Origin of the sequence: Cellulomonas sp. (assembly GCF_015234515.1) — a bacterium.
In the GTDB taxonomy this organism is placed as follows: domain Bacteria; phylum Actinomycetota; class Actinomycetes; order Actinomycetales; family Cellulomonadaceae; genus Cellulomonas.
On the sequence record NZ_JADGMY010000033.1, the window covers coordinates 57,672 to 99,580 of the forward strand.

35 protein-coding genes (1 of these 35 only partly in view) are annotated in these 41,909 nt (G+C 74.2%); 10 read left to right on the forward strand and 25 right to left on the reverse strand.

Annotated elements, in window-relative coordinates; translation table 11 throughout:
* The 12 genes from ftsZ to mraZ all read right to left on the reverse strand — a co-directional run.
* Nucleotides 1-366: the 5' end (the start) of a cell division protein FtsZ gene (ftsZ, locus tag IR158_RS17915; RefSeq protein WP_291815425.1), read on the reverse strand. The gene continues 915 nt to the left of window position 1, outside the view; the window shows 366 of its 1,281 coding nt (coding positions 1-366); its start codon is at nucleotides 364-366; its stop codon lies beyond the left edge, outside the window.
* Nucleotides 367-609: 243 nt separating this feature from the next.
* Nucleotides 610-1,353 (reverse strand): FtsQ-type POTRA domain-containing protein, encoded by a 744-nt coding sequence (locus tag IR158_RS17920; protein ID WP_291815428.1) that lies wholly within the window; start codon nucleotides 1,351-1,353, stop codon nucleotides 610-612.
* 377 nt (nucleotides 1,354-1,730) lie between these two features.
* Nucleotides 1,731-4,427, reverse strand: a complete 2,697-nt coding sequence (gene murC / locus IR158_RS19380; protein ID WP_366928464.1) for a UDP-N-acetylmuramate--L-alanine ligase — start codon at nucleotides 4,425-4,427, stop codon at nucleotides 1,731-1,733.
* Nucleotides 4,420-5,640, reverse strand: coding sequence for a putative lipid II flippase FtsW (gene ftsW, locus IR158_RS17935; protein WP_291815520.1), 1,221 nt, complete (start codon nucleotides 5,638-5,640; stop codon nucleotides 4,420-4,422). The genes murC and ftsW overlap by 8 nt, the downstream gene beginning before the upstream one ends.
* Nucleotides 5,641-5,681: 41 nt before the next feature.
* Entirely contained in the window at nucleotides 5,682-7,157 is a 1,476-nt protein-coding gene (gene murD / locus IR158_RS17940; protein WP_291815430.1) for a UDP-N-acetylmuramoyl-L-alanine--D-glutamate ligase, read from the reverse strand.
* Nucleotides 7,158-8,240, reverse strand: a complete 1,083-nt coding sequence (mraY, locus tag IR158_RS17945) for a phospho-N-acetylmuramoyl-pentapeptide-transferase (protein ID WP_291815433.1) — start codon at nucleotides 8,238-8,240, stop codon at nucleotides 7,158-7,160. It abuts the gene before it with no gap.
* Nucleotides 8,237-9,667, reverse strand: a complete 1,431-nt coding sequence (gene murF / locus IR158_RS17950) for a UDP-N-acetylmuramoyl-tripeptide--D-alanyl-D-alanine ligase (protein ID WP_366928465.1) — start codon at nucleotides 9,665-9,667, stop codon at nucleotides 8,237-8,239. The genes mraY and murF overlap by 4 nt, the downstream gene beginning before the upstream one ends.
* Nucleotides 9,664-11,226, reverse strand: a complete 1,563-nt coding sequence (locus IR158_RS17955) for a UDP-N-acetylmuramoyl-L-alanyl-D-glutamate--2,6-diaminopimelate ligase (RefSeq protein WP_291815437.1) — start codon at nucleotides 11,224-11,226, stop codon at nucleotides 9,664-9,666. Before IR158_RS17955 ends, murF begins: the two co-directional genes overlap by 4 nt.
* 23 nt (nucleotides 11,227-11,249) lie before the next feature.
* Nucleotides 11,250-13,127 (reverse strand): penicillin-binding protein 2, encoded by a 1,878-nt coding sequence (locus IR158_RS17960; protein WP_291815439.1) that lies wholly within the window; start codon nucleotides 13,125-13,127, stop codon nucleotides 11,250-11,252.
* Between the two features lie 134 nt (nucleotides 13,128-13,261).
* Nucleotides 13,262-13,681: a hypothetical protein gene (locus IR158_RS17965; protein ID WP_291815442.1), complete on the reverse strand. Its 420-nt coding sequence runs from the start codon at nucleotides 13,679-13,681 to the stop codon at nucleotides 13,262-13,264.
* Nucleotides 13,678-14,676 carry a 16S rRNA (cytosine(1402)-N(4))-methyltransferase RsmH gene (rsmH, locus tag IR158_RS17970; protein WP_291815444.1) on the reverse strand — a complete coding sequence of 333 codons (999 nt, stop codon included), beginning with the start codon at nucleotides 14,674-14,676 and terminating at the stop codon, nucleotides 13,678-13,680. The genes IR158_RS17965 and rsmH overlap by 4 nt, the downstream gene beginning before the upstream one ends.
* Before the next feature lie 293 nt (nucleotides 14,677-14,969).
* Entirely contained in the window at nucleotides 14,970-15,443 is a 474-nt protein-coding gene (mraZ, locus tag IR158_RS17975; protein ID WP_227577646.1) for a division/cell wall cluster transcriptional repressor MraZ, read from the reverse strand.
* A 505-nt stretch (nucleotides 15,444-15,948) separates the two neighbouring features.
* Here mraZ and IR158_RS17980 point away from each other — a divergent pair.
* From IR158_RS17980 to IR158_RS17990, 3 genes are read left to right on the forward strand one after another with little or no spacing between them, the layout of a single operon-like run.
* Nucleotides 15,949-16,947: a MoxR family ATPase gene (locus IR158_RS17980; RefSeq protein WP_291815449.1), complete on the forward strand. Its 999-nt coding sequence runs from the start codon at nucleotides 15,949-15,951 to the stop codon at nucleotides 16,945-16,947.
* A complete protein-coding gene (locus IR158_RS17985) occupies nucleotides 16,947-18,215 on the forward strand; it encodes a DUF58 domain-containing protein (protein ID WP_291815453.1) in 1,269 nt (422 codons plus the stop codon). Before IR158_RS17980 ends, IR158_RS17985 begins: the two co-directional genes overlap by 1 nt.
* Nucleotides 18,212-20,539 (forward strand): DUF3488 and transglutaminase-like domain-containing protein, encoded by a 2,328-nt coding sequence (locus IR158_RS17990; RefSeq protein WP_291815456.1) that lies wholly within the window; start codon nucleotides 18,212-18,214, stop codon nucleotides 20,537-20,539. Before IR158_RS17985 ends, IR158_RS17990 begins: the two co-directional genes overlap by 4 nt.
* 33 nt (nucleotides 20,540-20,572) lie before the next feature.
* Here IR158_RS17990 and IR158_RS17995 read toward each other — a convergent pair whose 3' ends face one another.
* The gene (locus tag IR158_RS17995; RefSeq protein WP_291815459.1) at nucleotides 20,573-20,971 is read right to left on the reverse strand and encodes a DUF3040 domain-containing protein; all 399 of its coding nucleotides are present in this window, start codon (nucleotides 20,969-20,971) and stop codon (nucleotides 20,573-20,575) included.
* 149 nt (nucleotides 20,972-21,120) lie between these two features.
* A complete protein-coding gene (locus tag IR158_RS18000) occupies nucleotides 21,121-21,561 on the reverse strand; it encodes an SAV_6107 family HEPN domain-containing protein (RefSeq protein ID WP_291815462.1) in 441 nt (146 codons plus the stop codon).
* Nucleotides 21,562-21,811: 250 nt separating this feature from the next.
* Between IR158_RS18000 and IR158_RS18005 the strand changes: the two genes are divergently transcribed.
* Nucleotides 21,812-22,621 carry a fused MFS/spermidine synthase gene (locus IR158_RS18005; RefSeq protein WP_366928466.1) on the forward strand — a complete coding sequence of 270 codons (810 nt, stop codon included), beginning with the start codon at nucleotides 21,812-21,814 and terminating at the stop codon, nucleotides 22,619-22,621.
* 81 nt (nucleotides 22,622-22,702) lie between these two features.
* On the opposite strand, the gene IR158_RS18010 is transcribed toward IR158_RS18005, so the two are convergent.
* The 5 genes from IR158_RS18010 to IR158_RS18030 all read right to left on the reverse strand — a co-directional run bounded on the left by IR158_RS18010 (nucleotide 22,703) and on the right by IR158_RS18030 (nucleotide 27,674).
* On the reverse strand, nucleotides 22,703-22,906 hold the full coding sequence (locus IR158_RS18010; RefSeq protein ID WP_013116812.1) for a cold-shock protein: 204 nt from the start codon (nucleotides 22,904-22,906) through the stop codon (nucleotides 22,703-22,705).
* Nucleotides 22,907-23,201: 295 nt separating this feature from the next.
* Nucleotides 23,202-24,149: a proteasome assembly chaperone family protein gene (locus IR158_RS18015; RefSeq protein ID WP_291815469.1), complete on the reverse strand. Its 948-nt coding sequence runs from the start codon at nucleotides 24,147-24,149 to the stop codon at nucleotides 23,202-23,204.
* A 78-nt stretch (nucleotides 24,150-24,227) separates the two neighbouring features.
* Nucleotides 24,228-24,665 (reverse strand): response regulator, encoded by a 438-nt coding sequence (locus tag IR158_RS18020; protein ID WP_291815471.1) that lies wholly within the window; start codon nucleotides 24,663-24,665, stop codon nucleotides 24,228-24,230.
* Between the two features lies 1 nt (nucleotide 24,666).
* The gene (locus tag IR158_RS18025; RefSeq protein ID WP_291815473.1) at nucleotides 24,667-26,376 is read right to left on the reverse strand and encodes an ATP-binding protein; all 1,710 of its coding nucleotides are present in this window, start codon (nucleotides 26,374-26,376) and stop codon (nucleotides 24,667-24,669) included.
* Nucleotides 26,373-27,674 carry a SpoIIE family protein phosphatase gene (locus IR158_RS18030; RefSeq protein ID WP_291815475.1) on the reverse strand — a complete coding sequence of 434 codons (1,302 nt, stop codon included), beginning with the start codon at nucleotides 27,672-27,674 and terminating at the stop codon, nucleotides 26,373-26,375. Before IR158_RS18030 ends, IR158_RS18025 begins: the two co-directional genes overlap by 4 nt.
* 137 nt (nucleotides 27,675-27,811) lie before the next feature.
* Here IR158_RS18030 and IR158_RS18035 point away from each other — a divergent pair, with 137 nt between their 5' ends.
* The 5 genes from IR158_RS18035 (at nucleotide 27,812) to serA (ending at nucleotide 35,073) form a co-directional block, all read left to right on the forward strand.
* Nucleotides 27,812-30,040, forward strand: a complete 2,229-nt coding sequence (locus IR158_RS18035) for an AAA family ATPase (protein WP_291815526.1) — start codon at nucleotides 27,812-27,814, stop codon at nucleotides 30,038-30,040.
* A 182-nt stretch (nucleotides 30,041-30,222) separates the two neighbouring features.
* Entirely contained in the window at nucleotides 30,223-30,837 is a 615-nt protein-coding gene (locus tag IR158_RS18040) for a DUF4956 domain-containing protein (RefSeq protein ID WP_291815477.1), read from the forward strand.
* Nucleotides 30,834-31,640, forward strand: coding sequence for a polyphosphate polymerase domain-containing protein (locus IR158_RS18045; RefSeq protein WP_291815479.1), 807 nt, complete (start codon nucleotides 30,834-30,836; stop codon nucleotides 31,638-31,640). The genes IR158_RS18040 and IR158_RS18045 overlap by 4 nt, the downstream gene beginning before the upstream one ends.
* 24 nt (nucleotides 31,641-31,664) lie before the next feature.
* Nucleotides 31,665-33,764 (forward strand): CotH kinase family protein, encoded by a 2,100-nt coding sequence (locus IR158_RS18050; protein WP_291815481.1) that lies wholly within the window; start codon nucleotides 31,665-31,667, stop codon nucleotides 33,762-33,764.
* Between the two features lie 109 nt (nucleotides 33,765-33,873).
* Nucleotides 33,874-35,073: a phosphoglycerate dehydrogenase gene (serA, locus tag IR158_RS18055; RefSeq protein ID WP_291815484.1), complete on the forward strand. Its 1,200-nt coding sequence runs from the start codon at nucleotides 33,874-33,876 to the stop codon at nucleotides 35,071-35,073.
* A 79-nt stretch (nucleotides 35,074-35,152) separates the two neighbouring features.
* On the opposite strand, the gene IR158_RS18060 is transcribed toward serA, so the two are convergent.
* From IR158_RS18060 to IR158_RS18070, 3 genes are all read right to left on the reverse strand, one after another.
* Nucleotides 35,153-35,341, reverse strand: coding sequence for a DUF5302 domain-containing protein (locus tag IR158_RS18060; protein WP_291815486.1), 189 nt, complete (start codon nucleotides 35,339-35,341; stop codon nucleotides 35,153-35,155).
* A gap of 101 nt (nucleotides 35,342-35,442) precedes the next feature.
* On the reverse strand, nucleotides 35,443-35,940 hold the full coding sequence (gene nrdR / locus IR158_RS18065; protein ID WP_291815490.1) for a transcriptional regulator NrdR: 498 nt from the start codon (nucleotides 35,938-35,940) through the stop codon (nucleotides 35,443-35,445).
* A 117-nt stretch (nucleotides 35,941-36,057) separates the two neighbouring features.
* The gene (locus IR158_RS18070) at nucleotides 36,058-36,495 is read right to left on the reverse strand and encodes a LysM peptidoglycan-binding domain-containing protein (RefSeq protein ID WP_291815493.1); all 438 of its coding nucleotides are present in this window, start codon (nucleotides 36,493-36,495) and stop codon (nucleotides 36,058-36,060) included.
* Between the two features lie 416 nt (nucleotides 36,496-36,911).
* On the opposite strand from IR158_RS18070, the gene lexA reads away from it, so the two are divergent.
* The gene (lexA, locus tag IR158_RS18075; protein WP_291815529.1) at nucleotides 36,912-37,607 is read left to right on the forward strand and encodes a transcriptional repressor LexA; all 696 of its coding nucleotides are present in this window, start codon (nucleotides 36,912-36,914) and stop codon (nucleotides 37,605-37,607) included.
* Nucleotides 37,608-37,686: 79 nt separating this feature from the next.
* Here the strand turns inward: lexA and IR158_RS18080 are convergent, their stop codons facing one another.
* The 3 genes from IR158_RS18080 to hflX form a co-directional block, all read right to left on the reverse strand.
* Nucleotides 37,687-38,691, reverse strand: a complete 1,005-nt coding sequence (locus IR158_RS18080; protein WP_291815495.1) for an L-lactate dehydrogenase — start codon at nucleotides 38,689-38,691, stop codon at nucleotides 37,687-37,689.
* A 78-nt stretch (nucleotides 38,692-38,769) separates the two neighbouring features.
* Nucleotides 38,770-40,950 carry an ATP-dependent DNA helicase gene (locus IR158_RS18085; RefSeq protein WP_291815498.1) on the reverse strand — a complete coding sequence of 727 codons (2,181 nt, stop codon included), beginning with the start codon at nucleotides 40,948-40,950 and terminating at the stop codon, nucleotides 38,770-38,772.
* 56 nt (nucleotides 40,951-41,006) lie between these two features.
* Nucleotides 41,007-41,909: GTPase HflX (gene hflX / locus IR158_RS18090; RefSeq protein WP_291815501.1), on the reverse strand; the 903-nt coding region annotated here is incomplete at its 5' end.

The following is a 41,909-nucleotide window of genomic DNA, read 5'->3' on the forward strand; positions in this document are numbered from 1 at the left end:
ACCCAGCGAGCGCGCGATGCGCGCGACGACGGGCGCGCCGCCCGTGCCGGTGCCGCCGCCCTCGCCGGCGGTGACGAAGACCATGTCCGCGCCCCGCAGGACGTCCTCGATCTCCTCGGAGTGGTCCTCGGCGGCCTTCTTGCCCACCTCGGGGTCCGCGCCGGCGCCGAGGCCGCGCGTGAGCTCGCGACCGACGTCGAGCTTGACGTCGGCGTCGGACATGAGCAGGGCCTGGGCGTCGGTGTTGACGGCGATGAACTCGACACCCTTGAGGCCGACCTCGATCATGCGGTTCACGGCGTTGACGCCGCCCCCGCCGATGCCGACGACCTTGATGACCGCCAGGTAGTTCTGCGGAGCTGCCACGGTGGGTGCCTCTCGTTCGCGGGTCGCGGCGTGCCGGGCCGCTGGTGCTCGTCCCGACACGCGGGACGCGGGTCGTGCTGGTGAACCTTCACCCTCAAGTCGAGGGTTAGAGTTATGTCAGATGTCCTGTCGAGTCGTGACGCTAGGTCGCGTCCCCCGCAGGATCAACGACCGCCGCGCGCGTGTCGTCGGTTGGTCGTGACCCGACCCACCGACGGGCCGGGTCACCCGGCAGGGCGACGCTCACCGGGTGATGGGCATCCGCGGGGCCGACACGTCGAAGACGGTGGCGGCCGCGGCCTCCGGCGCCGACCGCAGGGCCGCGAGGACCGCGATCTTCAACGGTGTCTCGTCAGCGCTCCCCCAGTCGATCCGGGCCCCGCCGTCACGCAGCTGCATCGTCACGGTGTCCTGCGTGCGGGCAGCGACGGAGCCCACCTGTGCCAGCAGCTCCGCGGGCAGCTGCTCCAGCACGCTCAGCACCGCCGCCAGCGTGCGCCGGTCCCCGAGCGGGACGTCGACGACCGGGAGGCCCGCGGGGGCCACGTCCGCGCGGCCGACCTGCACGCCCTCCTCGTCCAGCAGCACGAGCCCGGCGGCCGGCGCGTCCTCCGGCACGGCCGCGACCGGCTCGCGCGACACCAGCTGGACCGCGAGCCCGTGGGGCCAGTCCCGGACCACACGCGCCTCGCGCACGCCCGGCACCTCGAGCACCCGGTCGCGCAGGCGGACCGTGTCCAGCCGCGGCAGCGGCGTACCCGCGCGCTCGGCGACCACCGCCAGCACCTGGTCGACGGCCACGACCGTGCCGGCGCCGCTGACCTCGACCTGGGCGGGGTCCAGCGCCAGGGCGGGTGAGACCAGCAGCAGCCAGCCGAGACCCCCGACGCCCACGACGCCCGCCACGGCCCCGACGACCTGACGCCGCGCCAGGTTGCGACGGGCCCTCGCGCGCTCCGCGAACCGCTCCCGCGACGTCGTCGACACGACCGCCGGGCGCACGGGGCCCGAGAACCGGCCGACGGTGTACGTCGTGACCGTGCGCGTCGGACCCGTCGCGGGCGCCGCGGCCGGCGGGGACGTGGGCGCAGCCGGTCGGCCTCCACCGGCCGCGGTGACCGGGCGGCCGTCCCGACGGTCCCCGGCTCGGCTCGGCGCCGCCGGGGCCGCGGTCTCCGTACGAGCCGCCTTCCCCGCTGGTCGTGGGACGGGCGGACGGGCAGCACGGCCGGCGGCGCCCTCCGGCGCGGGTGGCGCCTCCTCCTCCGTGGGAGCAGGGCGCCGGCCGGCCGCACGACGCGGCGGGACCGGGCGCGCGGTGGCCGACGGGCGTCCCGGGCGCGGGGCCGGTGGACGCTGCGGGCTCACGGCCGCGCACCGCCCGGGCGTTCGGAGTGGGCCGCCTCGGTACGCGGCGTGCCCGCGCCGCCCTGCGCGGCGGAGCCGAGGTCGCGCGCCGCGAGCTCCGCGAGCACCACGTCCGCGAGTTCCGTCACGTCGCCCGCTCCCACCGTCAGCAGCAGGTCACCGGGCCGCGCCAACGCGGCGACCGCGCGGGCCGCCGCCACCCGGTCCGGGACGAACACGGCCTTGCCCGCCGTGGGGACGTGGTCGGCGACGAGCGCACCCGTCACGGACGGGTCGGGGTCCTCCCGCGCCGCGTACACGTCGGTCACGACGACCGCGTCGGCGAGGTCGAACGCCTCGCCGAACTCGCGGGCGAAGGTGCGGGTCCGCGAGAACAGGTGGGGCTGGAACAGGGCGAGGACGCGACCGTCGACGACGACCTGCCGCGCGGCGCGCAGGAGCGCCGCGACCTCCGTCGGGTGGTGCGCGTAGTCGTCGACCACGCGGACGCCGCCGGCCGTCCCGCGGTCCTCGAACCGTCGTCCGGTGCCGACGAAGTCGTCGAGCCCGGCGGCGGCCTCCTCGCTGCTCACGCCGAGACGCCGCAGCGCACACCACGCCGCTGCCGCGTCCAGGGCGTTGTGGGCGCCCGCGACCTGCAGCCGGAGCGTGACCGGCGCCTCGTCGCGGGGCGTCAGGACGACCTGCCAGCGTCCGTCCGCGGTGCGTGTGCTCTCGCCCACGTGGACGTCGGCGTCCGGCGTGACGCCGTACGTGCGCACCGCCACGCCGCGCGCCGCGAGACGGTCCCGCGCCGCGTGGACGAGCCGCACCGCACCGGGGTCGTCGGCGCAGGCGACGAGCAGCCCGCCGTCACGGACCCGGTCCGCGAACCGCTCGAAGGCGGCCTCGAAGCGCTCCTGCGTGCCGTAGTGGTCCAGGTGGTCCGGCTCGACGTTGGTCACGACGGCCACCAGCGGCTCGTACGCGAGGAACGAGCCGTCGGACTCGTCGGCCTCGGCGACGAACGGCCCGTCGCCGTGCCGCCAACCCCCCAGCGTGCCGCCCGTCGCGCGCACGACGCCGCCGATCGCGAACGACGGGTCCGCCCCGGCGTGCACCAGCGCGGCCGCCACCATCCCGGACGTCGTGGTCTTGCCGTGCGCGCCGGCGACGGCGACCGCGTCGCGGTCCGCCATGAGCGCCGCCAGCGCCTCCGAGCGGTGCAGCACCGGGATGCCGCGCTCACGCGCGCGGGCCACCTCGGGGTTCGTGGCCCGCACGGCGGACGAGACGACGAGGCTGTCGACGTCCTCGACGTGACCGGCGGCGTGCCCGACCTGGACCTCGACGCCCGCGGCACGCAGGCCGACGAGCGCGGGTCCGTCGTGGGCGTCCGACCCGCTGACCCGCAGGCCGCGCGCGGCCAGCAGCGGTGCGACGGCCGACATCCCGGCGCCGCCGACACCCACGAGGTGCACGCGGCCGAGGTCGGCCAGCGCCACCGGACCGCGCTCCCCCGGATCGGCGACGGCCGGCGCGTGCGCCGTCACCGGCGGGCAGGGCGGGGCGGCCGCACGGACGTGCGGCGGCAGCTGCGCCTCGACGAGCGTCGCGACGCGCGCGGCCCCGTCGCGCACCCCGACACCGGCCGCGGCCCGACCCATCCGCGCGCGGGTCGCCGCGGCCTCGCCCGTTCCCAGCAGGGCCGGGACGTGGGCGCGCACCCAGTCCGGCGTCAGGTCGCGGTCCTCGACGAGGATCCCCCCGCCGGCGGCGACGACGCCTGCCGCGTTCAGCCGCTGCTCGCCGTTGCCGATGGGCAGCGGGACGTACACGGCGGGGATCCCGAGCGCCGCCAGCTCGCAGACCGTGCCCGCGCCCGAGCGCCCGACGACGACGTCCGCGACCGCGAGCGCGCGGTCCATGGCCGTCAGGTACTCGACGACGTGGTACCGCTCGGCACCGGGCACACCGGCGATCGCCGCGTGGACGTCGTCCGCCTTGCCGCGCCCCGTGAGGTGCAGCACCTGCGCCCCGGTGGCGAGCAGCTCGGCCGCGGCGCCCGCCACCGCACGGTTGACGCTGGCGGCGCCCAGCGACCCGCCCGTGACGAGCAGCGTCGGCAGGGTCGGGTCCAGCCCCAGCGCCCGGGCGCCCGCGAGCCGCGTGGCGGCCGGGTCCGACGCGCGTGCGACCAGCAGCTCCTGCACGGCGGTCCGCAGCGGAAGGCCTGTCACCTGGGCGTGCGGCAGCGCGGTGCCCTCGAAGGTCACGGCGACCGCAGCGGCCCACCGCGCGCCGAGCCGGTTCGCCAGCCCCGGGCGCGCGTTCTGCTCGTGCACGACCACGGGGACGCCGCGACGGCGAGCCGCCAGGTACGCCGGCGTCGCGACGTAGCCGCCGAACCCGACGACGACCTGGGCGTCGATCGCGTCGATCGCGTCCTCGGCGGCGCGCACGGCCGCGCGCAGCCGCCCCGGCAGCCGCAGCCAGTCGGGCGTGGGACGGCGCGGCAGCGGTACGCGCGGGACGACGGCCAGGTCGTAGCCGTGCTCGGGCACGAGACGCGCCTCGAGCCCCTCGGCGGTGCCCAGCACGGCGAAGCTGCCGTGCGGGTGGCGCCGGCGGAGCTCGTCGGCGACCGCGAGCAGCGGGTTGACGTGGCCCGCGGTCCCGCCGCCGGCCAGGAGCACGGAGGTCGCGTCAGCCACGGGCCCGTCCGATCACGGCGAGGGAGCGGCGCACGACCGACGCCCGTGCGGCGAGCGCCTCGGCCGCACCCGGCTCGGTGCGCGCGAAGGACAGCAGCAGCCCGAGCGCCGCCATCGTCATGATGAGCGCCGAACCACCCGCCGAGACCAGCGGCAGCGGCACGCCGATGACGGGGGCGAGCCCGATCACGACGGCGATGTTGACGATCGCCTGCCCGATGATCCACGCGAAGATCGCAGCGGTCGTGATCTTGACGAACGGGTCCGGGTGCCGGCGCATGAGGCGCACCATCGCGAAGGCGAGCAGAGCGAACAGACCCAGCACGAGCAGGGTGCCCACGAGACCGAGCTCCTCTCCCAGGATGGCGTAGATGAAGTCGTTGTGAGCGGCCGGGAGGTACGACCACTTCTCGGCGCTCTGGCCCAAACCCACGCCCGTCCAGCCTCCCGTCGCCAGGCCGTACCCGGCATGCAGGCTCTGGTAGCACTCGTTCTGCACGTCGCACTGGTCCGACAGCCAGGACATGATCCGGTTGACGCGGTTGCTGCTGAAGACCGTCAGCAGCGCGACGCCGCCGGCGGCGATCAGACCCGCGAACCCGAAGATCCGTAGCGGCACCCCCGCGACGAACATGGCGCCGGCGACGAGCAGCACCATGACCATCGCCGTGCCGAGGTCCTGGCCGAGGACGACGACGCCGATGGCGATGCCGGCGACCGGCAGCACGGGCACGAGCGAGTGCTTCCACTCGTGCAGCAGGGGCAGCTTGCGCGACAGCACGGCACCGAGCCAGATCGCCAGCGCCAGCTTGACGACCTCGGAGGGCTGGGCGGTGAAGCCGGGCAGGCAGACCCAGTTGAGGTTGCCGCCCTCGCCGCAGCCCATCGGAGTGAACACCAGGAGCTGGAACGCGACGGCACCACCGAGCGCGGGCCAGGCGAGCGCCCGCACGACCTTCAGCGACAGCCGGGACATGACCAGCAGCACGGGCAGCCCGATCAGGGCGTACCGCGCCTGGTTGAAGAAGACGGCGTAGGGCGAGTCGCCAGCGGCGAGCGACTCCACGCTCGAGCTCGACAGCACCATCACCAGCCCGATGACCAGCAGGAGGAGCGTGGCACCGAGGAGCAGGTAGTAGCTCGTGACGGCCGAGTTCCAGGTGCCCAGGACCGAGGCCTCGGGGACTGCGGGCGAGCCACCCGGAGGTGTCACCGCCCGGGTGGGCGCCGTGCGCGGCCGTGCGACCGCGGGGCTCACGGCCGACCCTCCTGCAGCCGCTCCCGACCGGCGTCGTCGGTGCCACCCAGGGCGCGCACCGCGGCCGCGAACGCGTCGCCGCGTGCGGCGTAGGACGTGAACTGGTCCATCGACGCGCACGCGGGTGCGAGCAGGACCGTCGTGGGCACCCCGGCGGGCGCGCCGGCCGCGAGCCGGCGCGCGCTGCTCACGGCGCGCGTCATCACCGGCTCAGTCTCACCGGCGTCCACCTCGATCACCGGGACGTGCGGCGCGTGTCGGGCCAGGGCCTCGCGCAGCGGCGCCCGGTCGAGCCCGATGAGCACGACGCCGCGCAGGCGGTCCTCACGGGCGCGCACCAGGTCGTCGAACTGCGCGCCCTTGGCCAGCCCGCCGGCGATCCACACCACGGAGTCGGGCTCGAACGCGGCGAGGGACGCCGCGGCCGCGTGCGCGTTCGTGGCCTTCGAGTCGTCGACGTAGGCGACGTCGTCGAGGCGGCCGACGGTGACGATGCGGTGGGCGCCGGGGGCGAACTCCCGCAGCCCGTCGCGCACGTGCGCCGGCTCGACGCCGTGCGCCAGCGCGAGCGCCGCCGCTGCGAGCGCGTTGCGCACGACGTGCGGCGGGACGACGCCGCCCGGTCCGGCGAGCTGCGCGAGGTCGGCGAGCGTGCCGAGCTCGGCCGCGTGGGTGTGCCGCAGGCGGCTGAACCCGCGGTCCACGAGCACGTCCTCGACCAGTCCGACCTGCCCGACGCCCGGCGAACCCAGCGTGAAGCCGACCGCCACGCAGCCGTCCTGGACGTCGGCCTCGCGCACCAGGTCCTCGGTCACCGGGTCCGCCGCGTCGTAGACGCAGGCGACCTGGGCGCGCTCGTAGATGCGTCCCTTGTCCGCGGCGTACGCCGCCAGGGACCCGTGCCAGTCGAGGTGGTCGGGTGCGACGTTGAGGACGGCCGCGGCCTGCGCCGCCATCGAGTGGGTGTGGTGCAGCTGGAAGCTCGACAGCTCGACGGCCAGCACGTCGAGCGCCGGGTCGACCGCGGCCAGCACGACCGGGGTGCCGACGTTGCCGACCGCGAGCGTGCGACGTCCGGCGGCCCGCAGGATCGACTCGAGCATGCCCACCGTCGTGGTCTTGCCGTTGGTGCCCGTCACCGCGAGCCAGGGCGCGGGCTCGCCGTCCCCACCGTCACGCGGGACGCGGACCTGCCACGCGAGCTCGACCTCGCTCCACACGGGGACGCCGCGGTCCCGCGCGGCCGTCAGCACCGGGTGCGCGGGCGCCAGGCCGGGGGACGTGACGACCAGGTCCGCGCCCGCCAGGCCGTCGGCGACGAGCGCCGCCGCGTCCGTGACGTCGGCGTCGGTCGCGCGCTCGTCGAACGTCACCACGCGGGCGCCGCGGTCGCGCAGGACCTGCGCGGCGGCCTGCCCGGAGATCCCGAGGCCGGTCACGAGGACGGTGCGACCGTCGAACCGTGCGTCCACCTACTGCGCCACCCATTCCCCGTAGAAGATGCCGACGCCGAGCGCCACGAAGAGGCCGGCGATGATCCAGAACCGGATGACGATGGTGACCTCGCCCCACCCCGACAGCTCGAAGTGGTGGTGCAGCGGTGCCATCTTGAAGACACGTCTGCCCGTCATCTTGAAGAAGCCGATCTGGATGACGTCCGACAGGACGATCACCACGAACAGCCCGCCGATGATCGCCCCGAGGATCTCGGTGCGCGTGAGGATGGTCAGCGCCGCGAGCGCACCGCCGAGCGCCAGCGAGCCGGTGTCCCCCATGAAGATCTTGGCGGGGCTGGCGTTCCACCACAGGAACCCGAACAGCGCTCCGGTGATCGCGGCCGCCACGACCGCGAGGTCCAGCGGGTCGCGCGTCTCGTAGCACCGCGGCCCGGCGGACAGGATCGACTGGCACGTCTGGTTGTTCTGCCAGACGCCGACCAGCACGTACGCGCCGAACACGATGAGCGACACGCCCGTCGCGAGCCCGTCCAGCCCGTCGGTCAGGTTGACCGCGTTCGACCACGCCGTGATGAGGAAGTTCGCCCACAGGACGAACAGCACCAGGCCGACCGTCACACCGGCGAACGCCAGGTCGAGGTTGGTGTCGCGGACGAAGGAGATGCGCGTCGAGGCCGGCGTGCGGAACTGCTCGTTGGGGAACTGCAGCGCGAGCACGGAGAACGTGACGCCGACGACGCCCTGCCCGACGATCTTCCACATCGGGCTCAGCCCCAGGGAGCGCTGGCGGGAGATCTTGATGAAGTCGTCGAGGAACCCCACGACGCCCAGTCCGGTCATGAGGAACAGCGCGAGCAGCGCCGACGCGCTCGGCCGCGTGCCCGTCAGCAGCAGACCCGACACCCAGCCGATGAGGGTGGCGCCGATGATGACGACCCCACCCATCGTCGGCGTCCCGCGCTTGGTGAAGTGCGCCGTCGGCCCGTCCTGCCGGATGAACTGCCCGTACTGGCGCCGGACGAGGAAGCGGATGAACAGCGGCGTGCCGAGCAGCGCCACGAGCATCGAGATGCCACCGGAGATGAGGACGGCTCTCATGCGTCACCCGCCACCAGCCGGTCACCGAGCTGCCACAGCCCGGCGCCGTAGGAGGACTTCACCAGCACGACGTCTCCCGCTCTCAGCTCGTCCGCCAGGAACGCGGCCGCTGCCTCCACGTCGTCGGCGAGGACCACCTCGTCGCCCCAGGACCCCTCGTGGTTGGCGCCGTCCCGGATCGCGCGCGCGCCCTCGCCCACGACGACCGTCAGGCCGATGTTCAGACGCACCACCAGACGACCGATCGCGTCGTGCGCGGCGCGGTGCTCGTCACCCAGCTCCAGCATCTCGCCCAGGACGGCGACGGACCGGCGTTCGCGCCCGGCGATGACCGCGAGCGCCTTGAGCGCCGCGCGCATCGAGTCCGGGTTGGCGTTGTAGGAGTCGTCGACGACCGTCACGCCGTCGGCGCGGTCCACGACGTGCATGCGGTGCGGCGAGAGCGCGTCGGCCTGCGACAGCCCTGACGCGACGTCGTCCAGGTCCAGGCCCACGGCGAGCGCCGCGGCGGCCGCCGCGAGGGCGTTGTGCACGTGGTGCTCCCCCACCAGCCGCAGCGTGACGTCCCGTGAGTGACGCTGGTCGCCCACCACGTGCACGAGCCGGAAGGACGCCCGACCGAGCGTGTCGAGCCGCACGTCCTCGACGCGCACCTCGGCGTCCGGCGCGGCGCCGAACATCACGACGGGCCCGGGTGCCTGCGCGGCCATGGCGCGCACCCGCGGGTCGTCGCCGTTGAGCACGGCGGTCCCGTCGGGCACCAGACCGGCCACGATCTCGGCCTTCGCGCGGGCGACCGCGTCGATGCCGCCCCCGAAGCCGCCCAGGTGCGCCTGCCCCACGACGAGCACGACCGCGACGTCCGGCGGTGCGATGTCGGTCAGGTAGGTCAGGTGCCCCGGGCCGCTGGCGCCCATCTCGAGCACGAGGAAGCGGGTCTGCTCGTCGGCCCGCAGCACGGTCAGCGGCAGCCCGATCTCGTTGTTGAAGGACCGCACCGGTGCGATCGTCGGACCGGCCGAGCCGCACAGCTGGGCCAGCACGTCCTTGGTGGTCGTCTTGCCGACCGAGCCCGTCACCCCGATGACCCGCAGGCCGCTGCCGCCGGGCAACGACGCCACGTCGCGCAGGCGCACCAGCACGTCACGGGCCAGGTCCCCGAGTGCGCGCTCGACGTCCGGGACGACGACGCACGGCAGCCCCGGCAGTGCTCGTGCGGCGAGCACGAGCGCGGCCCCGGCCGCGACGGCACCGGCGGCGAAGTCGTGCCCGTCGACGTGCTCACCCGGCAGCGCGACGAACAGCCCGCCGGGCAGCACCTCGCGCGAGTCGGTGACGACGGGTCCGGTGACGACGTGCTCGGGGGCGATCCCGCTCAGCACGCCCTTCGTGGCGGCCGCGATCTCGGCCGCGGTGAGGGCGATCACGCGTGCTGCTCCCGGCCCTCGGCACGGGCTGCGAGGAACACGTCACGGTCGTTGTAGCGGTGGAACACCCCGGCGATCTCCTGGGTCGGTTCGTGGCCCTTGCCCGTGACGATCACGGTGTCGTCCGGACCTGCCAGACGAAGGGCGTCGCGGATGGCCTGCGCGCGGCTGGTCGCCTCGTGCACGTCGGTCATGTCGGGGCGCACGTCGCGCACGCCCGCGAGGATGGCGGCCCGGATCGACGCGGGGTCCTCCGAGCGGGGGTTCTCGTCCGTCACGACGACGACGTCGGCCAGACGGGCGCCGATCTGCCCCATGATCGGGCGCTTGCCACGGTCGCGGTCGCCGTCGGAGCCGTAGACGAGGACGAGCCGGCCCGGTGTGATCGGCCGGACCGCCTCGAGTGCGAGCACGAGCGCGTCCGGCGTGTGCGCGTAGTCGACGATGCACAGCGGCCAGCCCTCGCCGCGCTCGACGACGCGCTCCATGCGGCCCGGGATCGAGTGCGCGGCCGCCACCGCGTCGATCGCGGCGGGCAGCGGGACGCCCGCGGCGTGCGCGAGCACGATCGCGAGGGCGGCGTTCGACACGTTCACGAGCCCGGGCAGCGGGCTGTGCGCCTCGTGCCGGGCACCACCCGGCCCGCGCAGCACGAACCGCGAGCCGACACCGTCGAGGCCGATGTCCGCCTCGACGACCGCCCAGTCCGCGCCGCCGGCCACGGGGGCCCCGACGTGCGTGCTCACGGTCTCGACGGGGATCGGCGACTCCTCGGCGAGCCGGCGACCCCACGCGTCGTCGACCACGACCACGCCGCGGCGCGCCTGCTCGGGGGCGAACAGCCGCGACTTGTCGCGGAAGTACCCCTCCATGTCGCCGTGGAAGTCGAGGTGGTCACGCTGGAGGTTGGTGAACCCGACGACGTCGAAGCGCACACCGCGCACGCGGCCCAGCGCGAGCGCGTGGGACGACACCTCGGTCGTCAGGGCACCGGCACCGCGCTCGTGGGCGACCGCCATCAGCGCCTGCAGCACGGGCGCCTCGACGGTCGTGCGCGGGCTCTCGACGGCGTCCTCGCCGATCCGCAGCTCCACCGTGCCCAGCACCGCGGTGCGGGCGTGCACGGCGCGCAGCGCGGCGTCGACGAAGTAGGTCGTGGTCGTCTTGCCGTTCGTCCCGGTCACGCCGATCGTCACGAGCCGCGACGCCGGGTCGTCCAGCGCCCAGGCCGCGACCGGCCCCGCGAGCGCACGCGGGTCGTCGGCGACGAGCACGGGCACGTCCTGCGGGACCGAGCTGACACCGTCGGCGTCCGTCAGGACGGCGACCGCACCGCGCGCGACGGCGTCGGCGGCGAACCGCGCGCCGTGCACCTTGAGCCCGGGGACGGCCACGAACAGGTCACCCGGCTCGACGTCAGCGCTCGACATCGTCACGCCCGTGAACGTCCGGTCGGCGGGGGCGGCACCACCGGTCGGGAGGTCGAACGTGGCTGCGAGGTCGTCGACCCTGCGGACCGGCGGGCGCTCGGGACGGAGCCGGCCCAGGGGGGACGTCATGGGGAGGAATCTACCCCGCCGGCTCACTCCCACGTCGCGGGGAACAGCGTCGCCGGTGCTCCGGACGGCGCGATGCCGAGCTGCTGCAGCGCGTACCCCGTGACCGTCGAGAAGACCGGTGCGGCCACCGTGCCGCCGTAGATCGACGTGCGCGGGTTGTGCAAGATGACCGCTGTGACGACCTGCGGGTCGTCGACGGGGGCGACTCCGATGAACGACGCCGTGTACCCGCTCGGGTTGAACCGCTGCGCCGTGCCGGTCTTGCCGCCGATGCGGTAGCCCGGGATGGCGCCGTCCTTGCCGGTCCCCTCGACGACCGCGCTCTCCATCATCGACAGCACCGCCTGCGCGGTCTGCGGCGAGACCACGGCCGTCCCCTCCGCAGGCGCCTGCGGGGTGTAGCGGCCGTCCGGCGACGTCCACCCCGCGATGAGGCGCGGCGGCACCCGCACACCGTCGTTGGCGATGGTGGCGAAGACGCTCGCGACCTGCAGGGCGTTCACCGAGACCGCCTGCCCGTAGAGCACGGCGAACTCGTCGCGGCCGTGCCAGTCGGCGGGCGTCCGCAGCAGGCCGGCCGACTCGCCGGGCATCTCGATGCCCGTCCGGGAACCGAAGCCGAACGCCGACAGGTAGTGGTACCGCTGGTCCTTCGTGAGCCGCTGCCCGATGAGCACGGTCCCGACGTTGGAGGACTGCGCGAACACGCCGGTCGCCGTGAGCTTCTCGACGCCGTGGTCGTGCGAGTCCTTGATCGTCTCGCCGTGCGGCGTCGTCCAGCGGTCGGCGACCTCGAACGCCTCGGTCGGCTGGACCACGCCCTCCTCGAGCGCGGCCGCCATCGTCACGACCTTGCCGGTCGAGCCGGGCTCGAAGACCTCCGTCACGCTCTTGGACAGCGCCGTGGTCGCCTGGTCGCCCGGCGTGTTGGGGTCGAAGGGCACGGACTCGGCCAGGGCGAGCACCTCGCCGGTCGTGCGCATGACGACGACGGCGCCGCCGTCCGCGCCGGTCTCCGTCACCTTGGCGCGCAGCTGCTCCTCGGCCTTCCACTGCAGGTCGGAGTCCAGCGTCAGCCGCACCGATCGCCCGTCCTGCGCCGGGTTCGCCTCGCTCACCCCGCCGGGGATGGGCTGACCGCCCTTGCCGCGCTCGAACCGCTCCTTGCCCGGCGTGCCCTTCAGGTCCCCGTGCAGGGCGTACTCCAGGCCCTGGAGCCCCTCGCCCTCCGAGTTGACGAAGCCGACGATGTTGCCCGCGACGGTGCCCTTGGGGTACACGCGGTCGGCCACCTTCTCGACGCCGACGCCGTCGAGACGCAGCGCGCGCACGGCGCGTGCCACGTCCGGCAGGACGTTGCGCGCGACGACGACCCAGCCGCGGTCACCGACGAGGTCGCCGCCGAGCTCCGCGGCGTTCAGTCCCAGCACGGGCGCCAGCCGCGAGGCCACACCCGCGGCCCCGTCGAGCCCGTCGGACGAGCCCCGTGCGCGGTAGTTCTTCACCTGCTTCTGGTTGACGGTGACGTGGTACCGCTCGACCGACGTCGCGAGCACGACGCCGTTGGCGTCCGTGATGTCGCCCCGCGCACCGAGCACCTGCGCGGTCGTCATCCGCTTCTCGCGGGCCTCCTGGGCGATCTCCGGACCGGTGATCCCCTGGACGTACACCAGGCGTCCCGCGAAGGTCACGAGCACGACCAGCAGCACCGTGACCAGCCCGATCATGCGGGAGCGGGACGCGACGACCGCGCGCGGGGGCGCCGGGGGGCCCGACGGGCGTGGTGCGCCGCGGCGGGGGGCGGGCGTCGTCGCCGGTCGACGCGGCGCGACGCCCGTGCGGCCCGCGGACGCGGCCGGGGGCGTCCGCCGGCGCGGCACCGTGCTGCTGCGCTCGCTCACGCCGCCCACCGTGCCACGACGGGCCGCACGTGCCGGGGCGACGCGCGGCTGCGCGCCGACAGCCTGCCGACGCGCCCCCGAGGGGCGGGCGACAGGCTGCCGGGGGGCGCCGGCACCGCCGGTCGTCCGGGTGCTCATCCGCCTGCGGGTGCCGGAGCCCCCTGGACGCTGCCGTCCGCGAGCCGCAGCCAGCCGGTCCCGTTGGCCTCCACCATGCCCAGGCGGCGGGCCTCGGCGGCGAGCGCCGTGGGTGCCGAGCGGGCGTCGTGCTGCGCGACGAGGTCCATGCGGTCCTGCTGCAACCGGCCGAGCTCGTTGGACAGCTCGTAGCGCTCGAACGCGAGCGACGCCATCTGCGTGTTCAGCAGGAGCGCCGCCAGCAGCGCACCACCGAGCACCGCCATGCACGCCAGCACGAACGGGACCCGCGAGCGCGCCTGGGCGGGGGCCCGGACGACGCGCAGCCGGGGCGGTGGCGCGACGGCCGGGCGCGCGGGCAGCGGGTACGCCCGCGCAGCCCCGGTGCGGGCAGCGGCCTGGGGCAGTGCGCTCATGCGGCTCTCCTCGGGGTGCGCAGGTGGTCGGGTGTGGGACGCAGACGTTCGGCGGCGCGCAGGCGGACGGACTGGGCGCGGGGGTTGCGGGCGAGCTCGGCCTCGTCCGCCTCTTCCGCACCACGCGTGAGCAGCCTCAGGTACGGCGTGTGCGTCGTCGGCTCGACCGGGAGGTCGGGCGGCGCGCTCGACGTGGCACCGACCGCGAGCGCGCGCTTGACGAGCCGGTCCTCGAGGGACTGGTACGACTCGACGACGATCCGGCCGCCGACCGCGAGCGCCTCGATCGCCGCCGGCAGCGCCCGCTCGAGAGCCGCGAGCTCGCCGTTCACCTCGATGCGCAGGGCCTGGAACGTGCGCTTGGCCGGGTGCCCGCCGGTGCGACGCGTCGCAGCCGGGACGCCGGCGCGCACGATGTCGACGAGCTCGGACGTGCGCGTCAGTGGCGCGCGCTCCCGTCGGCGCACGATGCCGCGAGCGATCCGCGAGGCGAACCGCTCCTCGCCGTACACGCGCAGCACACGGGCGATGTCGCGCTCGTCGTACGTGTTGAGCACGTCAGCGGCCGTCGGGCCGGTCGTCGGGTCCATCCGCATGTCGAGCGGCGCGTCGTGCGCGTACGCGAACCCGCGCTCCGCCTCGTCGAGCTGCAACGACGACACGCCCAGGTCCATGAGCACGCCCTGGACCGCGGGCAGTCCGAGGTCGTCGAGGACGTCGCCGATCTCGTCGTACACGGCGTGCACGCCCGTGAACCGGTCGCCGAACGGAGCCAGCCGGGCGCTGGCGAGCGCCAGTGCCTGCGGGTCCCGGTCGATGCCGACGACCCGCACGTCCTCGAACGCCCGCAGGACGCCCTCGGAGTGGCCGCCCATCCCGAGCGTGCAGTCGACGAGCACGGCTCCGGGCGCCGCGAGAGCGGGCGCCAGGAGGTCGATGCACCGCTGCAGGAGGACCGGCACGTGCCGGGTGCCTGCGTCGTGCTGCTCGTCCATCGGTCCCCCTTCCTGCTTCGATGCGCTGCTGGTGCTGCTGTGACGGATGGTGCCGGTGGGGCTGGTGATACACGGAGATGGCCGAACGGTCCCTCCACCGTCCGGCCAGATCCCCCACCGACCCTCTGGCGCCGGGGAAGTGGCGTCAGAGCGGACGGGGGGAGGTCTCGTCGGGCGGAGCGAGGTGCGCGGGTCGGGGATCTACGGAGCCGCACCCGGTGGGCGGGGCGGGGACGGGTGCTGCGGACGGACAGGAAGGTGGGGCGCGGTGGCCTGGCGGGCCGGCCGACGGCTCAGAACGGGCCGTTCGGGAAGACCTCCTCGGTCGTGTCGGCGTAACCCGCCTCCTGCTCGGACAAGTAGGTCTCCCACGCGGTGAGGTCCCAGATCTCGACGCGGGTACCGGTGCCGATGACGGCGACGTCCCGGTCGAGGCCGGCGTACGTGCGCAGCATCGGCGGGATGGAGATGCGGCCCTGCTTGTCCGGGAGCTCGTCGCTCGCCCCGGACAGGAACACGCGCAGGTAGTCCCGCGCCTGCTTGCTCGTGACGGGCGCGGTCCGCAGCTGGTCGTGCATCCGGCGGAACTCGTCCATCGGCAGCACGAACAGGCAGCGCTCCTGCCCGCGCGTCATGACGAGACCGCCGGCCAGCTGCGGCCGGAACTTCGCCGGGAGGATGAGGCGGCCCTTGTCGTCCAGGCGTGGCGTGTACGTCCCCAGGAACGGCGCGAAGGAGCCGTAGGCGCCTGTCGGGTCATACGTCACCTCACTCCTCTCCTGGTCCTCGTCGACGTCGGTCGAGCCCCTGCGCACGTGGCCGTCCCGGCACTGCGGACCACCTCGCGGACGAGGTGACTCCCGGTCTCTCCACGTGCCTCCACGGTACTCCACTTCCCTCCACCGACGTCTTGTCAAGACCCCAAGTTCACCCGTCCGGTGAGCGTCTGCGCAGGTCAACGGCGTGGAGCGAAGTGGAGGGCTCGGCGCGTCACGCGCGGGCCGGAATCGTTCGCCGTCACGAGATCCCCGGACGAACCGGTGGCAAGACGGGCAATCCGACGGCCCCTGGCGCCCGGTAGCAGGGAGGACGGGGTCTCCGGGGAGCGAAGTGGAGGGCGCCGGGGCGCGCCTGACCGGGTCGCCCTCGCTTGGGCCGTCCGGGTGCATGCACTCCCCCGACCGCCCGGGAGCGGCCGCCGCGGGTGAACCTCGCCCCATCCGGGCGACAGCGTGCGTACTCTCGTCCCAGTCCGCCGAGGGAGTCGCACCTATGCAGTCACTGCCGTCACCGGACGAGCTCGACCGGCTCGTCGACACCACCACCCGCCTCCGAGCCGGCATCGAGTCGGTCATCACGGGACGGCCGGAGCTCGTCCGGACGTCGCTGGCCGTCCTGCTCGCCGAGGGGCACCTGCTCCTCGAGGACGTGCCCGGCGTGGGCAAGACCACGCTCGCCAAGGCGATCGCGCGCAGCATCGACGCCCAGGTGGGCCGCATCCAGTTCACGCCCGACCTGCTCCCGAGCGACCTGACCGGCGTCAACATCTTCCGTGCCCAGACGCACGAGTTCGAGTTCCGTCCGGGCCCGGTCTTCGCGCACGTCGTCATCGGCGACGAGATCAACCGCGCCTCCCCCAAGACGCAGTCCGCGCTGCTGGAGTGCATGCAGGAGGCGCAGGCGACCGTCGACGGCCGCACGTACCCCCTGCCCCGGCCGTTCCTCGTGATCGCGACGCAGAACCCCGTCGAGATGGAGGGCACGTACCCGTTGCCCGAGGCGCAGCGCGACCGCTTCATGGCGCGCCTGACCGTCGGGTACCCGAGCGTCGAGTCCGAGCTCGACATGCTGGACCTGCAGGAGGACTCGGACCCGTTCGGCCGGATGCGTCCGGTCACCGACGCCGCCGAGGTCCAGGGCTTCATCGACGTCGCGAGGCGGCTCTACGCCGCACCCGCCGTCAAGCGGTACATCGTGAGCCTCGTGACGGCGTCGCGCGACGACGCGGGGCTGCGACTGGGTGCCTCGCCCCGCGCCTCCATCCAGCTGCTGCGTGCCGCCAAGTCCCTCGCGGCGATGTCGGGCCGCGACCACGTCCTGCCCGACGACGTCCAGGAGCTCGCGGTCCCCGTCCTGGCCCATCGGCTGCTGCCGAGCACGGAGTCACGGCTCTCCGGCCGCACGACCCAGGACGTCGTCACGGACATCGTCGCGCGCACCCCGCTGCCTGCCGCCGAGCCCGTCGCACGGGCACGGCGCGCACTGGGCTGATGCGTCGGCGTCCGACGGCACGCGGCTGGGCCCTGGCCGCCGCAGGTGTCATCGCGCTGCAGACGGGGATCGGGCTCGGTTCGCTCGACCTCGTGCGCATCGGCATCCTGCTCCTCGCCGTCCCGGTGACCGCCTTCCTGGCGGAGGTCCTGCTCGACGCCGTGCGGGGTCGGCGCGGCCTCGAGGTGCACCGGGAGGTCCGGCCCGACCCCGTGCACGCCGGCCAGGACGCCGACGTCCTCGTCGACATCCGCGCGACCGACCGCGCCGGCCGGGCACGCCTGGCCGGCCTGCGCTTCTCCGAGCAGGCGGCCGTCGAGCTCTCCGGCGGCCGCGCGCTGCGCGCCCGCGTCGCCCGGCGTGCCGACCACGCCACCGTCCGCTACCCGGTCCGAGCCACGCAGCGCGGACGCTGGCCGCTCGGACCCCTGGTCGTGACGCGGACCGACACGTTCGGCGTCGTGCGCTCGCGCACGACGCTCGGAGCCGAGTCGCAGGTCGCCGTGTGGCCCGCCGTCGTGGCGCTGCCGGCACCGTCCGACGTGCTCGTCGGGGAGCCGGACCGCGTCGCGCTCGGGGCCCGGACACCGTCGACCGACGACGCCAACCTGCGCGACTACCGCGAGGGCGACGACCTGCGCCGCGTGCACTGGACCTCGAGCGCGCGGCGCGGCACCATGCTCGTCCGGTCCGACGAACGGGCGGGCATGCGGCCGGTGTCGGTGCTGCTCGACCTGCCCGTCCGGTCGGCCGCGACCGAGTGGACGATCTCCCTCGCGGCCTCGATCGCGCTCGCGATGCTCGACAGCGGCCACCCGGTGCGCCTCGCGGCGTCCGGGTTCCGCGGCGCGTCGGGGGTCGGTGCGACCCGGGACTCGGCGCCGTACGTCCACGCCCGCCAGGGGCCCGAGTCGCGAGCGGCCCTGCTCGACCTCACACTGGATCTCGTGCCGGCTCGCACGTCCACCGACGCGGAGGCTGCTCTGCTCGACGCCGTCCGCGTGCTCGACACGTCCGCAGCCGCCGGTGAGATCGTCGTGGCGGTCGTGGGGCCGCTGTCGCCGGCCGGGTGCGCCGCGCTGGCGCACGTCGCCGACGTCGCCCAGGGCTGGGCCGTCGTCCGCGCCGACGGCCGCCACGCGGGCGACGCCCGGGACGCGCACCACACCGCGACCGTGCTCAGGCGCTCCGGCTGGCGCGTGGCCGAGGCGACGACGGGTGAGAGCCTCGTCGAGTGCTGGCTCCGACTGCTGGGGAGCGCACGATGAGCCCGACGCCGGAGCAGGGTGCACGCGCGGTCGTCGGGTCGGCGCTGTGCGTCCTGGCGACCTGGGCGAGCCTCCTCGCGCTCACCGGCCTCGTCGCGGGGAGCCGGTGGTTCGGGGTCGCGTGCGTGGGTGTGCTCGTCGTCGCCACGGCGACCACCCTCACGCGTGCGGCCACGCGCCGCTGGTGGGCGCCCACGGCAGTCGGTGCGACGGTCGCGCTCGTCGGCCTCGTGCTGCGCTACGGCGCCCCTCCGGGCCGCCCGCAGTTCCTGCCCGACCCGGACGCCGTCGGACGGGCCTGGGCGACCGCACGGCAGGGCGTCGCGGTCGTGAACGACTCGTTCGTCCCCATGCCCGACGTGCGACCCGGCGAGATGCTGCTGGTCGTCGGCGGTCTCGCCGTCTACCTGCTGCTCGACGCAGCGGTGCTGGCGCTGCGGTTCCCGGCCGTGGGCGGCGCGCCGCTCCTCGCGCTGTGGGTGCCCGCCATCGTGCTGGGCTTCCCCGCCGGCGCGGCGCCGATGTTCTGGACGGCCGCGGGCTACCTCGCACTCCTCGCCTACGGCGCCGCGCCGCTGCACGCGCACGCCGGACGCCTGCAGCGTGTCGGCACCGCGGGCGCGGCGGCGGTCGCTCTCGCGGGCACCGCCATGGTCGCCGGGCCACCGCTCATGGACATTCCGGGGTGGGCCAGCGTCGCGCTGCCGACGTTCGGCGACGGCCCGGTCGGCCCGCTGGAGCTCAGTGACGACCTCGACCTGCGCGAGAGCCTCAGCATGCGCTCGTCGCAGGTGGTGCTCACGTACCGGGTGACCGACCCCTCCCTGCCCGAGGAGCTCGACACCGGTGACACGCAGGACGACACGGGCGCGAGCGACGCGACGGACCTCGGGCCCGACGCGGCGGGCGCCACGCCGACACCGGCCGCCGGCCCGGCCGTCGACGCGCGGCTCGTCGGGCCGCTGCGCGCGTTCACGATGGCGACGTTCGACGGTCGGGGGTGGGAGCGGACCGAGACCGACGCGCTCGACGTCTGGGACCCGAGCGCGCTGCTCGCGTCCGACCCGCGACTCGTCGGCACCCCGCCCGACCCCGCGTCCGGCACGCTCGCCCAGGTGGACCTCGAGGTGGGGGCGCTGCGGGAGCGCCGTCTGCCCGTCAGCACGTTCCCGCGCACGGTCACCGTCGACGGCCAGTGGGGCTACGACCCGCTGCGCGACGAGGTCGTCGGGCAGCGGTCGACGGGTGACGGGCTCACCTACTCCATGCTCGTCCAGGTGCCCACGCTCACCGCCGGGGACCTGCGGACGACGGACGTCGGCACGCCCACCGAGGGCGACCTGTACACCGCGGTGCCGGACACCGCACACCGGGAGGACATCGCCGCGCTGGCGGCCGAGGTCACCGCGGATGCCGCTGGTCCGTACGACCAGGCGCTCGACCTGCAGACGTGGCTGCGCTCGGCGGCCAACTTCACGTACGACACACGCGTCCCGCCGGCACGGACGTCCGACGCCGTGTGGGACTTCCTCGAGGACCGCCGCGGGTACTGCGTGCAGTTCGCCACGGCGATGGCCATGATGGCGCGAACCCTGGACATCCCGTCCCGCATCGGTGTCGGGTTCCTGCCCGGCGAGCGGAACGACGACGGCACGTACGTCGTGACCGGACGCCTCGCGCACGCCTGGCCGGAGCTGTACTTCGACGGGTTGGGATGGGTGCGGTTCGAGCCGACACCTGCGTCGCAGAGCGGTCCTCCCCCGGCATGGGCTGACCCCTTCAGCGGCCTCACGGCCCCCGGTTCGATCCCCGAGGAGCTCGCCGCCAACCAACCCACGGCCCTGCCGAGCGGCGCGGCGACCGCACCGTCCACCACGTCGCCCGTCGTCGAGGCAGAGGAGAGCGCGTGGGTCCCCGCAGCGATCACGGCAGGTCTCGTCCTGCTCGCGGCGGGCACCACACTGGTCCTCGCGCTCCTCGTCCGCCGCCGCCGACAGCGCGTCGCGACGCCGGAGGACGCCTGGAACGTCCTGCGGCGGGACCTCGCGCGGGTCGACGTGCGGTGGTCCGACGCGACGAGCCCCCGAGGCGCCGTGCGTCAGGTCCAGCACGCCGTGGACGCCCGCGGAGGACACGAGCTCGATGCGTCCGCGCGTGATGCCCTCGAGCGCCTCGCGCGGGTCGTCGAGCGGGCCCGCTACGCGCCGTCGCCCGCCGAGCACAGCGCGGACGACCTGGCGCTGTGGGTCCAGGAGGTGCGCAGCGGGGTACGCACCGCGCTCGCGCAGGACGCCCCAGCGCCCGCGGTCACGACGAGCGCCTGACGGCGCCCACCCGCCTGGCGACGCGCGACGTCGTCAGCGCCCGTCCCCGTCGCGGCGGCGGTCCCACCGCTCCTCGAGCCGCGACATGAACCCACGCTTCTTCGACGACGAGGTCGACGCCCGGCGCACCGAGCCGTCCGGGGCGACCGTGCCCTGCGGACCGGCGCGTTCGGCGCGGGGCGCGGCGAACGCGAACGCGACCGCCGCGAACATCACGACGAACCCGATGGCGCCGACCCAGGGCTGCGACGTCGCGGCGCCGATGACCAGCAGCAGCAGACCAGCTGCTGCTCCCACCCCGGCGACGACGTAGCGCGTGACGGGTCGATGCCCGCCGCGTCGCGTGAGCGTGTTGGCGAGTCGAGGGTCGTCAGACGTGAGCTGGCGCTCCATCTGCTCCAGCACGCGCTGCTCGTACTCGGAGAGTGGCATCCCGACCCCCGTCGCACTCCGGTGGACTATGTGGCCTCAGGATAGATCGGCTGGCACCAAGGTGGTAGTCGAGCGACCGTCGGCAGGGCGATCATCATGCGGCACGCACCGGGGTGTCCGCCACTGCCGGGCGTGTCGGGCCCGAGTATTCACCTGCTCGCGACCGCCGGCAGGCCGACCGGCGCCTCGTCACCGGCCGCGAGCGCATCCCGGACGGCGTCCACGAGATCCTCCGCGGCGCACAGGGCGCGCTCGGCACGTGCGGGCGTGACGAGCTCGAAACGTCCTGCGTCGACCGCCGAGCGCAGCGTCGCCGCCTGTGCGAACAGGGCCGAGAACGTGTGCAGCTCGGGCGCGACCGCGTCGAGCATCCCCCAGACCGTGCGCGGGGCCCCGCGGCCGACAGGGCGCCCACGGGCGGCCACGAGCGCCGCACCCGCTCGCAACGCGGCCAGGTGCGCGTGGGAGAACATCTCCCACGGCTCACCGGAGAACTGCGCGGCGAGCAGCTCGGCGTCAGCGCGACTCAGCAGCTCGGCGCTCTGGGGCAGTGCCGTCGCATCGTCCAGTGCGCTCGACCGACCGCTCATCGATGCCACCTCCCGTCGCGGCGGACGACCCGCCTCCCTCATCTTCGAACACATGTTCGAACGCGTCAATACCCCTCGAGTCCGACCGGCACGGTCGACGCTCGTGCCGCCGCAGCGCCGTGCCTCGATCCCGGTCCGCACCACGTACGGTGACCGGGTGGCTGCCCGACGTCGCGACTCATCGTCCCGCCGACCACCGACATCCCGGTCCGCACCCGACACGCCCCGCTGGCCGGACGGGCCGGTCGCGGTGGCGACAGGCACTGCCGAGGTGGTGCCGGAGCCCGGACGTCCCCGTGCCGCGACGCTCATGGTGAACGGTGTCCCGAGCTCGTTCGTCGACCTCGACGACCCCGGCCTGCTCGACTTCGAGTACATGCAGCAGGCCGGTGCCGTGGTCGAGGTCGTCGCGCGACGCCGCCCGGACCTCACGGTCCTGCACCTGGGTGCCGGCGGTTGCGCCCTCGCACGGGCGCTCGCGCACCGTCACCCCGGAGCGCGGCAGCTGGCGGTCGAGCTCGACGGTGAGCTCGCCCGGCTGGCCCGCGAGTGGTTCGACCTGCCGCGCGCCCCGCGTCTGCGGCTGCGCACGGGTGAGGCGCGTGCGGAGCTCTCGCGCCTGGCGGACGCGACGTACGACGTCGTCGCCCGCGACGTGTTCGCGGGCGACCGCACGCCCTCGCACCTCACGACGGTGGAGTTCGCCCAGGAGGCCCGTCGCGTGCTGCGCGCGGGCGGCGTCTACGTCGCCAACTGCGCCGACCGCCCACCGCTCACCCTGGCGAAGGCGGAGCTCGCCACGCTCGCCACGGTCTTCGCGCACGTCGGCGTGGTGGCCGAGCCTGCACAGCTGCGCGGCCGGCGGTACGGCAACCTGCTGCTGGTGGCGACGGACGACCCCGACGTGCTCGACGACGCCGGCCTGGCGAGAGGGCTGCGCACGCTGCCCGTCCCGGCCCGGCTGCTCTGCGGCGACGAGGCACGGGCGCTGGCGGGCGCGGCGGCACCGCTGCGGGACCCGCAGGCGGCCGACGTCCCCGGCGACGAGCAGCAGGGCTGACGTCCCCGACGCAGGACAGGGCCGCACCCTGGCGGGTGCGGCCCTGTGCCTACGCAGATCCCGGCCGGAGCCGGGGCCGGGTCACAGCGGGCGGACGTGCTCCGCCTGCGGACCCTTCTGACCCTGCGTGATCTCGAACTCCACGCGCTGCCCCTCGTCGAGCGAGCGGTAACCCTGCGTGTCGATGGCCGAGTAGTGGACGAAGACGTCGGCGCCGCCGTCGTCCTGGGCGATGAACCCGAAGCCCTTCTCGGCGTTGAACCACTTGACCGCGCCCTGTGCCATGTCCCGCATCCTTCTGTCCCACCGGGTGACCACCACGGGCCCGATGCCCGCAGCGTGCCGCAATGCCTCACGTCCAGCACCGGGTGGTCCGGTCCCCGCCGCTCCGGGGACCCGAGGGAGCCTCGCACCCGCGGACCCCGGAGGGAGGCGGGCAGCAGACCGGTCGAGCGTCCGTACGTCACTGCAACGGCTGCATCCTTGCACGACAGATGTGGCGTACGCCACGCCAACGTGGACGACCGTCCCGCTCGGCTCGACAACGATCGGGTCACGACGGCGGTTGGGGCACGGCCGGTCAGGCCGTCGCGTCACCACCGCCGTCACGGGGATCGGTCTGCTCCGCGAGGAACCTCTCGAGCTCCGCACCGATCTCCTCGGCCGTCGGCAGGTCGGTCGCCTGCGCCAGCAGGCTGGTCCGTCCGACGCTGCGGGTGAACGCGTCGTACTGCTCCTCGAGCGCCTGCACGACCGCGGCGACCTCGCTCGAACCCTCGACCTGCCGCTCGATCTCGCGCAGCGACTCGGCCGCCGCCGGCTGGAGCGCGGCGAGCCCGAGGTCGAGCCCGGTGGCGCGCTCGACGTGGCGCAGCCCGGCGAGGCCGGCACTGGGGAACGGTGCCTGCGCGAGGTAGTGCGGCACGTGCACCGCGAAGCCCATCGCGTCGTGCCCCGACTCCCCCAGGCGCATCTCGAGCAGCGCCGAGGCGCTGCCCGGGACCTGGACGGTGCCGAAGAACGACGTGTGGTCCGCGACGAGCTCGGAGCGGGTCGCGTGCGCCGTCACGGACACGGGCCGCGTGTGCGGCACCGCCATGGGGATGCCGTGCAGCCCGACGACGAGGGGCACGTCGAACCGCTCCACGACCTGCCGCACCGCCGCGACCCACCGCTCCCACTGCATGTCCGGCTCGACGCCGTGCAGCAGCAGGTAGGGCACGCCGTGGGCGTCCTCGAGCAGGTCGACGACGAGCTCGGGGGCCGCGTAGTGCGTCCACCCGGAATCGAAGGTCATGACGGGCCGACGTGAGCGGTAGTCGACGAGCTGGTCGACGTCGAACGTCACCAGCCGTCGGCCGTGGCCCGTGCCGGCGAGGTGCTCCACGGCGACCTGGCCGGCGTGGCCGGCGTCGACGAAACCCTGCAGGGCGTGCACCAGCACCGGTCCGGCGCCTCGGCGGGCCGCGGCGTCCACACGCTCGGCCGCGTCGACGTCCACGTCGTAGATGTCCCGGGGGTCAAGCATCGATGTCCACTCGCCTCTCGTGATGCGGTCGAGCGGTACAACGCCGCCGCCGCCGGGTCTCTTCCCCGGACCGGCACGTCAGCGGCCGGGCAGGCGCACGACCTCCACGAAGAACTCGTCGATCTGGCGCACCACGTCGATGAAGCGGTCGAAGTCCACCGGCTTGGTCACGTAGGCGTTGGCGTGCAGCGAGTAGCTGCGCACGACGTCCTCCTCCGCCTCGGACGTCGTCAGGACCACCACCGGGATGGAGCGCATCCGCTCGTCGGACTTCATCGCCTCGAGGACCTCCCGACCGTCCATCCGCGGCAGGTTGAGGTCGAGCAGCACGAGGTCCGGCGTGGGGGCGTCCGCGTGCTCGCTCTCCTTGCGCAGGAACTGCAGCGCACTGACGCCGTCGGCCACCACCGAGAGACGGTTGCGCACCTTGTTGTGCTCGAACGCCTCCCGTGTCATGAGGACGTCACCCGGGTCGTCCTCGACCAGCAGGACGTCGATCACCTTCTGCTCCGGCATGTCAGCTCCGTCTCTCGTCTCCGTCGGCGGGCACGTCGTGCCCGTCGACGTGCGTCTCGTGCCCGTCCACGGGCGCCTCGTGCCCGTCCTCAGGCGTCTGGCCACCCTCGTCGAGCGCGTCGCGCCCGATGCCCGGTGTCTCCTCGTCCGTCACGGGCAGGGTCCACCGCACGGTGGTCCCGTCGCCGTCGGTCTGCGGGATCCAGATGCGACCCCCGTGGAACTCGACGATCTTCTTGCACAGCGCCAGCCCGATGCCCGTGCCCTCGTAGACGTCCTTGGCGTGCAGCCGCTGGAAGATCACGAAGACCCGCTCGACGTACTGCGGGTCGATCCCGATCCCGTTGTCACGCGCCTCGATCTCCCAGGCGCCGTCGACCCGGCGCGCCGAGACGTGCACCTGGGGAGGGCGGTCGGGGTGCCGGAACTTCACGGCGTTGCCGACGAGGTTCTGGAAGAGCTGGACGATCAGCGGCTCCTCGGCCCGAACCACGGGCAGGTCGTCGTGCGTGACGACGGCGCCCGCCTCCTCGATCCGCTCCGAGAGCTGGTCCTGCGCGCGCTCGAGCGCCGCTGCGAGGTCGACGTCGACGACCTCCCCTCCGACGCGTCCGACGCGCGAGAACCCGAGCAGGTCCTGGATGAGCCGCTGCATGCGCTTGGCCCCGTCGACCGCGAAGTCGATGTACTGGTCCGCGCGCTCGTCGAGCTGCCCGCCGTAGCGCTTCTGCAGCAGCTGCGTGAAGCTGGCGACCTTGCGCAGCGGCTCCTGCAGGTCGTGCGACGCCACGTACGCGAACTGCTCGAGGTCGCGGTTCGAGCGACGCAGCTCCTCGGCCTGCTCGGTGAGCCGCTGGTGCGCCTCGGTGATCTCCTGGCGGGACGAGCGCAGCTCGGCGAGCTGCGTGACCAGGCCGAGCCGCATCTGCTCGACGTCGGCCGCCAGCTCCTCGAGCTCCCCAGGCCCCTCGACGCGCACCACGTGGCTGAGGTCGCCGTCCGTCACGGCGCGGCTCGCCTGACCGAGCTGCGTCACCGGCACCAGGACCCAGCGTCGCAGCGCGAACCACAGCGAGGCGCCTGCCACGACGGCCGCGACGACGAGCAGCAGCACGAGGGCGCCCGTCGCGGACGTCCACCTCCCGAGCTCGGACACCGCGTCGACGCGGCTGGTGCGGACCTCCTGCACGTAGGACTCGACCGCGGCGCGCGCGTCGTCGAACAGCACCCGTCCCGCCTCGACGTCCTGCGGCGTGACGGCCTGCGTCCCTCCGGCGCGCACCTCGGCGACCAGCGGTGCGGCGAAGTCCTGGTGCCACCGTTCGGCGGCCGCCGCAGCGGCCCGCGCCTTCGCGACGAGGTCCGCGTCGGGGGCGTCCTGCTCGAGCTCCGAGGCCAGCAGCGTGAACGAGACCTCGGACTCGAGCGACCTCTCGTACGGCTCGAGGATGATCTCGTTCCCCGTGAGCGCGAAGCCGCGGACCGAGGTCTCGGCGTCCAGCAGGCGCGTGTACGCGGCGTCCGCGCCGGTCACCGCCTCGAAGTACAGACCGGTCACCTCCTGCTGGGCCGCCAGGGTCCGCGCGAGCACGAACCCCGCCAGCACGAGCACGACGCCCAGCAGCGCGCCCGCGGTCATCAGCAGCAGCGTCAGGCGGCGCCGCAGCGTCGTGGACCCGCGCGCAGCGGCTGCGACCGTCGCGGGGCTCATCCGTCCCACCCGATGAGCACCACGGCCGCGTCGTCGACGAGGTCTCCGCCGTGCAGCGCGCGGACTCCGGAGAGCATGCGCCCGAGCACGGGGTCCTCGTCGGGCCGCACGTCGCCGTCGGTCTCGACGACCCCGCGCATCGTCCGGTCCACGACCTCGAGCAGCCCGGCCTTGCCGAGCCGCCTGGTCCCGTCCCCGACCGTGGCCTCGAGCACGCCGTCGGTGTACAGCAGCAGGCGCCAGGAGTCGCCGAGGTCGAGCCGCTGCGCGGGCCAGCCGCCGCCCACGGGGATCCCGAGCGCCCGCCCTCGCTGACCCGCGGGGAGCAGGGCTGCGGGGGGCCCCAGACGCAGCGGGACGGGGTGTCCCGCGAGGTACAGGTCCGCGGTGCGCCGACCTGGCTGCACGGCGAGCATCGAGACCGTCGTGAAGATCTCCGGCTGCGAGCGCTCCGCCGCCAGCACGCGCTCGAGCAGGCCGAGGATGTCGTCGGCGGGGATCTCGGCGAGCACCAGCGTGCGCCACGCCGTGCGCAGGGTCGCGCCCAGGGCGGCCGCGTCCGGCCCGTGGCCGCACACGTCACCCACCATGGCCAGGACCGACCCGTCGGGTCGCTCGACGACGTCGTAGAAGTCCCCGCCGAGCAGCCCGTCACGCCCCGCGCGGTACCCGACGCGGACCTCCAGCCGGTCGTCCGTCACGGCCGGCGTCGGCAGGAGGGCGCGCTCCAGGCGGGTCGTCTCGGCTGCACGGACGAGGCTCTGGTAGAGGGCGCGCCCGGTGTCGTCCAGACGGCGGCGCTGCACGGCGTACCGCACGGCCCGGGCCAGCAGGCCGGGCTCGACGTCGCTCTTGACGAGGAAGTCCTGCGCGCCCGCGGCCACGGCCTCGACGCCCGCGTCCGTCCCGGTCAGTCCGGTGAGGACGACCACGGGTGGCGCACCCGCCGCGAGCACGCGCTGCAGCGCGCCGAGTCCCGTCGCGTCGGGGAGGCCGAGGTCGAGCAGGACGCAGTCGGCGTCGAGGTGCATGAGTGCCTCGTCCACCGTGCGCACCCACACCGTCTCGTGCGGCAGACCGCCGTCCTGGAGGTGCTCCCGCACGAGCACCGCGTCACCCTCGTCGTCCTCCACCACCAGGATGCGCAGGGGCGTGCCGTCGTCCCCGGGTGCACCGGACTGCACGTCCTCGTCGGGCGCCTGCGAGCCGTGCACGTGCGTCCCTTCGTCGGTGGTCGACGCACTGTAAGCCAGGAGCGGCTCGGAGACGTACTGCTGATCGCGCGTCGTTCGTGCCACGCAGGGGTGGCGACAGCGGATAATGGACGGCCGCCCGTGAGGGCGGGGCGCCGCGCGACCGTGCGGGGCGTCGCGACCGGGCGTGCGACCCGGCGCCTGGAGAGGTGCGGGCGGTGGCATCGATCGACAGCGAGCTCATGGGCGAGCAGCAGGTCGTCGACGGGCTGTACCGACGCCTCGACGAGCTGCGCGAGCAGTCACGCCGGCGTCTGGCGGCAGTGCGGCGCGCCGGTCCGTCGGGCTCGCCCCAGAACCGCTCGGAGCGCGACGCGTTCGCGACGCTGTACGAGGACAGGCTGGCGCAGCTGGAGTCGGTGGAGGACCGCCTCGCCTTCGGGCGCCTCGACCTGCGTGACGGCGAGAGCCGGTACATCGGGCGCATCGGGCTGAACGACGAGGAGCAGACCTCGTTGCTCACCGACTGGCGCGCCCCGGCCGCCCAGGCGTTCTACCGGGCGACGGCTGCGCACCCCGACGGTGTCGTGCGGCGTCGCCACCTGGTCACCACGGGTCGACGCGTGACGGGCCTGGAGGACGACGTGCTGGACCTCGACGCGCTCGTCGAGGCCGGCGTGGACCCGGCATCGCTCGCCGGGGCCTCGGGCGAGGGCGCGCTGATGGCTGCGCTGGGCGCGGCACGCACCGGCCGGATGGGCGACATCGTCGCGACGATCCAGGCCGAGCAGGACGCCGTCATCCGGTCCCCCCTGACGGGTGCGCTCGTCGTGCAGGGCGGACCGGGCACCGGCAAGACCGCCGTGGCGCTGCACCGGGCGGCGTACCTGCTCTACGCGCACCGGCGGCTCCTGGAGCGGTCGGGCGTGCTGATGGTGGGCCCCTCGCGCACCTTCCTGCGCTACATCGACCAGGTGCTGCCGTCCCTCGGGGAGACGGGCGTCGTCACGGCGACCATCGCGGACCTGTACCCGGGCGTCGAGGCGCGCGGGACGGAGCCGGCGGAGGTCGCGCGGCTCAAGGGCAGCGCCGTCATGGCGGAGGTCGTCCGGCGCGCCGTCCGCCAGCGCCAGCGCGTCCCGCAGCGTGCGACGCGCGTCCGCGTCGACGGGCGGACCGTCGTGGTGCGTCCGCAGGACGTCGCTGCCGCGATCGCCCGGGCACGCCGCCAGAACCGTCCGCACAACCAGGCGCGCGTGACGTTCGTCCGCGACATGCTGTCCCGGCTCGCCGAGCAGTACGTCCAGCAGCTCGGGTGGGACGTGCCGCCCGAGGACCGCGCGGAGATCGTCGAGGACCTGCGCACGACCCGCGAGATCCGGATCGCCCTGAACCTCGCGTGGATGCCGCTGACACCGCAGGGCCTGCTCACGGACCTGTGGACCAAGCCGCACCGGCTGGAGGCCGCGGCGCCCGAGCTGTCCGCGCACGAGCGGGCCGCGCTGGCCCGTCCGGCCGACGCACCGTGGACGCCGGCGGACGTGCCGCTCCTGGACGAGGCGGCCGAGCTGCTCGGTGAGGACGACCAGGCGGCCCGCGCGCAGGCCCGGGCCGACGCGGAGCGCCAGTCCGCCGAGATCGAGTACGCGCGGCAGGTGCTGCGCTCGACGGGCGCCGGCGACATGGTCTCGGCCGAGGAGCTCGCTGGTCGTTTCGCGAGCACGGGCCCGTCGCTGACCACTGCCGAGCGCGCCGCCGCCGACCGGTCGTGGACGTACGGCCACGTGGTCGTGGACGAGGCGCAGGAGCTGTCCTCGATGGCGTGGCGGGCCCTGCTGCGGCGCGTGCCGACACGGTCCCTGACGATCGTGGGTGACGTGGCGCAGACGTCAGCCCCGGGCGGGACCCACGACTGGGCGGCGATGCTCGACCCGCTGCTGCGCGGCTCGTGGCGGCTGGCGGAGCTGACCGTGAACTACCGGACCCCTGCCGTCGTCGCCGCCGCCGCGCGTCGGGTCGCCCTGGCCGCCGGCCTGCCCGTGAGCCCGCAGACCTCGGCGCGGGACGTCGCCGACGCCCTGACCTGCGAGCGCGTGCCCGACGAGGCGCAGCTCGCCACGGCCGCGGCGCACGTCGCCGACAGGCTGGCGGTCGAGGTCGGGGACGCCGCGGGGGCGGGACGCGTCGCCGTCGTGGCGACCGCCGACCAGGCGGACCGTGTCCGGGCCGCCCTGGCCACGACGGGCCGCACGGTGCCGGCGGGTGACGCGGTCGACCTGCAGGCCCCGCTCGTGGTCCTCACGCCCGCGCAGTCGAAGGGTCTGGAGTTCGACGTCGTGGTGCTCGTCGAGCCGGCGCAGGTGCTCGCCGGCTCTCCGGGCGACCTCTACGTCGCGATGACGCGACCGACGCACGCCCTGCACGTCCTGCACGCCCAGGACCTCCCGGACGGCTTCGCCGAGCCGTCGTGAGGCGCCCGTCCAGGCCGTCCAGGGCGCAAGTCATGACTTATCGTCACATCGTCATGGCAAACGTTTAGCCCGATTGACGCCGCTGCGGCGGCGACCCCATGGTCCTGCCCTGCCCCGGGCGTTCACCCGGCGTTCACCGGGGCGTCACGGCCGCGCAGGAGTCACCAGGGGGATCAGCGCACATGGACCAGCTCGTGCTCATCGGCGCGGACGTCGCAGGCATCAGCCTGCTGACATGGACCTACTTCCGACGGCACCGTCGTCGGGACCTCGTCGTCGCGTTCCTCGGCGTGAACGTCGGCGTGCTCGCCGTCGCCTCGACGCTCGGCTCCGCGACGATCGGCGCGGGTCTCGGCCTCGGGCTGTTCGGCGTCCTGTCGATCATCCGCCTGCGCTCGACGGAGATCGACCAGCGCGAGGTCGCCTACTACTTCGCCGCCCTCGCGCTCGGCATCCTGGGAGCGCTGCCGGGCCCGGTGCTGTGGCACTCGCTCGCCTTCATGGCGCTCCTGCTGCTCGCGGTGCTCGTCGCCGACCACCCCCGCGTCATGCGGCGCCACCAGCGCCAGGAGCTCGTGCTCGACGGCGCCGTTCTCGACCGCGTCGCCCTGGTGGCCCGCCTCGAGGGCATGCTGGGGGCGCGGGTCCACCAGGTCGCGGTGCAGCGCGTGGACCTCGTCAACGACACCACCTGGGTCGACGTCCGCTACGAGACGGTGCCGCCCGCGCGCCGGCGCGGCCACGTGCAGGCACCCCGCGAGACGGCCCGGACCTCGACGACGGGAGCCGCCTCGTGACGGCAGGTACCGACCTGCTCGAGGACCCCGTCGCCCGGCTCGTCCCGGTCGGCCTCGAGGAGCTGGTGGAACGCGCGGAGCTGCTGACCCGCGTCGACCGCAAGTACCTCGTGCCCCTCGACGACGTGGGCTCCCTCGTCCGCACCCTGCCGCGCGACGCGCAGGTGCTGGAGATCGCCTCGCGGCGGCTGTTCGAGTACGAGTCCGTGTACTTCGACACGCCGGACCTGCTCGCCTACCACCTCGCAGCCCACCGACGGCGACGGCGTTTCAAGGTCCGCACCCGCACCTACGTGGACTCGGCGCAGTGCTGGATCGAGGTGAAGACCCGGGGAGCACGCGGCACCACGATCAAGGACCGGGTGCCCCACCTGCTCGACGACCGCACCACGGTCGACCCCGCGACGCCGTTCGTGACCGCGACCCTCGCGGCGCACGGCATCGCGGGAGTCGAGGCGATGTCCTGGGTGCCGACGCTCCTGACCCGGTACCGACGGGCCACGATCCTGCTGCCGGACTCCGACAGCCGGCTGACGGTCGACGTCGACCTGCTCTGGCACGACGGGCACCGGCCCCTGCGGCTGCAGGGGCTCGCGGTCGTCGAGACGAAGACGGGCTCGACGGCGTCGGCCGCCGACCGCCTGCTGTGGGCGCACGGTCACCGCCCGCTGAGCATCTCGAAGTACGCGACGGGCCTGGCCGCCCTGCGGCCCGAGCTGCCCGCGACCCGGTGGCGGCGCACGCTGCGCCGCGACCTCCTGCCGTACAGCGTGGGCGCCGTCGAGGCGTACGCGCACAGCTGACGCACCGCCACCGAGGAGACGACGATGTCACGACGGACAGCCCGCACGCTCACGGCGGGAGTGCTGGCCAGTGTGCTGGCGATCCCCCTGCTCGCCCCGTCGGCCGCCACCGGCGCGCCGGCGCCCGCGGCCGCTGCGGCCGCGGTCGATGCCGGCCTGGCCGGCGACGTGACGTTCTCCGTGCCGAGCAAGGCGTTCACCGGGACGCTGCAGGTCACGCTGGGGACGTCGGTCGCGGGGGCCCAGGTCCGCTACACGACGGACGGTTCGACCCCGACCGCGTCCTCCCCCGTCGCCTCGGGGCCCCTGAGCCTCACGCGCAGCACGGAGGTGCGGGCCCAGGCGTTCGTCGGCGGCGCCGCCACCGGCGAGCCGGGTTCCGCCCAGTACGTGGCGACGAACGTCACGACGAGCCACGACCTGCCCGTGCTGGTGCTCGACTCCTTCGGCAAGGGCGCCGTCGGCGACGACTACCACGCGTCCGCGGTCATCGAGCTGCAGCCCCAGGGCGGCTCCACCACCCTGACGGCCGACCCCGCGCTCGTCACCCGTGCCGGGTACCGCCTGCGCGGGCAGTCCAGCCGCATGTTCGACAAGAAGCCGTACCGCCTCGAGCTGTGGGACAACGCGGGCGGCGACAACGACCTGCCGTTCTTCGGGATGCCGGCCGAGTCGGACTGGGCGCTGCGCGGGCCGTTCGCCGACAAGTCGCTGGTCCGCGAGGCGCTCATGCTCGACCTCGGGCGCGAGATGGGCCTGCACACGCCGCGCTACCGGCTCGTCGAGGTGTACGTGAACGACGACGCGCAGCCGGTCGCCGCGAACGACTACCGCGGCGTGTACATGCTCGAGGAGACGATCAAGAACCAGAAGAACCGGCTGGACCTCAAGAAGCTCGACCCCGAGGACGTCACGTCCCCGAAGGTCGAGGGCGGCTACATCATCAAGTTCGAGTGGCTCGCGTCCGAGCAGCCCCTGGTGCCGTGCAAGGGCACCTCGAGGTGCTGGGCGGACCTGGAGGTCCACGACCCGGACGACCTGGTCCCGGCCCAGCTCGACTACATCGCCACGTACGTCGGCCGCGTCAACGACGCGATCCACGCACCGAACCGCGCCGACCCGACGACGGGCTACCCGTCCCTGATCGACGTCGACTCGTTCGTCGACCTGGTGATCGTCAACGAGCTCAGCCGCGACATGGACGCCTACTACCGCAGCCAGTACTTCTACAAGGACCGTGGCGGCCTGCTGACTGCCGGTCCGCTCTGGGACTTCGACCTCACCCTCGGCGTCGGCGGGTACTTTCAGAACGACCAGGTGTCCGGCTGGCAGTACCAGCAGACGCGCCAGAACCCCCCGACCGACTGGTTCACGGTGCTCATGAGCGACCCGACGTTCGTCAACCGGGTCAAGGTGCGGTGGCAGGAGCTGCGCCGCGGACCGCTGACCGACTCGTCGCTGCGCTCGCGCGTGTCGACGCTCACGGCACCGCTGTCGGGTGCGGCCGCGCGCAACTTCCAGCGGTACCCCAACCTGTCCACCCAGATGATCGGGCCGTTCATCACGCCCACCGCCGGTTCCTGGAGCGGGCAGGTGTCGTTCATGCAGGACTGGATGCTGCGGCGCGCCGCCTGGCTCGACACCACCGCGGCATGGGGCGGACCGACCGACCCGGTCCCCACACCGACGAGCTCGCCGACCCCGACCGCGTCACCCACGGCGACCGTGTCTCCGACCGCCACCGCGTCGCCCACCGCCACGGCGTCGCCGACCGCCACCGCGTCGCCCACCGCCACCGCGTCACCGACGCCCACCGGCGCCCCCGGTGGCCAGGCGTGCACGGCGACCTTCCGGGCCGTCTCCACGTGGCCGGGCGGCTTCCAGGGTGAGGTCACCGTCACGGCAGGTGCCGCCGCGCTCACGGGCTGGACGGTCACGCTCGGCCTGCCCGCGGGCACGAGCGTCAACCAGTCGTGGAACGCGACGCTGAGCGGCACGGGAACGGCGCTGACGGCTCGCAACGTGGCGTGGAACGGTGCGCTCGGCGCCCGTGCCGCGACCACGTTCGGGTTCATCGGGTCGGGGACCGGCGGCAGCCCCACGCTGACCTGCGCGGCCGCCTGACACGCGGACTCACGGGGACCGCCCGGGACCGCAGCTGCGGTCCCGGGCGGTCTCGTCCGTCCTTCGGGACGGCTTTGGTCCACGGCACGGGACGGGAGCACCATGGGGCGTGCCTACCGCCCTGCTGCTCGAGAACCTGCACCCGCACGCCCGGACGATCCTCGAGACCGCCGGCTTCGACGTCGTGACGCGCACCGGCGCGCTCGACGAGTCCGAGCTCGTCGAGGCGCTCGCCGGTGTCCAGGTGCTGGGCATCCGGTCCAAGACGAACGTGACGGCCGACGTGCTGGCCGCCGCACCCGACCTCGAGGCCGTGGGCGCGTTCTGCATCGGCACCAACCAGATCGACCTGCACGCCGCTGCGAGCCGCGGCATCGCCGTGTTCAACGCGCCGTTCTCGAACACCCGTTCCGTGGTCGAGATCGCGATCGCCGACATCATCTCGCTGACGCGCCGCCTGACGGTCTTCGACAAGGAGATGCACGCGGGCGTCTGGAACAAGTCCGCGACGGGCGCCCACGAGGTGCGCGGGCGCACGCTCGGCATCATCGGGTACGGCAACATCGGCACGCAGCTGTCGGTCCTCGCCGAGAACCTCGGCATGTCGGTCGTGTTCTACGACTCGTCCGAGAAGCTCGCCCTCGGCAACGCCCGGCGCATGAGCACGCTCGACGAGCTGCTCGAGACCGCGGACGTCGTCACGCTGCACGTCGACGGGCGAGCGGGCAACGCCGGCATGTTCGGGGCCAAGCAGATCGCACGCATGCGGCCCGGCTCGATCTTCCTCAACCTCTCGCGCGGGTTCGTCGTCGACTACGCGGCGCTGCGGGACGCGATCCTCTCGGGCCAGGTCGCCGGTGCCGCGGTCGACGTCTTCCCGGACGAGCCCAAGCGCAAGGGCGACCCGTTCGAGTCCGAGCTGCGTGGACTGCCGAACGTCATCCTCACGCCCCACACGGGCGGCTCGACCGAGGAGGCGCAGGAGGCGATCGGGCAGTTCGTCGCGAACAAGGTCCGGGACTACCTGACGACCGGTTCGACGAACCTGTCCGTCAACCTCCCGAACCTGGCGCTCGACCAGCGTCCCGACGCCCACCGCGTCGCCTACCTGCACCGCAACGTCCCGGGCGTGCTCGCGACGATCAACGCCACCCTTGCCGAGCACGGCGTCAACATCGAGGGTCAGCTCCTCGCGACGCGCGGTGAGCTCGGCTACGTCGTCACGGACGTCTCGTCCCCGGTCGCGACCGACGTCGTGGACGTCCTGGCAGGGCGGCCGGAGTCGCTGCGCCTGCGCCTCCTCGACTGACGGGCACCTGAACGACGCGGGGCCGCGCAGCGTGTTCGCTGCGCGGCCCCGCGTCGTTCGACCCGAGGGTCGGTGCTCGTCAGGCCGAGCCGGACTTGCGCTGGAACCGACGCTGCGTCGGCCCCGCCGTCTCCGCACCATGGACGGCGCCCGTGTTCCGGTTCCCGTCCGCCGTGGGGTGTCCCTGGCTCTTCTTGCGCTCGAGCGCGGCCCGGAACTTCTCCTTGGCCTCGTCGCTCACGGCCGAGGGTCGGTCGTCCTGCGTCATGTGATCGTCCTCCACTCGCCGACGTGGTCGTCGGCGGTCCCAGCGTGGTCGACTCGGCGCCCGGACGCCAGCCCATTGGCCCCTCGGACGCCGGGGGCGCGTCAGGAGGTCGCGGAGGAACCCTGCGCGGGAGCCTCGACGTCACCGGCGTCGGTGCGTCCGGCGCGCAGGGCGGAGATCGCGGTCTCGAAGTCCTCGAGCGAGTCGAACGCCTGGTACACGCTCGCGAAACGCAGGTACGCGACCTCGTCCAGGTCGCGCAGCGGACCGAGGATCGCCAGACCGATCTCGTAGGCGTCGATCTCGGCGGAGCCCGCGGCACGCAGGTTCTCCTCGACCTTCTGCGCCAGCAGCGCGAGGTCGTCCTCGCTCACGGGTCTGCCCTGGCACGCCTTGCGCACCCCGTTCGCGATCTTCTCGCGGCTGAAGGGCTCCGTCGCCCCGGACCGCTTGACGACCGACAGGCTCGCCGTCTCGATCGTCGTGAAGCGGCGATGGCAGTTCGGGCACTGGCGCCGTCGCCGGATCGAGGCGCCGTCGTCGGACGTGCGGGAGTCGACCACACGGGAGTCGGGGTGCCGGCAGAACGGACAGTGCACAGCGGACCTCTCGGCATGGCTCGGATGACGCCCGCAGCGACCATGCCGTGCGGACGCAGGCGACGCTAGGGCGTCACGTCCGGCACCGCAACACGCGTCGCGCGGCACGCCTCGACCTCATCCGACAGGAACGACGATCCTCTGGCCCGCCTGGAGCCCTGCCGACGGCAGGTCGTTGAGCGCCATCAGCTGCAGGACCACGTCACGCACGTCCTCCCCCGGCGCCGCGACGTCCTCGGCGATCCCCCACAGCGTCTGCCCGGGCGCCACCTCGACGCGCCGCACCTCCGTCGCGGCGACCGGCCCGTCGGCCTGGGCGGAGGCCGCAGCCCCGCCGACACCGCCGGCGAGCGCGATCCCGAGGAGCCACACGACAGCGCGGCCCCGGCGGGTCAGACGCAGCGGCGCGGGAGACGGCTCCGAGCGCCGTGCGACACTGCGGGACGCGGAGGCCGCAGGGGCGCGCCGGTCGGTCACCGTGCGGGCCGCCGGCCCACCAGCGGTCCACGGCCGGATCGTTCCCCGCACCACCGGTGCGATCGCCGTCGCGCTCATCTCGAGCCCCTCTCCTCGTTCGCCCTCGCCTGCGCCGACCTGCCTCCGGTCGCCGCGGCGTTCCGCCGAACACCCTCGCTCTCGAACATGTGTTCGTCGAACGTACGTACGATGTCTACCAGAGGTGACCGACATCCGTCGAGACACGCTCGAACAGATGTTTGATCCGCTCCGGTCCCACCCCTAGGGTGAGTGCTGCGACGAGTGCACCACCGACCACTGACATCGCACCGCCCGCCCGCCACGCAGCTGACGTACCAGGGCGGGAGCGAGCTACGGCTGTCGGCCCCGGTGCCCGTCGCGCGCGGCGCCCGTCACGGGCCTGTGACGGACCGACGGCAGGAGGCGCAGTGGACGTGCACGACGGTGTGACGACGCAGCAGGGAGGGCCGCGCGAACGAGCGACGGTCACGTCCATCGACCCGGACGCAGCGCCCGGCGACGGGCTGACGACGCGGCAGCGGCTCGTCCTGGACACGGTGCGGGCGTCCGTCGAGCAGCGCGGCTACCCGCCGAGCATGCGGGAGATCGGCGACGCCGTCGGGCTCACGAGCCCCTCGAGCGTGAAGCACCAGCTCACGGCGCTCGAGCGCAAGGGGTACCTCCGCCGGGACCCCAACCGCCCGCGTGCGATCGAGGTGGTGCAGCCCGACGACGCGCGCGCCGTCGGGCCGTGGGCGGCCCGGACGGACCGTTCCACCCTCGGCCCCGACACGCCGGAGCGCGACAACGCCCCGGCACCGTCCTACGTGCCGGTCGTGGGACGCATCGCCGCCGGCGGTCCGATCCTCGCCGAGCAGGTCGTGGAGGACGTGTTCCCCCTGCCCCGCCAGCTCGTCGGGGAGGGGGAGCTCTTCCTGCTCAAGGTCGCCGGGGACTCGATGATCGACGCCGCCATCTGCGACGGCGACTGGGTCGTCGTGCGCCGCCAGCCCGTCGCCGAGAACGGCGAGATCGTGGCGGCCATGATCGACGGCGAGGCGACCGTCAAGACCTTCAAGCGGACGGACGGCCACGTCTGGCTGCTGCCGCACAACCCGGCCTACGCACCCATCGACGGTGCCGGTGCGACGGTTCTCGGGCGCGTCGTGAGCGTCCTGCGCAGCCTGTAGCCCGGTGCGCGGCGCGGTCCGGGATTCCTCCCCGACCGCGCCGCCGACACGGGACCGCGTCGTCCCCGGGGACCCGGCGTCAGAACCCGAAGCGCCGCGCGACCGAGCGCACGGCCTCGGCGGAGCGCCGCATGCCGAGGACCTCGTCGGAGGACATCGGTACCTCGAGCCGTTCCGTCACGCCTGCCGAGCCGACGATCGTGGGCACGCTCAGGCACACGTCGGACATGCCGAGGTACCCGTCGAGCAGCGACGACACGGGCAGCACGCGCCGCTCGTCCTTCAGCACGGCCTCGATGATGCGCGACCCGGCCAGCGCGATGGCGTAGTTCGTCGCGCCCTTGCCCTCGATGATCCGGTAGGCCGACTCGACGACCTCGCGCGCGATCGCGTCACGGACCTCGCGCGTGAGCGCACCGTTACCGCCGGTGCCCTCCCAGTCCAGGATCGGCACGGCACCGATGGTCGCCGAGCTCCACAGCGGGAGCTCGCTGTCGCCGTGCTCCCCGGCGACGTAGGCGTGGACGTTCTGCACCGCGACGCCCGTGTGCCGGGCGATGAGGTAGCGGAGACGCGACGAGTCCAGGACCGTGCCCGACCCGAACAGCTGGGACGGCGGCAACCCGGAGATCTTCAGCGCCGCGTACGTCACCACGTCGACCGGGTTGGTCACCATCACGTAGACCGCGTGCGGCGCGACCTCGACGACACCGGGCAGGACCTTGCTCACGAGCGAGATCGTCGCCTCGGCCAGGTCGAGACGCGACTGACCGGGCTTCTGCTTCGCGCCGGCGGTGAACATCACGATGTCGCAGTCCGCCATGACCGACACGTCGTCCGAGCCCACGACCTCGGCCATGGACATGAACTGGATGCCGTGCGACAGGTCGAGGACCTCCGCGTCGACCTTGGCACGGTTGACGTCGAGCAGCGCGACCGTGCGTGCGGCCCCCCGCATCAGTGCCGCGTAGGCCATCGTGGACCCGACGGCACCGGCACCGACGATGCCGATCTTGGAGGTGCGCCGCTGCACGGACGGGGGGGTGCTGAGGGCGTACTCGTCGCCCTCGAGGTCGTCGGCCATGTCCTTGGTGTCCCCTCGTCACGGGCGCGGTGCCAGCTGGGCCGGCCCGCCCGGTCCGGCGCGGCCCCTGACCTGAGGCTAGTCCGAATCCCGCAGGCGACGCAGCGCGGCGAGCACCACCTCACGGTCGGTCGTCCGCCAGAACGGCGGCATCGAGCGCTGCAGGAACTCCCCGTACCGGGCCGTCGCGAGGCGCGGGTCGAGGACGGCGACGACGCCGCGATCCTCACCCGTGCGCACGAGCCGGCCCGCGCCCTGCGCGAGCAGCAGCGCGGCGTGGGTGGCCGACACCGACATGAAGCCGTTGCCGCCCGCGGCGGCGACCGCGTCGGAGCGTGCCGAGCGCACGGGGTCGTCGGGCCGCGGGAAGGGGATGCGGTCGATGAGCACGAGCCGGCACGCCGGACCCGGCACGTCGACGCCCTGCCACAGCGAGAGCGTCCCGAACAGGCACGTGGGCTCGTCCGCGGCGAACCGGGCGACCAGCGTGGGGAGCTGGTCGTCGCCCTGCAGCAGGACCGGCACGTCGAGGCGTTCACGCATCGCCTCGGCTGCGACGGTCGCCGCGCGGCGCGACGTGAAGAGCCCGAGCGTCCGGCCGCCGGCCGCCTCGACGAGCGTCGCGATCTCGTCGAGCTGCGCGTCCGTCGCCGCGTCGCGGCCGGGTGGCGGCAGCCGACGCGCGATGTAGCAGATGCCCTGCCGCGGGTAGTCGAACGGGCTGCCGACGTCGAGGCCGCGCCAGGACGCCACGCCGTCGGAAGCGGGCGCCGCGGCAGGCGACGCGGCGCCGTCCCGTCCCGCCGTCGGCGCGCCGGCGTCGGGTGCCCGCGACACGCCCCCGAGAGCCGCCGGGCCCACGGGGGCCGCGTCGGGCCGCAGCGCGAGCCCGACCGAGCGCGCGGCCGGGTCGAACGAGCCGCCGAGGGTCAGCGTCGCCGACGTCAGGACCGCGGTGCGTCCGGTGAGCAGGTGCGTGCGCACGAGCCCGGCGACCGCCAGGGGCGCCGCGTGCAGCCGGGTGGTCGGTATCCCCCGACGGTCCTCGCCCCGCGCGCACCACAGCACGGTCGACGCGTTCTGCTCGGGGTCCGCCGCCATCCGCTCGGCGACCTCGAACAGGGCGAGCATCGCCGAGACCGCCATCTTGCGGCCACCGTCGTCGCGCGTCGCCGAGTCGGGCTTGAGCGCCGTCATCAGCGTCCGCGCGGCGTCCCGGACCGCCGCGACGGCGAGCTGCACGTCCTCGGGCAGACCCCGCGGGAACCGCCCCTCGGGCAGCGGCACGATGACGCTCGCGAGGTGCTGCGCGGCGGTGTCGAGGTCCGTCGTGGGGATGCCGCCGTGCCGGCGCGCGAGGCGCGCGGCGTGCTCGATGGTCGGCAGCGAGAGCTCGGCCGTCGCCTGCGCGGTGACCCGGTCGGCCAGCTCGTGCGCCTCGTCGACGATCACGACCTGGTGCTCGGGCAGCACCCCGGGTGACCCGGACGCCGCGATGCCCAGCATGGCGTGGTTCGTGACGACGACGTCGGCCTCGCGCGACCGCGCCCGCGCCGCCTCGGGGAAGCACTCGGCGAGCATCGGGCACACACCGCCGAGGCACTCCATGGCCGTGACCGACACCTGCCGCCACGCGCGGTCGGTCACGCCGGGGACGAGCTCGTCACGGTCGCCCGTGGCCGTCTCGGCGGCCCAGGCGCGCGCCCGCACGACCTGCTCGCCGAGCGTCTCGCGCTCCGTGTCACCGTCCCCCTCCACGGGAGCAGGGTGCTCGGCGGCACCGGGCGGCTCGGGGACGTCGAACAGGGTCCCCTGGTCGTCGGACGGGTAGCCACCGGCGACCTTGTGGACGCACAGGTAGTTGTGCCAGCCCTTGAGCAGGGCGATGTTCGCGGCGCGCGGCAGGCGGGAGGCGAGGGCGGTGGTGACCAGTGGCAGGTCGCGCGTCAGGACCTGGCGCTGCAGCGCCAGGGTCGCGGTGGACACGACGACGCGCTCGTCGGCCTGCACGGCATGACGCACGGCGGGTACGAGGTAGCCGAGCGACTTCCCGGTACCGGTGCCGGCCTGCACGAGCAGGTGCTCCCCCGTGCGCAACGCGTCGGCGACGGCCTGCGCCATCGCGTGCTGCCCGTCCCGCCGTCCGCCGCCGAGGGCGCCGACGGCCAGGTCGAGCAGGTCGTCGACCTCGGCGGCCGCCTGGGCGGCGCGTGCGCCGTCGGCAGCGTCCGGGACGGACGGCGGATCTGGCTCGAGCACCGCGTCAGCGTAGTCGCGCCCACCGACGCCCGCGTCCGCCGTGGCGGCCCGAGGCGTCAGACGGTGCGCGCTGCAGCCTCGAGCTCGGCCGCCAGGCCCGCGTCGACGCGGGCCCGCAGCCGCGTGCCCGTCGCCGTGTGCTCCTCGACGTCGATCTCGCCGTTCTCGTGCACGCGGTTGACGAGGTCGCCTCGCGTGTACGGCACGACGACCTCGACCTGCACGCCGGGCCGCGGGAGCTGGTCCGCGATCAGCGCGCCGAGCTCCTCGATCCCCTCGCCGGTGCGTGCCGAGACGACGATCGAGTGCACCTCGCGCGAGCGGAGGCGGGCCACCGCCTCCGGCGAGGCGAGGTCCGCCTTGTTGAGGACGATGATCTCGGGCACGTCCATCGCGCCCGGGATGTCCGCGAAGACGTGCCTGACGGCGGCGATCTGCCCCTCCGGGTCCGGGTGCGCCGCGTCGACGACGTGCAGGATCAGGTCGGCCGCCGCCACCTCCTCGAGCGTGGAGCGGAACGCCTCGACGAGCTGGTGGGGCAGGTGACGCACGAACCCGACCGTGTCGACGAGCGTGTACACGCGCCCGTCGGCGGCCTCGGCACGCCGCACCGTGGGGTCCAGCGTCGCGAACAGCGCGTTCTCCACCAGCACGCCGGCGTGCGTCAGCCGGTTGAGCAACGACGACTTGCCGGCGTTCGTGTACCCCGCGATCGCGACGGACGGGATCGCGTTGCGCTCCCGCGAGGCGCGCTTGGTGGCGCGCGCGGGCGCCATCGCCGCGATCTCGCGGCGCAGCTTCGCCATGCGGGTGCGGATGCGGCGCCGGTCCAGCTCGATCTTCGTCTCACCGGGACCGCGCGACCCCATGCCTGCGCCCGCACCGCCGACCTGTCCACCGGCCTGCCGGCTCATCGACTCGCCCCAGCCGCGCAGGCGCGGCAGCAGGTACTCGAGCTG

Coding starts and splice junctions, on each gene's coding strand:
- mraY (WP_291815433.1), bottom strand. CDS start 8,240: ATGAGAGCCGTCCTCATCTCCGGTGGCATCTCGATGCTCGTGGCGCTG.
- IR158_RS17955 (WP_291815437.1), bottom strand. CDS start 11,226: ATGACGTCCCCCCTGGGCCGGCTCCGTCCCGAGCGCCCGCCGGTCCGC.
- IR158_RS17965 (WP_291815442.1), bottom strand. CDS start 13,681: ATGAGCGCACTGCCCCAGGCCGCTGCCCGCACCGGGGCTGCGCGGGCG.
- rsmH (WP_291815444.1), bottom strand. CDS start 14,676: ATGGACGAGCAGCACGACGCAGGCACCCGGCACGTGCCGGTCCTCCTG.
- IR158_RS17980 (WP_291815449.1), top strand. CDS start 15,949: ATGCAGTCACTGCCGTCACCGGACGAGCTCGACCGGCTCGTCGACACC.
- IR158_RS17985 (WP_291815453.1), top strand. CDS start 16,947: ATGCGTCGGCGTCCGACGGCACGCGGCTGGGCCCTGGCCGCCGCAGGT.
- IR158_RS17990 (WP_291815456.1), top strand. CDS start 18,212: ATGAGCCCGACGCCGGAGCAGGGTGCACGCGCGGTCGTCGGGTCGGCG.
- IR158_RS17995 (WP_291815459.1), bottom strand. CDS start 20,971: ATGCCACTCTCCGAGTACGAGCAGCGCGTGCTGGAGCAGATGGAGCGC.
- IR158_RS18000 (WP_291815462.1), bottom strand. CDS start 21,561: ATGAGCGGTCGGTCGAGCGCACTGGACGATGCGACGGCACTGCCCCAG.
- IR158_RS18010 (WP_013116812.1), bottom strand. CDS start 22,906: ATGGCACAGGGCGCGGTCAAGTGGTTCAACGCCGAGAAGGGCTTCGGG.
- IR158_RS18015 (WP_291815469.1), bottom strand. CDS start 24,149: ATGCTTGACCCCCGGGACATCTACGACGTGGACGTCGACGCGGCCGAG.
- IR158_RS18020 (WP_291815471.1), bottom strand. CDS start 24,665: ATGCCGGAGCAGAAGGTGATCGACGTCCTGCTGGTCGAGGACGACCCG.
- IR158_RS18025 (WP_291815473.1), bottom strand. CDS start 26,376: ATGAGCCCCGCGACGGTCGCAGCCGCTGCGCGCGGGTCCACGACGCTG.
- IR158_RS18035 (WP_291815526.1), top strand. CDS start 27,812: ATGGGCGAGCAGCAGGTCGTCGACGGGCTGTACCGACGCCTCGACGAG.
- IR158_RS18040 (WP_291815477.1), top strand. CDS start 30,223: ATGGACCAGCTCGTGCTCATCGGCGCGGACGTCGCAGGCATCAGCCTG.
- IR158_RS18050 (WP_291815481.1), top strand. CDS start 31,665: ATGTCACGACGGACAGCCCGCACGCTCACGGCGGGAGTGCTGGCCAGT.
- IR158_RS18060 (WP_291815486.1), bottom strand. CDS start 35,341: ATGACGCAGGACGACCGACCCTCGGCCGTGAGCGACGAGGCCAAGGAG.
- IR158_RS18070 (WP_291815493.1), bottom strand. CDS start 36,495: ATGAGCGCGACGGCGATCGCACCGGTGGTGCGGGGAACGATCCGGCCG.
- IR158_RS18080 (WP_291815495.1), bottom strand. CDS start 38,691: ATGGCCGACGACCTCGAGGGCGACGAGTACGCCCTCAGCACCCCCCCG.